The sequence below is a fragment of the Modestobacter sp. URMC 112 genome, from assembly GCF_053502575.1.
The window spans coordinates 2,044,341-2,101,453 of record NZ_CP199957.1 but is presented as its reverse complement, the minus strand read 5'-3'; the positions used below and the strand labels follow the sequence as shown (position 1 = coordinate 2,101,453).

51 protein-coding genes and 1 pseudogene (2 of these 52 cut by a window edge) are annotated in these 57,113 nt (G+C 74.4%); 22 read left to right on the top strand and 30 right to left on the bottom strand.

Annotated features, from left to right (window positions below):
- The 4 genes from ACWIX6_RS09810 to ACWIX6_RS09795 all read right to left on the bottom strand — a co-directional run.
- Positions 1-2,144, bottom strand: the 5' portion of a protein-coding gene (locus ACWIX6_RS09810) for a SpoIIE family protein phosphatase (RefSeq protein ID WP_448616655.1). The gene continues 19 nt to the left of window position 1, outside the view; only the first 2,144 of its 2,163 coding nucleotides appear in the window; it begins with the start codon at positions 2,142-2,144; its stop codon lies off the left edge, out of view.
- Between the two features lie 12 nt (positions 2,145-2,156).
- Positions 2,157-2,546, bottom strand: coding sequence for a GAF domain-containing protein (locus tag ACWIX6_RS09805; protein ID WP_448616654.1), 390 nt, complete (start codon positions 2,544-2,546; stop codon positions 2,157-2,159).
- 161 nt (positions 2,547-2,707) lie between these two features.
- Positions 2,708-4,363, bottom strand: a complete 1,656-nt coding sequence (locus ACWIX6_RS09800) for a tannase/feruloyl esterase family alpha/beta hydrolase (RefSeq protein WP_448616653.1) — start codon at positions 4,361-4,363, stop codon at positions 2,708-2,710.
- 146 nt (positions 4,364-4,509) lie between these two features.
- A complete protein-coding gene (locus tag ACWIX6_RS09795) occupies positions 4,510-5,367 on the bottom strand; it encodes an aldo/keto reductase (RefSeq protein ID WP_448616652.1) in 858 nt (285 codons plus the stop codon).
- Between the two features lie 93 nt (positions 5,368-5,460).
- Here ACWIX6_RS09795 and ACWIX6_RS09790 point away from each other — a divergent pair, with 93 nt between their 5' ends.
- Positions 5,461-6,015, top strand: a complete 555-nt coding sequence (locus tag ACWIX6_RS09790; RefSeq protein ID WP_448616651.1) for a dihydrofolate reductase family protein — start codon at positions 5,461-5,463, stop codon at positions 6,013-6,015.
- 28 nt (positions 6,016-6,043) lie between these two features.
- Here the strand turns inward: ACWIX6_RS09790 and ACWIX6_RS09785 are convergent, their stop codons facing one another.
- Positions 6,044-7,270 carry a 3-deoxy-7-phosphoheptulonate synthase gene (locus ACWIX6_RS09785; RefSeq protein WP_448616650.1) on the bottom strand — a complete coding sequence of 409 codons (1,227 nt, stop codon included), beginning with the start codon at positions 7,268-7,270 and terminating at the stop codon, positions 6,044-6,046.
- Between the two features lie 45 nt (positions 7,271-7,315).
- Entirely contained in the window at positions 7,316-9,469 is a 2,154-nt protein-coding gene (gene helR / locus ACWIX6_RS09780) for an RNA polymerase recycling motor ATPase HelR (protein WP_448616649.1), read from the bottom strand.
- A 123-nt stretch (positions 9,470-9,592) separates the two neighbouring features.
- Between helR and ACWIX6_RS09775 the strand changes: the two genes are divergently transcribed.
- Together ACWIX6_RS09775 and ACWIX6_RS09770 are read left to right on the top strand one after the other, a co-directional pair.
- Positions 9,593-10,768, top strand: a complete 1,176-nt coding sequence (locus tag ACWIX6_RS09775; protein ID WP_448616648.1) for an acyl-CoA dehydrogenase family protein — start codon at positions 9,593-9,595, stop codon at positions 10,766-10,768.
- A 229-nt stretch (positions 10,769-10,997) separates the two neighbouring features.
- A complete protein-coding gene (locus ACWIX6_RS09770; protein WP_448616647.1) occupies positions 10,998-11,363 on the top strand; it encodes a helix-turn-helix domain-containing protein in 366 nt (121 codons plus the stop codon).
- A gap of 27 nt (positions 11,364-11,390) precedes the next feature.
- Here ACWIX6_RS09770 and ACWIX6_RS09765 read toward each other — a convergent pair whose 3' ends face one another.
- Genes ACWIX6_RS09765 through ACWIX6_RS09750 form a run of 4 tightly spaced genes read right to left on the bottom strand, consistent with a single transcriptional unit; the run spans position 11,391 to position 14,726 of the window.
- Positions 11,391-11,846: a tryptophan-rich sensory protein gene (locus ACWIX6_RS09765; RefSeq protein WP_448616993.1), complete on the bottom strand. Its 456-nt coding sequence runs from the start codon at positions 11,844-11,846 to the stop codon at positions 11,391-11,393.
- A 28-nt stretch (positions 11,847-11,874) separates the two neighbouring features.
- Positions 11,875-13,692 carry an FAD-dependent oxidoreductase gene (locus tag ACWIX6_RS09760; protein ID WP_448616646.1) on the bottom strand — a complete coding sequence of 606 codons (1,818 nt, stop codon included), beginning with the start codon at positions 13,690-13,692 and terminating at the stop codon, positions 11,875-11,877.
- A complete protein-coding gene (locus ACWIX6_RS09755; RefSeq protein WP_448616645.1) occupies positions 13,689-14,249 on the bottom strand; it encodes a hypothetical protein in 561 nt (186 codons plus the stop codon). The genes ACWIX6_RS09760 and ACWIX6_RS09755 overlap by 4 nt, the downstream gene beginning before the upstream one ends.
- 9 nt (positions 14,250-14,258) lie before the next feature.
- Positions 14,259-14,726, bottom strand: coding sequence for a hypothetical protein (locus tag ACWIX6_RS09750; RefSeq protein ID WP_448616644.1), 468 nt, complete (start codon positions 14,724-14,726; stop codon positions 14,259-14,261).
- A 201-nt stretch (positions 14,727-14,927) separates the two neighbouring features.
- Here ACWIX6_RS09750 and ACWIX6_RS09745 point away from each other — a divergent pair, with 201 nt between their 5' ends.
- On the top strand, positions 14,928-18,194 hold the full coding sequence (locus ACWIX6_RS09745; protein WP_448616643.1) for a BTAD domain-containing putative transcriptional regulator: 3,267 nt from the start codon (positions 14,928-14,930) through the stop codon (positions 18,192-18,194).
- Here ACWIX6_RS09745 and ACWIX6_RS09740 read toward each other — a convergent pair.
- On the bottom strand, positions 18,155-18,592 hold the full coding sequence (locus tag ACWIX6_RS09740) for a GNAT family N-acetyltransferase (protein ID WP_448616642.1): 438 nt from the start codon (positions 18,590-18,592) through the stop codon (positions 18,155-18,157). The genes ACWIX6_RS09745 and ACWIX6_RS09740 overlap by 40 nt on opposite strands.
- A gap of 154 nt (positions 18,593-18,746) precedes the next feature.
- On the opposite strand from ACWIX6_RS09740, the gene ACWIX6_RS09735 reads away from it, so the two are divergent.
- The 4 genes from ACWIX6_RS09735 (at position 18,747) to katG (ending at position 24,033) form a co-directional block, all read left to right on the top strand.
- Positions 18,747-19,535, top strand: coding sequence for an SDR family oxidoreductase (locus ACWIX6_RS09735; protein ID WP_448616641.1), 789 nt, complete (start codon positions 18,747-18,749; stop codon positions 19,533-19,535).
- 5 nt (positions 19,536-19,540) lie between these two features.
- On the top strand, positions 19,541-21,241 hold the full coding sequence (locus ACWIX6_RS09730) for an FAD-dependent monooxygenase (RefSeq protein ID WP_448616640.1): 1,701 nt from the start codon (positions 19,541-19,543) through the stop codon (positions 21,239-21,241).
- Between the two features lie 87 nt (positions 21,242-21,328).
- Positions 21,329-21,805, top strand: coding sequence for a Fur family transcriptional regulator (locus tag ACWIX6_RS09725; protein WP_448616639.1), 477 nt, complete (start codon positions 21,329-21,331; stop codon positions 21,803-21,805).
- Entirely contained in the window at positions 21,802-24,033 is a 2,232-nt protein-coding gene (gene katG / locus ACWIX6_RS09720; protein WP_448616638.1) for a catalase/peroxidase HPI, read from the top strand. Before ACWIX6_RS09725 ends, katG begins: the two co-directional genes overlap by 4 nt.
- A 124-nt stretch (positions 24,034-24,157) precedes the next feature.
- Here the strand turns inward: katG and ACWIX6_RS09715 are convergent, their stop codons facing one another.
- The gene (locus tag ACWIX6_RS09715) at positions 24,158-24,424 is read right to left on the bottom strand and encodes a hypothetical protein (RefSeq protein WP_448616637.1); all 267 of its coding nucleotides are present in this window, start codon (positions 24,422-24,424) and stop codon (positions 24,158-24,160) included.
- Between ACWIX6_RS09715 and ACWIX6_RS09710 the strand changes: the two are divergent.
- From ACWIX6_RS09710 to ACWIX6_RS09695, 4 genes and pseudogenes are all read left to right on the top strand, one after another.
- A pseudogene (locus ACWIX6_RS09710) lies at positions 24,339-24,812 on the top strand (alpha/beta hydrolase); the annotation flags it as partial. The gene ACWIX6_RS09715 and the pseudogene ACWIX6_RS09710 sit on opposite strands and share 86 nt — an antisense overlap.
- Before the next feature lie 73 nt (positions 24,813-24,885).
- Entirely contained in the window at positions 24,886-25,221 is a 336-nt protein-coding gene (locus ACWIX6_RS09705) for an alpha/beta hydrolase (RefSeq protein ID WP_448616636.1), read from the top strand.
- Between the two features lie 40 nt (positions 25,222-25,261).
- Entirely contained in the window at positions 25,262-26,239 is a 978-nt protein-coding gene (locus ACWIX6_RS09700; RefSeq protein WP_448616635.1) for a helix-turn-helix domain-containing protein, read from the top strand.
- Positions 26,240-26,266: 27 nt separating this feature from the next.
- Positions 26,267-27,622 (top strand): amidase family protein, encoded by a 1,356-nt coding sequence (locus ACWIX6_RS09695; RefSeq protein ID WP_448616634.1) that lies wholly within the window; start codon positions 26,267-26,269, stop codon positions 27,620-27,622.
- Here ACWIX6_RS09695 and ACWIX6_RS09690 read toward each other — a convergent pair.
- Positions 27,614-28,798: a YbfB/YjiJ family MFS transporter gene (locus ACWIX6_RS09690; RefSeq protein WP_448616633.1), complete on the bottom strand. Its 1,185-nt coding sequence runs from the start codon at positions 28,796-28,798 to the stop codon at positions 27,614-27,616. The two genes, ACWIX6_RS09695 and ACWIX6_RS09690, sit on opposite strands and share 9 nt — an antisense overlap.
- 21 nt (positions 28,799-28,819) lie before the next feature.
- Between ACWIX6_RS09690 and ACWIX6_RS09685 the strand changes: the two genes are divergently transcribed.
- Positions 28,820-29,434 (top strand): TetR/AcrR family transcriptional regulator, encoded by a 615-nt coding sequence (locus ACWIX6_RS09685; RefSeq protein ID WP_448616632.1) that lies wholly within the window; start codon positions 28,820-28,822, stop codon positions 29,432-29,434.
- Between the two features lie 102 nt (positions 29,435-29,536).
- Here ACWIX6_RS09685 and ACWIX6_RS09680 read toward each other — a convergent pair whose 3' ends face one another.
- From ACWIX6_RS09680 to ACWIX6_RS09670, 3 genes are read right to left on the bottom strand one after another with little or no spacing between them, the layout of a single operon-like run.
- Complete coding sequence (locus tag ACWIX6_RS09680; protein WP_448616631.1) at positions 29,537-30,190, bottom strand: class I SAM-dependent DNA methyltransferase; 654 nt, start codon at positions 30,188-30,190, stop codon at positions 29,537-29,539.
- A gap of 25 nt (positions 30,191-30,215) precedes the next feature.
- Complete coding sequence (locus ACWIX6_RS09675; RefSeq protein ID WP_448616630.1) at positions 30,216-32,225, bottom strand: ABC transporter ATP-binding protein; 2,010 nt, start codon at positions 32,223-32,225, stop codon at positions 30,216-30,218.
- Positions 32,222-33,958, bottom strand: coding sequence for an ABC transporter ATP-binding protein (locus ACWIX6_RS09670; protein WP_448616629.1), 1,737 nt, complete (start codon positions 33,956-33,958; stop codon positions 32,222-32,224). Before ACWIX6_RS09670 ends, ACWIX6_RS09675 begins: the two co-directional genes overlap by 4 nt.
- Before the next feature lie 203 nt (positions 33,959-34,161).
- On the opposite strand from ACWIX6_RS09670, the gene ACWIX6_RS09665 reads away from it, so the two are divergent.
- Positions 34,162-34,866, top strand: coding sequence for a hypothetical protein (locus tag ACWIX6_RS09665; RefSeq protein WP_448616628.1), 705 nt, complete (start codon positions 34,162-34,164; stop codon positions 34,864-34,866).
- 240 nt (positions 34,867-35,106) lie between these two features.
- Positions 35,107-35,307 carry a hypothetical protein gene (locus ACWIX6_RS09660; protein ID WP_448616627.1) on the top strand — a complete coding sequence of 67 codons (201 nt, stop codon included), beginning with the start codon at positions 35,107-35,109 and terminating at the stop codon, positions 35,305-35,307.
- Here ACWIX6_RS09660 and ACWIX6_RS09655 read toward each other — a convergent pair.
- Positions 35,286-35,861, bottom strand: coding sequence for a dihydrofolate reductase family protein (locus ACWIX6_RS09655; RefSeq protein WP_448616626.1), 576 nt, complete (start codon positions 35,859-35,861; stop codon positions 35,286-35,288). The two genes, ACWIX6_RS09660 and ACWIX6_RS09655, sit on opposite strands and share 22 nt — an antisense overlap.
- 128 nt (positions 35,862-35,989) lie before the next feature.
- Positions 35,990-36,460: an ester cyclase gene (locus tag ACWIX6_RS09650; protein WP_448616625.1), complete on the bottom strand. Its 471-nt coding sequence runs from the start codon at positions 36,458-36,460 to the stop codon at positions 35,990-35,992.
- A gap of 327 nt (positions 36,461-36,787) precedes the next feature.
- On the opposite strand from ACWIX6_RS09650, the gene msrA reads away from it, so the two are divergent.
- Positions 36,788-37,303, top strand: a complete 516-nt coding sequence (gene msrA, locus ACWIX6_RS09645) for a peptide-methionine (S)-S-oxide reductase MsrA (protein ID WP_448616624.1) — start codon at positions 36,788-36,790, stop codon at positions 37,301-37,303.
- Between the two features lie 154 nt (positions 37,304-37,457).
- Positions 37,458-38,375 (top strand): hypothetical protein, encoded by a 918-nt coding sequence (locus ACWIX6_RS09640; RefSeq protein WP_448616623.1) that lies wholly within the window; start codon positions 37,458-37,460, stop codon positions 38,373-38,375.
- 195 nt (positions 38,376-38,570) lie between these two features.
- Here ACWIX6_RS09640 and ACWIX6_RS09635 read toward each other — a convergent pair whose 3' ends face one another.
- The 5 genes from ACWIX6_RS09635 to ACWIX6_RS09615 form a co-directional block, all read right to left on the bottom strand.
- Positions 38,571-39,260, bottom strand: coding sequence for an aspartate/glutamate racemase family protein (locus ACWIX6_RS09635; protein WP_448616992.1), 690 nt, complete (start codon positions 39,258-39,260; stop codon positions 38,571-38,573).
- Between the two features lie 101 nt (positions 39,261-39,361).
- Positions 39,362-40,135, bottom strand: coding sequence for an ABC transporter ATP-binding protein (locus ACWIX6_RS09630; RefSeq protein ID WP_448616622.1), 774 nt, complete (start codon positions 40,133-40,135; stop codon positions 39,362-39,364).
- Positions 40,132-41,139 carry a FecCD family ABC transporter permease gene (locus ACWIX6_RS09625; protein WP_448616621.1) on the bottom strand — a complete coding sequence of 336 codons (1,008 nt, stop codon included), beginning with the start codon at positions 41,137-41,139 and terminating at the stop codon, positions 40,132-40,134. The genes ACWIX6_RS09630 and ACWIX6_RS09625 overlap by 4 nt, the downstream gene beginning before the upstream one ends.
- Positions 41,140-41,198: 59 nt before the next feature.
- Positions 41,199-42,248: an ABC transporter substrate-binding protein gene (locus ACWIX6_RS09620; RefSeq protein WP_448616620.1), complete on the bottom strand. Its 1,050-nt coding sequence runs from the start codon at positions 42,246-42,248 to the stop codon at positions 41,199-41,201.
- 97 nt (positions 42,249-42,345) lie between these two features.
- Complete coding sequence (locus tag ACWIX6_RS09615; RefSeq protein ID WP_448616619.1) at positions 42,346-42,681, bottom strand: hypothetical protein; 336 nt, start codon at positions 42,679-42,681, stop codon at positions 42,346-42,348.
- A 76-nt stretch (positions 42,682-42,757) separates the two neighbouring features.
- Between ACWIX6_RS09615 and ACWIX6_RS09610 the strand changes: the two genes are divergently transcribed.
- On the top strand, positions 42,758-43,729 hold the full coding sequence (locus tag ACWIX6_RS09610) for a quinone oxidoreductase family protein (protein WP_448616618.1): 972 nt from the start codon (positions 42,758-42,760) through the stop codon (positions 43,727-43,729).
- A 63-nt stretch (positions 43,730-43,792) separates the two neighbouring features.
- Here the strand turns inward: ACWIX6_RS09610 and ACWIX6_RS09605 are convergent, their stop codons facing one another.
- The 6 genes from ACWIX6_RS09605 to ACWIX6_RS09580 form a co-directional block, all read right to left on the bottom strand.
- Positions 43,793-44,749, bottom strand: coding sequence for a VWA domain-containing protein (locus ACWIX6_RS09605; RefSeq protein ID WP_448616617.1), 957 nt, complete (start codon positions 44,747-44,749; stop codon positions 43,793-43,795).
- Complete coding sequence (locus tag ACWIX6_RS09600) at positions 44,746-45,735, bottom strand: DUF58 domain-containing protein (RefSeq protein WP_448616616.1); 990 nt, start codon at positions 45,733-45,735, stop codon at positions 44,746-44,748. The genes ACWIX6_RS09605 and ACWIX6_RS09600 overlap by 4 nt, the downstream gene beginning before the upstream one ends.
- A complete protein-coding gene (locus tag ACWIX6_RS09595; protein WP_448616615.1) occupies positions 45,732-46,925 on the bottom strand; it encodes an AAA family ATPase in 1,194 nt (397 codons plus the stop codon). The genes ACWIX6_RS09600 and ACWIX6_RS09595 overlap by 4 nt, the downstream gene beginning before the upstream one ends.
- 165 nt (positions 46,926-47,090) lie before the next feature.
- Positions 47,091-48,518 carry a C40 family peptidase gene (locus tag ACWIX6_RS09590; RefSeq protein WP_448616614.1) on the bottom strand — a complete coding sequence of 476 codons (1,428 nt, stop codon included), beginning with the start codon at positions 48,516-48,518 and terminating at the stop codon, positions 47,091-47,093.
- 189 nt (positions 48,519-48,707) lie between these two features.
- The gene (locus tag ACWIX6_RS09585) at positions 48,708-50,246 is read right to left on the bottom strand and encodes an AMP-binding protein (protein WP_448616613.1); all 1,539 of its coding nucleotides are present in this window, start codon (positions 50,244-50,246) and stop codon (positions 48,708-48,710) included.
- Between the two features lie 102 nt (positions 50,247-50,348).
- The gene (locus ACWIX6_RS09580) at positions 50,349-50,735 is read right to left on the bottom strand and encodes a hypothetical protein (RefSeq protein ID WP_448616612.1); all 387 of its coding nucleotides are present in this window, start codon (positions 50,733-50,735) and stop codon (positions 50,349-50,351) included.
- 139 nt (positions 50,736-50,874) lie between these two features.
- On the opposite strand from ACWIX6_RS09580, the gene ACWIX6_RS09575 reads away from it, so the two are divergent.
- Together ACWIX6_RS09575 and ACWIX6_RS09570 are read left to right on the top strand one after the other, a co-directional pair.
- Positions 50,875-53,733, top strand: coding sequence for an aconitate hydratase (locus tag ACWIX6_RS09575; protein ID WP_448616611.1), 2,859 nt, complete (start codon positions 50,875-50,877; stop codon positions 53,731-53,733).
- 55 nt (positions 53,734-53,788) lie between these two features.
- Positions 53,789-54,484: a sirohydrochlorin chelatase gene (locus ACWIX6_RS09570; protein WP_448616610.1), complete on the top strand. Its 696-nt coding sequence runs from the start codon at positions 53,789-53,791 to the stop codon at positions 54,482-54,484.
- Between the two features lie 68 nt (positions 54,485-54,552).
- On the opposite strand, the gene ACWIX6_RS09565 is transcribed toward ACWIX6_RS09570, so the two are convergent.
- Complete coding sequence (locus ACWIX6_RS09565; RefSeq protein ID WP_448616609.1) at positions 54,553-55,449, bottom strand: MBL fold metallo-hydrolase; 897 nt, start codon at positions 55,447-55,449, stop codon at positions 54,553-54,555.
- 114 nt (positions 55,450-55,563) lie between these two features.
- Here ACWIX6_RS09565 and ACWIX6_RS09560 point away from each other — a divergent pair, with 114 nt between their 5' ends.
- Positions 55,564-56,361, top strand: a complete 798-nt coding sequence (locus ACWIX6_RS09560; RefSeq protein WP_448616608.1) for a helix-turn-helix domain-containing protein — start codon at positions 55,564-55,566, stop codon at positions 56,359-56,361.
- A gap of 73 nt (positions 56,362-56,434) precedes the next feature.
- Positions 56,435-57,113: the beginning of a purine-cytosine permease family protein gene (locus ACWIX6_RS09555; RefSeq protein WP_448616607.1), read on the top strand. The gene runs 761 nt beyond the window's last position; only the first 679 of its 1,440 coding nucleotides appear in the window; the start codon lies at positions 56,435-56,437; its stop codon lies off the right edge, out of view.

Genomic DNA, 57,113 nt, shown 5'->3' with positions numbered 1-57,113 from the left:
GGCCGGTCCTCCCGCGGGATGACCTCGGGGGTGTCGGCGACATCCGGCGGGATGCGGTTGGGCCCGGCCTCGGCGGGGCGGGGCCGGTCCTGGGGGTGCAGCCGGACGGCCACGAAGGCCACGTCGTCGTCGGACTCGCCGGGCAGCATCCGGTCGAGCAGCTCGTCGCAGAGGTCGTCCAGGTCCCGGGCGGCCAGCTCCGCCAGGGCGCCGCGCAGGCGGTCCAGCCCGGCGTCGAGGTCCTGGTCGCGGCGTTCGACCAGGCCGTCGGTGTACAGCACCAGGGTGGCGCCGGGGTCCAGGGTCACCTCGAACTCGCGGCGGCGCGTGCCGTCGTCGACGCCCAGCAGCAGCTCGGACCGGGGGCCGGTCAGGGTCCGCACGCTGCCGTCGGGGTCGATGACCATGGGCGGCGGGTGGCCGGCGTTGGCCCAGTGCACCCCGGTGAGGCCGAGGCGGGCCTGCCCCTCGGACTGCTCCATCCGGACGACCACGGCGGTGGCGGTGGTGTCCACCTGCAGCGTGGTCATCGCCTGGTCGACCCGGCGCAGGATCTCGGCCGGCCCGGCGCCGGTGGTCACCGCGATGGCCCGCAGCATCGACCGGATCTGCCCCATCGCCGCCGCGGCCTCGGTGTTGTGCCCGAGGACGTCCCCGACGGTCACGATCATGCTGCCGTCGGGCTGCAGGAAGGCGTCGTACCAGTCCCCGCCGACCTGGGCGGCCTCCGCCGCCGGCGTGTACCGCACCACCACCTGCACGTGGTCCGGCTGTGCCGGGGCGGTCAGCAGCGACCGCTGCAGGCCCTCGGCCAGCTGCCGCTGCCGGCGGTACAGCCGCGCGTTGTCCAGCGCGAGGCCGGCCCGGCCGGCGATGTCGGCGGCCGTGGCCAGGGAGTCCCCCGCGAGCGCGCCCCGGGCCGGCCCGTTGAACAGGCTGAGCAGCCCGACCGTGCGCCCGCGACCCCGCAGGGGGATGACGGCGAAGGACTCCGGCGCCAGCTGCCCGAGCAGCTGGCGCGCCCGGCCGGGGGCCAGCACCTCGAGGATCCGGGGCGTCGCGTCGGCGGCCAGCACCACCGGCCGGCCGGTCTCCAGGGCCCGGGCGACGAAGGACGTGTCGGTCAGCGCGGGGATGCGGGCCTGCGCGTAGTCGGCGACGCGGTAGAGCTGGGCCGGGTCGGTGTGCCACCACCCGACGTCCCGGAGCCCGTGCCGGAACCCGTGCTGGTGCTCGTCCCCGACCAGGGTCACCAGGCACCAGTCGGCCAGCTCGGGGACGACCAGCTGCGCCAGCCGGGCGACGGCGACCTCCGGGTCGAGGGTGCCGGTCAGCTCCCCGGTGACCCGCCCCAGCAGCTCGCTGCGCCGCTGCAGCTCCACCCGCCGCGTCACGTCCAGGAAGTACAGCGCCGTCCCGTGCGGCGCGGGGACGGCGCGCACCTCGACCCACACGTCGAGCGGCTCCGGGTAGTGGGCCTCGAAGACGACCGGCTCGCCGGTGGCGGCGGCGCGCCGGTAGTTGTGCTCGAACTGGGTGCCGACGGTGGCCGGGAACACCTCCCACAGCGTCCGGCCGAGCAGCTGGGACCGCTGGACGCCGGTGATCCGCTCGGCCTCGGAGTTGACGTCGGTCAGCACCCAGTCGTGGTCCATCGCGATGAACCCCACGGCCAGGCCCTCGAGCAGCAGAGCGGTCCGCTGCATGGGCTCGCGCTGGGCCGTGGTGTCGTGCGCGACGCCGATGAGCCGGCGGGTGTCGCCGTCCTCCACGACCCGGCCCTTGGCCGCGACCCACCGGTGGCCGCCCCCGGCCAGCACGATGCGGTACTCGGCCTGGTAGGAGCCGGACCCGCTGACGGCGTCCTGGACGGCGGCGACGACGTCGGCGAGGTCGTCGGGGTGCACATGGGCGTACACGTGCTCGGGGCGCCCGCCGAAGGTCGCCCGGTCGAGCTCGGACAGCCGGAGCAACCGGTCGTCGGCCACCAGCGCCCCGGTGGTGAGGTCCAGGTCGAAGGTGCCGACCTCCCCGGCCTCGGCGGCCAGGTCCCACCGCGTCCGGTCGGCGCGCTGGTCGGCGCTGAGCGCGGCGAGCTCCAGCTCGGTGGTGACCGCGCGGGCCAGCTGCTGCAGCACCGCCACGTCGGACGGCGATCACTGGCGGGGTGCCGGGTCGAACACGCACAGCGCTCCGGCGGACCGCCCGTCCGGGTCGGTCAGCGGCACGCCGAGGTAGGCCCCGACCGCGCCGGACGTCACCGGCGGCAGGCCGGACACCCGGGCGTCGAGGGAGGCGTCGGGGACCACCAGCGGGCCGCCGAGGTCGGCGGTGACCGTGCAGAGCGAGTCCTCCAGCGGCCCCTGGCTGCCCACGGCGCCGGCCGCGAGCCCGCTGCCCCCGGCGACCGTCTGCACGTCGGACAGCAGCGAGACCTGGGACGCGGACGTGCCGAGGAGGGAGGCCGCCAGCTCGGTGATCCGGCCGAGGACCGGCGCCTGACCGGCGCCGGACCACGGGCGGCGACCGGTCACCTCGGTCCCCACGACCGCGCACCTCCGTCCGCTGCCCGTCGCTGTGTCGCCCGGCACCGGCTGCCGCGCGGTGCTGGGGCGACCGGGCGGACGGGCGCCCGGACGGCGAGCAGCGATGGTAGTCCGCCGACCCGGCCGCCCCCGGGGGGCAGCCGGGCCGGCGGCGTCCCCGGTCAGCCCGGGACGCAGTCGAAGCTGCTGGCGAAGTCCGGGTTCCCCGCGCCGCCGTACCGGGGGTAGAGCGGGTACTGGCACAGCGGCCGGGTCCGGGTGGCACCGGGGTTGACGTCCCGGACGACGGGGTTCGCCGGGGCCACGCCGGTGGTGACCCACCGGTCCAGCGCGGTGAGCGAGTCCCAGCCCGCGGCGAAGGCGGCGCCCAGGTTGGCGTGGTTGGCGCCGGGGACGAGGTAGAAGCGGGCGAAGGCGTCCACCTTCCGCTGCCCCATGTCCTGCACCAGCCGCTCCCAGTACTCGATGGTGGCCCGGTGGCTGACCAGCTCGTCCGCCGTCCCGTGCAGCAGCAGGAGCTTGCCGCCGTCCTTGGTGAACCGCTTGAGGTCGGTGCTGTTGACGTCCTGCAGGGCGGTGAGCTCGGAGATCCGGTCCTGCCACGGGCCGGGTGCCAGCGGGTCGAGGGACAGCGAGTCGAAGCCCGGGTCGCGGGTCACGGCGTACTTGACCCAGGCGTCCCAGAACTGCATGCCGTAGCCGGCCGTCTTCGGCATCGGGTTCGCCGGCGCGGTGGTGCCCAGGCCCAGCAGCGGGGTCTGCATCTTGGCGCCGGAGAGGTACGGGAAGCCCGGGTAGCCGGTCTCCCCGCTGGCCAGCTCGTACGGGAAGGTGATCGCGCCGGAGATCGCGCGGATCGCGGTGATCTGCACGTCGGCCAGGCAGGTGTCGCCGGTGTCCTGCCCGTCCGGGCAGCGCAGCACGGCCGGGTCGAAGTCGCAGGCCGGCTCGTTGCCGACCACGCCGTCCCGCAGGCCGTCCAGCTCGTCGCAGGCGCCGATCACGGCGTCGTAGAGGAGCACCTGCTGGGCCGGGCGCGGGAACGCGCCGGGTGCGGCCAGCAGCCGGGTCATGTGCCCGAAGAACAGGTCCAGCGTGGCCGCGTTGAAGGCGGGGTAGACGCTGAGCACGCCGTCGAAGTCCCGTCCCCACCGCTGGGCGACCGCGAGGGCCTCCCGGCCGCCGGTGGAGCCGCCGGCGAAGTAGGTCTGCTGCGGCGCGCGGCCGTAGTACCGGTCGATCAGGAGGACCGCCGCGTCCCGGGTCTTCTTCAGCGCGTCCCCGGCGAAGTTCCGCAGCGCCTCGTCGTTGGCGAGGAAGTCGCCGTACAGCGACGGGGTCGGCTGGAAGCCGGCGGGCGTCTGGTGGCCGGAGTCGCTGGCGAAGGTGACGTACCCGCGGCCCAGCGGCTTCAGCTCGTCGGCCGGGCCGAAGGGCACGTTGCCGTCGACGGCCGGGATGGTGCCGTTGTAGCCGCCCCCGCCGAACATGAGCGCCTTCTGGTTCCAGGTGCTGGGCAGCGCGACCTGCAGGCGGATGTCCGGTGCCGTGGGGTCCACCGGGTGCAGCGCGACGGTCACCGTGCAGTGCTCGCCGACCGAGGCGGCCCCGGTGCCGAACGGCGCGACGAGGGCGGCCTCGGTCACCTCCCCGCCGGTCGTCGGCAGGCCGACCTCCTCCTCGGGGACGGCGGTGCCGGTCAGCCCCGCGCAGCGGGCGGCGGTGTCGGTGGCGCCGGCCGGCGGCGCCCAGCCGAGGGTGGCGACGACGGCGAGGGCCACCCCCGCCGCGGCTGTCCTGGTCCTGGTCAGGTGCATGGGGCCGGGTGTCCTTCCACGACGGTCGGTGTGAGCGCGGAGCGTGTCCTGGGTCACACCGACCGTAGGCAGGCCCGCAAGCCGGGCGTACGTGGCGGGCACCCACAGTCACCACCCGCGGTGTGACCGCCGGCCCCACCCCCGGGTCAGACGAACAGCGGGCTGGCCTCGCTGCGGGCAGCCAGACCGGCCATGGCCTCGTCCGACGGCCGCTCGGCGGACCGCTCGGCGGCGTCCAGCAGCCGGGGCAGGATCTCCAGGTCCCCGGTGGTCAGCAGGAACGCGTCGGGGCGGCCGAGCACCCAGTGCACCGCCAGGTCGATCTCGTCGACCTCCCGGAGGGGCTCGTACCAGGTCGCGGCGGTGGCGGTGCGGCCGTCCCACCGGCGGCGGGCCAGGCTCTTGATCGTCTGCAGGGCGACGCCGCGGTCCCGGCACACCGCGGCCAGCGCCTCGAAGGTGGCGGCGTAGCGCTCGTCCTGCATCTGCACCCAGTTGTACGGCGCGAGCACGGAGTCGAAGGCGAAGCGCTCGAGGCTGCGCCGGTGCACCTCGGGCACGGAGAGGCCGTGGCCGGTGACCCCGATGAACCGCACCAGGCCCTCCTCGCGCGCCTCGACCGCCGCCTCGAGGGCGCCGCCGGTTCCCAGCGCGGTCTCCCACTCGATGACGTCCACCAGGTTGTGCAGCTGGATCGAGTCGACCCGGTCGACGCCGAGGCGGTCCAGGGACCGGTGGATCTCCTCCCGCGCCCCGCGGCGGCTGCGCTCGCCGGTCTTGGTGGCGAGGAAGAAGGTGTCCGGGTGGCGCCGCAGCCAGGGCGCGACGCGCAGTTCGGCGTCCCCGTAGGAGGCGGCGACGTCGATGTGGTTGATGCCGTGCTCCAGCAGCAGGTCCAGCGCGCCGTCCGCCTCGCGCTGCGTCACCCGGGCCAGCGCCGCGGCGCCGAAGACGACGCGGCTGGACTCGTGACCGGTGCTGCCGAACGGTGCCCGTCGGATCATCGCCGGAGTGTAGGGCGGGCACGGGTCGCGTTCCTGCCGCACCGGGGACGCGGGGGGTGCCGATCGTCGTACCGGTGCGGCACGGTGGACGCCATGGACGCCTCCTTCACCGCGTCGGTCTTCCTCGGCATGAGCGTCGACGGGTTCATCGCCCGCCTCGACGGCGACCTCTCCTGGCTGACCGGCGGGGACGACGTCGGCGGCGCACCCGACGACGGCGAGGGCGGCGACTTCGGCTTCTCCGACTTCGTCGCCGGCATCGACGCGCTGCTGATGGGCCGGTCGACCTACGAGGTCATCGCCCCGATGGACGAGTGGCCCTACCAGGGCAAGCCGGTGCACGTGCTGAGCAGCACCCTCGAGCCCGGTGCGGACCCGCGGATCGTGGTGCACGGCTCCTTCGAGGACGCGGTGGCCGCGCTGAGCTCGGCCGGCCACCGCCGGGTGTACGTCGACGGCGGCCGGACGGTGCACACCTTCCTGGCCGCGGGGCTGGTCACGGACCTGACGCTGTCCCGGGTCCCGGTCCTCATCGGCACCGGCCTGACGCCCTTCGGCGAGCTGCCGGCGGACGTCGTGCTGGAGCACGAGCGCACCGCCGTCCTCGCCGGCGGCATGGTGCAGAGCACCTACCGGGTGCGCCGCTGACCCGTGCGGCCGGAGCGCCGCGGGCCGGTCAGCGGTGCGCCGGGACGCCGGTGCGGCGCCGCGCCCGGACGGCGTCGGCCAGCTGGGCCAGCATCCGCTCGGTCGTCGCGGGGTCGACGCAGGCGTCGGTGACGCTCACGCCGTACTCCAGGTCCTCGGGACGGCGGTCGAGGTCCTGCCGCCCGGCGACGAGGTTGCTCTCCACCATCACGCCGCGGATCGCCCCCTCACCGCCCGCGATCTGCCCGGCCAGGTCCCGGACGACCTCGATCTGGCGCAGGTGGTCCTTCTGGCTGTTGCCGTGCGAGGCGTCGACGACGACCACCTCGGGGAGCCCACGCTCGGCCAGCTTCCGCCGGGTGTCGGCGATGTGCGCCGCGGAGTAGTTGGGACCGTGCCGGTCGCCGCGCAGGATGACGTGGCCGGTGTCGTTGCCGGTGGTGGCCAGCTGCGCGGTCACCCCGTGGTGGTCGACGCCCAGGAACTCGTGCGGAGCGCGCGCGGTGAGCACCGCCTGCACGGCGACGTCGATGCTGCCCTCCGGCGAGTTCTTGAAGCCGACGACGGAGGAGAACCCGGACACCCGCTCGCGGGCGGTCTGGTCGGTGACGTTGCGGGCGCCCACCCCGTTGTAGGTGACCAGTCCGTTGACGTACTGCGGCGTGAGCGCGTTGAGCGGCTCCGCGGCCACCGGCACGCCCATGGCCGTGATGCGGCACATCAGCATCCGGGTGGCGACCAGCCCCACGCTGATCCGGCTCGACCCGTCCAGGAAGGGGTCGTAGGCGAAGCCCTTCCAGTCGACCTCGGTCCGCGGCTTCTCGGTGTACGTCCGCATGACGATCTCCAGGTCCCCGCCGTGCCGCTCGCGCATCCGGCCGAGGAAGGCGGCGTACTCCACCGCGGCGGCCGGGTCGTGGACCGAGCACGGGCCGGCGATGACGGCCAGCCGGTCGTCCCGCCCCTCCACGATGTCGGTCAGCGCCCGCCGCCCGGCGCCGGTCGTGGCGACGGACGCGGCCGACAGCGGGACGACGGTCGCGACCGCCGCCGGCGTGACGACGACGCTCGAGCCGGTGATCCGGGTGTTCACCAGGCCGGTGAGGTCCACGTCGTCCACGCCGTCGACGCCGAGTCGCTGCCGCACCCCGGGCAGCAGGTCCGCCAGTGTCGCGTCGATCTGCGCGTTGACCCGCGTCTGCACGTCGAGCAGGTGGTCGGCGACCCTCGTCGCCGCTTCCAGGATCCGGTCCACCTCGGCGAGTCTGCCGGGGCGCCGCCGGGCGGCGGCAGCCGGGCGTCACCCGCTGGTGAGGACGACGAGCTGCCCGGTCGCCCGGGTCATCGCGACGTAGCGGTCGACCGCTCCCTCGATGCCCGTGCCGAACGCCTCGGGGTCCACCAGCACGACCAGGTCGAACTCGAGCCCCTTCACCAGCTCCGGGGGCAGCGACCGGACCCGGGACGTCGCCTCGAAGGCGGGGTCGCCGATCACGCAGGCGGTGCCCTCGGCGTGCGCGGCGAGCCAGCTGTCCACGATCGACCCCAGCTCGAACACGGGACCGTGCACGACGGGGACGCCGCTGCTGCGGACGGAGGTCGGCACGTTCGCGTCCGGCAGCACCGCCCGGATCACCGGCTCGGCCTCGGCCATGACCTCGGCCGGCGTCCGGTAGTTGATGCTCAGCGAGGCCAGCGCGACCCGGTCGAGCCCGATCCGCCCGAGCCGTTCCTGCCACGACTCGGGGAACCCGTGCCGGGCCTGGGCGCGGTCCCCCACGACGGTGAGGCTGCGGGACGGGCAGCGCTGCAGCAGCATCTGCCACTCCGCGTCGGTCAGCTCCTGCGCCTCGTCCACCACGACGTGCGCGAACGGGCCGGCCAGCAGGTCCGGGTCGGCGGCCGGCAGCGCGCCCTCGTCGACCAGGGCGTCGCGGAGGTCCTGGTGGCGGAGGCTGGTCATCAGCAGCAACTCGGAGTCGTCGGCCGCGATCAGCTCGTCGATGACGGTGGCCATCCGCTCGCGCTCCCGTGCGGCGACCGCCTCCTGCCGGCGCTTCCGGCGGGACGCCTCCGGGTCGCCGAGCCGCTGCCGGGCGGCGTCCAGGAGCGGCAGGTCCGACACCGTCCACGCCCGCGGGTCCCGGCGCTGCAGCGCGCGCACCTCCTCGGCGCGGAGCCAGGGAGCGCAGTGGCGCAGGTAGGCGGGCACCGACCACAGGTCCCCCACCAGGTCGGCGGCGTCCAGCAGCGGCCACGCCCGGTCGAGGGCCCCGCGCAGCTCCCGGTCGCGTGCCAGCGCCGTCCGCAGCTGGTCGGCCGGGACGTCGTCTTCCCCGTGCGCGTCTCCCAGGATGGTGAGCAGCTGCTCCCAGACCAGCTCGCGTGCCTCGTTGTGCGGGACGCCGGGTTCGGCCGCCTCGAACGCCTCGGCCCAGTCCTCCGGGCTCAGCTCGACGTCGGACCAGGGGGTCTCGACGACCAGCCCGGTGCGCGGCGGCTCCTCGTGGAAGCGGACGGCGGCCTCGACCGCGGTCACCAGGTCCGCGGACGACTTCAGCCGGGCGACGTCCGGATCGGCCTCCACCCCGGCGGCGGCCCCCTCGGGGACGAGGTCGCGCAGCGTGGCGGTCCGCACGCCCTCCTCACCGAGGCTGGGCAGGACGTCGGAGACGTAGGCCAGGTACGGCTGGTGCGGGCCGACGAACAGCACGCCGCCCCGCCGGGAGCCCAGGCGCGGGTCGGCGTACAGCAGGTAGGCGGTGCGGTGCAGGGCGACGACGGTCTTGCCCGTGCCCGGACCGCCGTCCACGACGAGAGCGCCCGAGGAGCCGGCGCGGATGATCGCGTCCTGGTCGGCCTGGATGGTGCCGAGCACGTCGCGCATCCGGGCGGACCGGGTGCCGCCCAGGCTGGCGATGAACGCGGACTGGTCGTCCAGCGAGGCGGCGTGGCCGGCCAGCCCGTCGGCGGTGAAGACCTCGTCCCAGTAGTCGGTGACCCGGCCACGGGTCCAGCGGTAGCGGCGCCGGCTGGCCAGTCCCATCGGGTCGGCGTGGGTGGCGCCGAAGAACGGCTCGGCCGCGGGCGACCGCCAGTCCAGCAGCAGCCGGCGACCGGTGCTGTCGGTGAGGCCGAGCCGGCCGACGTACACCGGCTCGGCGCCGTCCGCGCCGACCATGCGCCCCAGGCACAGGTCCAGCCCGAAGCGACGCAGGGCCCGCAGCCGGGCCGCCAGCCGGTGCACCTCCAGGTCGCGGTCCAGCGCCTCCTGCCCCGTGCCGCCGGGTGCCCGGCGCTCGGCGTCGAGGCGGGCGGAGAGCTCGGCGATGGACCGCGCCAGGCTCTCGCCGAGGGCCGCGAAGTGCTGCTCGTCGCCGCCGACCAGTGCCGGGGCGGCCTTGGCGGCGAGCCGGTCGGGGAGGTCGAACGCGCTGGTGGTCACGGGGCTCACGTCATCATCTCCGCAGGTCAGGGCCTCGGCTGACGAGTGTGGGACCCGACCCGGGCCTTGCGGCAAGCCCCCCGGGGCGCTATAGCTTGGAGGTGGCGGGGAGAACCCGCGACGATCGTCGGCATGAGCACCCCAGGCGGCCTGGCCGGGACCGGTCCCGAGGGCCTGCGCGCCCGCACCCGCGAGCTGTGCGCGCGGTTCCCGGACGAGTACTGGCGGGAGACCGACCGCGACCGCCGCTACCCGCAGGAGTTCGTCGACACCCTCACCTCCGCCGGCCTGCTGTCGGTCCTCATCCCGGTGGAGTACGGCGGTGCGGGCCTGGGGCTGACCCAGGCCGCGGTGGTCATGGAGGAGATCAACCGGTCGGGCGGCCACTCGGCGGCCTGCCACGCGCAGATGTACACGATGGGTGCGCTGCTGCGGCACGGCAGCGACGAGCTCAAGGACACCTACCTGCCGCTCATCGCCTCGGGCGAGCTGCGGCTGCAGGCCTTCTCCATCACCGAGCCGGCCGCCGGGTCGGACACCACCCGCATCAGCACCACCGCCACGCGCGACGGCGAGGACTTCGTGCTGACCGGGCACAAGAACTGGACCAGCCGCATCCTGGAGTCCGACCTCGCCCTGGTCCTCGCCCGCACCGGCGAGCCGGACGGCGACCGCACCGGCGGCCTGACCCTGTTCCTGGTCGATCTGCGCCAGGTGCGGGCCGACCAGCCCGACGCCCTCGAGGTGGTGCCGGTGCGGACGATGTTCAACTACGCCACCAACCAGGTGTTCTACAAGGGCGTGCGCGTCCCGGCCGACCACGTCGTCGGGCAGGTCGGCGCGGGCTTCCGCTACGTCATCGACGGCTGGAACGCCGAGCGGATCCTGCTGGCGTCCGAGGCCATCGGGGACGGCTACTGGTTCATCGAGCGGGCGGTCGCCTACGCCAACGACCGGTCCGTCTTCGGCCGCCCGATCGGGGCCAACCAGGGCGTGCAGTTCCCGCTCGCCGACGCGTACATGAAGGTGCGCGCCGCGGACCTGATGCGCTCCGAGGCGGCCCGGCTGTTCGAGGAGGGCCGGCCGTGCGGCGCCGAGGCGAACATGGCGAAGCACCTCGCGTCGGAGGCCAGCTGGGCCGCGGCGAACGCGGCCCTGGACACCCACGGCGGCAACGGGTTCGTCGACCAGTTCGACATCGAGCGGAAGTTCCGCGAGACCCGGCTGTACCAGGTGGCGCCGGTCAACAACAACCTGATCAAGGCGTTCGTGGCCACGAAGGTGCTGGGGCTGCCGCGGTCCTACTGAGCCCGCGCGGCGCGCCGTGCCCTCGTCGCTGCGCCCCCTCGCCTCGCCCGTCGCATCGCCCTCCGCATGCGCACGGTCAACACCTGACGAAGTGGACCGGTTCGTCTCGTCCCACGATGTCCTCGCGGACGCCGGATCGGTTCGCATACGGTCCGTAGCAACGCAGACGCGCAACGTCGCCGCAGACCAGCCGGCCCGGCGGTTCGTGGACCATCCCGAGAGGAACATCGTGCCCCTTCCCCAGCGCTCCCCCGCTCCGGTCCTCCCCCGTCAGGTCGCGCCCGGCCAGCGGCCCTACACCCGGCCCGCGGTGCCCGGCGTCCAGCAGACGCGCCCGGTGCCCTCGGGTGTCCGGCTGCAGCCCGGCGCCGTCCCGCTGGGTCAGCGACCGCTGGTCGAGCGGCCCGCTCCGCGCCCCGCGGTCACCTTCCTGACCGTGGCCGAGGTCGCGGCGATCATGCGGGTCTCCAAGATGACCGTCTACCGCCTCGTGCACGGCGGAGAGCTGGCCGCCGTGCGCGTCGGCCGGTCCTTCCGGGTCCCCGAGCCCGCGGTCCGCGACTACCTGACCGACGCCCGCACCGACGTCGCCTGACCTCGGTCGAGCCGCACCGGCGGCTCGTCACCCCGTGCCGGAGCTGCGCGGCCGACCGCCCGTCGGGTTGAGCCGCCACAGCCGGTACGTCCACGGCAGGTCGTAGAGCAGCACGAAGGCCGTGTACGGGGCCAGGACGGTGCGCGAGTGCGCGTCCCCCGCCACCGAGCGCTGCAGCGCCAGGAGCGGGACGAGGAAGGCGCACAGGCCCACGAAGCCGGCACGGGCGCTGCGACGGCCGAAGAAGGCGCCGTTCCAGGCCTCGTTCCCGACGAGGACCGCCAGGCCCCATGCGGTGCTCCCGGCGTCCCGACGATCGATGCTGCGTGCCAGCACGTCCCCGATGACCCCGTAGTAGAGCGCGCCGACGACCAGCGAGGCAGGCAGGGGCAACTGCCAGCGTGCAGCCGTGAGGCCCCGGAACCATCCATCGCCCCCGTCCCGATGAAGGCGTTCCCCGCGACCGCGGCCGCACCGGCGCAGGCGCCCGCCAGGAGCACCGATCCCCGCCTCACGAGGAACGGGAGGCGTCGCCGGCAGCCGGGCCGCTGCTGCGCGCTCCGGCGCGCGGCGGGTCCTCCGCCCGCCGCTTGAGCGCTTCGTTCATCGCCACGAACGCCGGCAGGGTGTTCCGGTCCAGCGATCCGGCGACGAAGGGGACGAGGACACCGCGGAACGTCTCCTGGTGGACCAGCCGGGTCCCGCCGGCCTGCGCCCGGAGCAGGAAGGCGTGCTCGGCGTCCATCAGCCCGGGCAGGCCCAGCCGGCCGCGCCACCGCAGCTCCCGGTCGACGGCGACCGCGACGAGCCGGGGGCGCACGGTCATGGCCCGACCGCCCACCGGCTGCATCCTCAGGGTCAGCCGACGACCTGGCTGCACCACTCCCTCCGCCCGCACGATGAACGGGTTCCACTCCGGGTACGCGGCGAGGTCGGTGAGCACCTCCCACACCCGGTCAGGCCCGGCCTCGATGTCGACGTGGGTCGAGAGTCGCTTGGACACGGTCTGCTCCTCGGTTCGGTCCGACGGGTGGTGCTGCGGGCACCGGCACGGCGTCCACGGGATGGGGGTGCCCGTCCCGTCGATCGCGTCCGCTCGGGGCAGGGCGACGTGCTCGTTGCGGATCCCGATCGCCATGAAGCGGGAGAACAGCCGCAGCAGCGGTGGTACGCGGGACAGAACGCGCAGCGGCACGGGGACACCACTCCGCGGGGCCCCGGCTCCCGCTGCGCCGAACAGCTGCCGCTGGACGCCGCGCTGGACGAGCTGGGTGACCCGCGTGGGGAGGTCGCGACGTCGCTGCACCCGCCGGAGGTCGCGGGGCGTCACGACCCCCCGGCGCAGGGGCGGGACCAAGGCGTTGGCCGCGGCCACGGCGTCCTGGACGGCGAGGTTGATCCCGACACCCGCGACGGGTGACATGGCATGGGCGGCGTCCCCGATGCACAGCAGTCCCGGCCGGTACCAGCGCCGCAGCCGGTCGACCCGGACCTCCAGGAAGCCGGTGTCGTCCCAGCTGCGGAGGGCCGTGTCGACCCGGTCCCCCAGGAAGGGCAGAGCGCGTCGCAGGTCCGCCCGGAGGGCCTCGATGCCCGCCGCCCGCAGCGTCTCGACCGTCCCCTTCGGCATGGTGTAGGCGCCCTGCCAGTAGCTGCCCCGGTCGATCATCGGGAGCAACCGGCCGGGCACCAGCCGCGCGAAGGAGGCCGCCGGGTCCCCCGGGCTCTTCGGGAGCCGGTACCAGAGCACGTCCAACGGGGCTCCGTACTCGACGAGGGACAGGCCGGCTGCCCGGCGCACGGCGGAGTGCCGCCCGTCGGCGGCGACCGTCAGCAGCGCGCGCAGCTCCCCCTCGGAGCCGTCGCCGTCCCTGCGCCGGTAGCGGACCCCGGTCACCGCGCCCTGTTCCTCGACCAGCCCGACGACCTCGACCCGCCGGTGGAGAGCGAACGAGGGGGCTCGCGCGGCCTCGGTGGTGAGGAAGTCCAGGAACTCGTACTGCGGCACCATCGACAGGCACTGGAACCTGCCCGGGAGCCGGGAGAAGTCGCCGAGCGGGACCAACCCGTCGTCGGTCATCAGCATGATGGTCGTCGTGCGCTGCTGCGGCAGTTGCTCGAAGCCCTCCAGCAGGTCGAGCTCCGCCAGCGCCTGCATGGTCGAGGCGTGCACGGTGTCGCCGCGGAAGTCGCGCAGGAAGTCCGCGTGCTCCTCGAGGACGACGACGTCGATGCCCGCCCGGGCCAGCAGCAGGCCGAGCACCGCCCCGGCGGGTCCACAGCCGGCGATGCACACCGTCGCGGTCGCGGGCAGCTCCTCGGTGGTCACGAGGAGCTCGCCGACGACAGGACCGGCGGAGCCGACGGCTCGGTCGCGGGCTGGTGCCGGCGCGCCCGCCTCCGCCGCAGCACCCCGAGCAGGACGACGTCGCCGATCACCATCCCCGCGAGCGCCGGCGCGGTCATCGCCCATCCGGTGCCGTTCCCGGCGAGGACCCCCCAGGCGAGCTTGCCGACGGCCATCGTGTTGAGGATGACCAGCCCCCAGGTCAGGGACCGCTTCCAGAACGCCAGGCAGAAGGCCGCGAGGGACAGCGGACCGAGCAGGGACAGCAGGACCTGCTGCGCGTCCCAGTCGCCGGTGAGCCAGTCCCGCTCGAAGTCGAGGAACTCCAGCACCCGCGGATCGGGCTGCGCGGGCGCGGGGAACCAGGCGATGCTCGTGGCCAGCGCGACGAGCGTGCCGGCGATGCCCCAGCCGCTGCGCCGGTGGGCGAAGAAGGCCAGCGGGAGCAGGAAGAGCGGCCTGACGTACCAGCTGAGCACGTTGGCGTGGCGGTCGAAGGCCCAGTCGCCGACGTCGGCGAGCAGCTGTGCGATGTCCATGGCGTGCTCCTAGGGGTGGGTCGGCGCGGGTGCGCGACGGGTCGTCGTCGGTGCGGGAGGGGCCGGTGCGGCCGGCACGCGGAACGTCAGGACCACCAGCGCGATGGCGGCCAGGCTGACCGCGGCGAGGCTCACGGACTGCAGGACCTGGTCGATCCGGGTGGGCAGGACCGACACGTGGGCCTGGTGGTAGAGCTGGTGGGGCAGGTGCAGCACGAGCACGGCCAGGCCGACGGCGCGGGCCACCCAGATGACGCCCGTCAGCAGCGCGACCAGCGCGACGGTGCCGACTGCGAGGTTGCCCAGCCCGACGTCGCGGAGCAGGTGCTCGTTGTAGGGACCGTCCGGGCTGACCCAGTGGTGACCCATCCCGGGGAAGTCGGCGTGGAAGGAGGCCGGGAAGACGGCCTGCCAGAGGCCGATGGCGAGTCCGAAGGAGGTGAACCACACCAGCAGCAGCTTGATGGCGGATCGCATGCGGGCCTCCGGGAGGGACGGGGATCGGTGTCGGCGCGGGGCCGAGCTCCCGGGAGCAGCGTCGGACCCGCGGCTTGACGGTTCGTGGCCATCTGCTTGACGGGAGCGGAGACGACGACGCGGGAAGGGGCGGGATCCGGGCCGCCGCGGGGCAGGATGGCCCGACGGCGAGCACGGCGGGGCCGAGGAGGCAGGTGGGCGGTGCAGTTCGAGATCCTCGGGCCGCTGCAGGTCCTCGACGCCGGACACCCCCTGGCCCTCGGCCGGCCCAAGCAACGCGTCGTCCTGGCGATCCTGTTGCTCCACGCCGGCCGGGTCGTGTCGCTCGACAGGTTGGTCGAGGAGGTGTGGGGCCGACAGGCGCCGCCGCAGGCCCTGGCATCGGTGCAGGCCTACGTCTCACACCTGCGCCGGCTGCTGGAACCCCACCGCGCCCCCGGTGCGCCGGCGACCGTGATCGTCAACCAGGCCCCCGGCTACCGCATCGTGGTGGGACCGGAGGACCTCGACGCCGCGCGGTTCGAGACGCTGGCGCAGACCGGACACGACCTCCTGCAGCGGGACGAGGCAGCGCGTGCCGCGGAGACGCTGCAGCGAGCCCTCCGGCTGTGGCGTGGCCCCGTGCTGGCCGACGTCGGCGACGCCCCCTTCGTCCAGGCCGAACGGGCCCGCCTGGACGACCTCCGGCTGACCGCGCTGGAGGGTCGGCTGAGCGCCGACCTCGCGCTCGGCCGGCACGCCGTCATCGCCGCCGAGCTCGAGCAGCTGTCCGCGGAGCACCCGTTCCGGGAGCGTCTCCAGGGTCTGCGGATGGCGGCGCTCTACCGCTGCGGACGGCAGGCGGAGGCGCTGCAGAGCTATCAGCAGTTCAGCGCGCGGCTGCGCGAGGAACTCGGGCTCGACCCCGGGCAGCCGCTCCGGGACCTCCAGCGGGACATCCTGGCCCAGGCCCCCCACCTGGACCGGACGGCGGCTCCCGCCGTCGCCGTCGGGCGGCGTCCCGCGGCGGCACCGGGGAGCCCGGACGGGGCGGTGGACCCGGCGGGCGTCGCACTGGTCGGCCGGAGCGCGCAGCTGGGGGTGGTGGAGCGGGCGCTGGCCGGGACGGCCGGCGGGCGGGGCCGGATCGTCCTGGTGGCGGGTGAGCCCGGGATCGGCAAGACACGACTGGCCGAGGAAGCGGCGCGACGCGCCCGCGCGTCCGGCGTCACGGTGGCCTGGGGTCGCAGCGACCAGGACGCCGGAGCCCCGCCGTTCTGGCCGTGGACGCAGGTGCTCCGGAGCCTCCTCGGCGACGGGACGGCCGGGCCGCTCCGCGCCGGGGCGGCAGCCCACTCCGTCGAGCTGGCACCGGTCCTGCCGGAGCTGGCGGACGGTGGACCCCGCGCGTCCGCCCCGGTCGTCGACCCGGAGGCAGCCCGCTTCCGGGTCTGCCAGGCAGCCACCGCTGCGCTGCGGGACCTCGCCTCCGCCCGCCCCCTGCTGGTGGTCCTCGACGACCTGCAGTGGGCCGACGTCGCCTCCCTGCGGCTGCTGGGCCACCTCGCCCGGACGGTGGCGGACACCCCCGTCGTGGTGCTGGTGACCTACCGGGACCGGACGCTCGACGGCGGCGAGCCGCTCGCCGACACGCTGGCCGAGCTGGCACGGACGGCGCCGGTCGACCGCCTCGAGCTGGCCGGCCTGGCAGTCGCCGACGTGGCCCAGGTCATGGCGTCCCACACCGGCGCGGACGCGGACGACGAGCTGGCCCGGCTGATCAGCGACCGCACCGGTGGCAACCCGTTCTTCGTGCTCGAGGTCATCCGTCTGCTCGACGCCAACGGCTGGCCCGGGAGGACCCCGGCCGAGGCCACGTCACTGGTCGCGCAGCAGGTCCCCGCCGGGGTGCGCGACGTCCTCCGGCGACGACTGGCCCGGCTGCCGGACCAGACGCGGACGGTGCTGCTGGTCGCGGCGGTCGTCGGTCAGGAGTTCGACCTCGACGTCGTCCGCGCCGTGACGGGGATGGACGACGACGACACGCTCTCCGCCGTCGAGCTCACCGTGTCGGCCGGGCTCGTGCTCGAGGACCCGGCGACGGTGGGCCGCTTCCGCTTCGCGCACGCGCTGGTCCGCGAGGCCATCTACGGCGAGATCAGCCGGGCGCGCCGGGCCCGGCTGCACGCCCGGGTGGGGCAGGCACTGCTCGACCACCGGAGCGACGACGCGGACTCCGTCCTGCAGCTGGCCCAGCACTGGTGGCTCGCCGCGCCGGTGGTCGGCGCCGAGCGGGCGGTCCCCCACGTGATCGCCGCAGCCGAGCGGTGCCTGGACACCTTCGCCCACGAGGAGGCCGAGCGGCAGCTGCGCCGCAGCCTGGACCTGCTGGCCACCGCGGCGCCCGCGGCGTCGCGCGACGCCTCGGAGCTGGCCGTCAGGCTGCGTCTCGGCACGCTGCTCGTGCAACTGCACGGCAGCGGCTGCGAGCACGCACGGGTCCACTTCAGCCGAGCACGGGAGCTGGCCGACGCGCTCGGCGACAGGTCGGCCCTGCTCGCTGCCTGCCGCAGCCTCTACGAGGTGGCCTTCGCCCGGGCCGACCACTCGGCCGCCGCCGCCCTGGCCGAGGTCATGCTGGACATCGCCCGGAGCAGTGACGACCCGGCCGCCCTCGTGCTGAGCCACCTGGCGCTGGGTCGCACCCTGTGGTCCCAGGGCCGGCTTGCCGCCGCCAGGGACCACCTCGAGCAGGGCCTGCGGGTGGCGGGCCCGGTGGACGGCCGCCAGGTCCCGCCGCCGAGGACCGTGCTGCAGCTGCAGCTGGCCGCGGTGCTCACGTCCCTGGACGAGCCGGACGCGGGGATCGAGCTGTTGGAGACGGCCGTCAGGGACTCGCGCGGTGGGTCCCCCTTCGCCCAGGCCCTCACCCTCACCGGAGCCGCCCTCGTATCCGCCATGCGCCGCGACCCACCGGCGGCGCTGAAGTGGGCCACCGAGACGCTGGAGCTGGTGGAGCGCTGGAACCTGCCCTGGCCGGCCGGGTACGCGGCCGTCGTGCTGAGCTGGGTGCGCGCCGTCGAGGACGATCCGGTGGCTGCGATCCCCGCCCTCCGGGGTCACCTCGCGCGGACCGAGGCCGGCGGCACCCAGCACCTGGTCGGGTGGGGTCTCGGCCTGCTGGCCGAGGCGCACCTCCGCAACGGTCAGCCCGTCGATGCGCTGCACCTCCTCGACGACGCGCTGGCCCGGGTCGAGCGCACGGGTGAGCGCTCCTACGAGTCCGAGCTCCACCGCCTCCGTGCCCTGTGCCTGGTCGCGCTGGCGCCACCGCGCGCCGAGGAGGCCCGCGGCGCCCTCCGACGGGCGCTCACCGTGGCGCGCGACCAGGGGTCCGCGATGCTGGAGCAACGCGCCCTGGAGACCGGCCGCACGCTCGCGACCGGTCCTCACAGCGAGAGCTGCGACGAGCCTGGTCCAGGGCGCTGAGCCTGGCACTGCGGGACCAGACCGGCCTCGACGAGCAGCGCGGCGGCCCGGCGGCCGAGCGTGGGCGGGGCAGTGAGCTCCTCCACGCCCGAAGCCCGGAGCCGGTCCGCGACCTCGCACACCAACCGGCGTCCGAGGGCAGGATCGCGGTAGGCCGCCGACACGGCGAGACCACACAGTCGGGCGGTCGTGGCGTCCACGCGGCGGACCACCGCCACCCCGGCGAGGCCGCTCTCCACCGTCGCGGTCAGGTCGCACAGGCCGTACCAGACGCAGGCCGCGTCGTGGTCGTCCAGGCCGCAGTCGGGCAGCAGGCGCGCGGCCTGTCGCCGCTCGCCGTCCCCCTCGAGCCGCCGGAAGACGATGCCGGCCGGCGAGCCTCGCGGGATCGGCGTCATCGTCCCTCCACCGGGTCGCGGGTGTCCGTGCCCGACGGTCCCCGCCGTGGTTTGACACCGGCTTGACGCCGCGAGGGCGGGATCGGCCAACCGACCGTCAAGGTCCACCGACGACGGTCGCACCACCGACCGACCTCGACGGAGGGAACGCGCGATGGACACCGTGCTCGTCACCGGTGGCAGCGGACAGCTCGGGCGCCGGGTGGTCCGCGCGCTGACGTCCGAGGGCCATCCCGTGCGGATCCTCAGCCGGCGACCGGCTCCGCCCCCGGCGCCCGGCGCCGACGTGGTCGTGGCGGACCTCGGAACCGGCGCGGGCCTGGCCGGGGCAGTGGCCGGAACGGCCGCGATCGTGCTCTGCGCCACCGACCCGCGGCGCTCCCGGACGGTCGACGTGCAGGGCACCGCGCGACTCGTGGCGGCCGCGCAGGGCGCCGGGAGGCCGCACGTCGTCTTCATCTCCATCGTCGGCATCGACCGCATCCCGACGGCGTACTACCGGTCCAAGCTGGCCGCCGAGCGCACGATCGAGCGGTCCGGGCTGCCGTGGACCGTCCTGCGCACGACCCAGTTCCACGCGTTCGTCGACGACCTGGTCGGCCGGATGGGGAAGCTGCCCGTCGTGCCGGTGCCGCGCGGGTGGCGGGTCCAGCCGATCGACGTCGACGAGGTCGCCCGCCGGCTGGCGGCCGTCGTGGAGTCCGGGCCTGCCGGCCGGCTGCCCGACCTCGGCGGGCCGGAGGTGTTCGGGGTCGAGCAGCTCGTGCGGGACGGCCTCCGGTCGACCGGGCGTCGCCGCCCGGTGATCGAGCTCCCGCTCCCCGGAGCGGCGTCCGCGGCGCTGCGGGCGGGCGCGAACCTCGTCCCCGGCAACCGCTCCGGCGGCCGCACCTGGCGGGAGTTCCTGGACGGCCGCCGCCCCGTCCGGCTGCTGGAGGGCTGACCACGATGAGCACCACGACCGACGTCCTCGTCGTCGGGGCCGGCCCGACCGGGCTCACCCTGGCCTGCGACCTGCGCCGCCGCGGCGTCGCCTGCCGGGTCGTCGACCGGGCGCCCACGCACCACACCCGGTCCCGGGGCAAGGGCCTGCAGCCGCGGAGCCTCGAGGTCTTCGACGACCTGGGGATCGCCGACGCCGCCCTGGCCGCCGGCCGCAGCTCGCACCGGCTGCACCTGTACTCGGGCGGACGGCTCGCGCTGGACCTGGAGGTGCCCGCCCGCCCTCCGCAGCCCGGCGTCCCCTACCCGAACCTCGTCGTCCTGCCGCAGTGGCGGACCGAGCAGGTGCTCCGGACGCGCCTGTCGGCCCTGGGTGGCGCCGTCGAGCTCGGGCAGGAGCTCGTCGACCTCGACCAGGACGACGACGGCGTCACCGCCGGCGTCAGGGACACCGCCACCGGGGCGGTGGACGTGGTCCGTGCCGCCTACCTGGTCGGCTGCGATGGCGGGCACAGCCGGGTGCGCACCCTCACCGGCATCCCGATGCGCGGGGAGGAGCACGCCGAGCACTTCGTGCTGGGCGACGTCCGGATCGAGGGACTGCCCGCCGACGGCTCGTCCTTCGCCTGGTTCGACGACGACCGGTACCTCGCCGCCGATCCGCTGGACGGGAGCGGCACCTGGCAGGTGCAGGCCGATGTCCGCCCCGACGCCTCCGGTGCGATCGAGACGGCGTCGCTGGAGCTGTTCCAGCGGCTCTTCGCCGAGCGGGGCTTCGCCCAGGTTCGGCTGAGCGACGCCACGTGGCTCTCCGACTTCAGCCCCCGCGTCGCCATCGTCGACCGCTACCGGGTCGGGCGGGTGTTCCTGGCCGGTGACGCCGCGCACGTGCACAGCCCGGCGGGCGGCCAGGGGATGAACACCGGCATCCAGGACGCCTACGACCTCGGTTGGAAGCTCGACGCCGTCCTGCGCGGCCGGGCACGCGACGACCTGCTGGACACCTACCAGGAGGAGCGGATGCCGGTCGCCCGGTCAGTGCTGACGGGCAGCGACCTCGGCCACAGCGCGATCTTCTCCCCCGATCCGGTGATGACCTTCCTGCGGGACCGCGTCCTCGTCCCGGCGCTGCGGCTGGAGGTGGTGCAGCGGGCGATGCTCGATGAGCTGGCCGAGCTGGACGTCGGCTACCGGGACACCTCGTGGGCCCGGGAGGTCGACGTGCTGGGCCGCCGCGGCGACCCGGAGGGCGCCGGGGTGGTGGACCACCTCAGGTTCCGGCGCGGCCCGCGTGCCGGCGACCGCGCCCCGGACGCCATCGGCCGCGACGGCGACACCGGGGCGCCGACGCGGCTGTTCGACCTCTTCCGCGGTCCGTGGTCCACGCTCGTGCTCTTCGACGGGCCGGCCGCCACCGACCCCGGTTACGAACGGCTGGCCGCTACCGCCCGGCAGGTGCGAGCTGCGATGGGGGACGACGTCCGTGCCGTCGTCGTGGTGCCCGGTGGGCACAGGCCCTGCGGGCTGGACGGTGTGGACGTGCTGCTCGACCCGGACCGGGACGCCCACCGCCGCTACGGCGCCGCGGCCGAGTCGCTGTACCTGGTGCGGCCCGACGGGTACATCGCCTTCCGCAGCCAGCCCGCCGCGGCCGGACCGGTGCTCGACCACCTCGCGCGCCTGTTCGTCCTGCGCACCACCGTCTGACCCCACGTCGGCGGGCCGAGGCCCGGGACGTCGTCGACCTGACGAGCCGAACTTGACTCGTTCAAGGGAAGCCGTGACGATGGGCCCGTGCCGGCCGCCGCAGACCTCGAACGCGTGCTGCGCGCCGCGGGTCTGCGGGTCACCCGACCGCGACTGGCCGTGCTGGAGGCCGTCCACGCCCATCCGCACCTGGACACCGAGGCGCTGATCGGTGCCACCCGCGCCCGGTTGGGCGCGGTGTCGCACCAGGCGGTGTACGACGTGCTGCACGTCCTGACCGAGCGGGGCCTGGTGCGGCGCATCCAGCCGCAGGGCTCGGTGGCACGCTACGAGGCTCGGGTCGGCGACAACCACCACCACCTGGTCTGCCGCTCCTGCGGTGCCATCAGCGACGCCGACTGCGCCACCGGCGAGCCTCCCTGCCTCGTGCCCTCCGGCGGTGACGAGGGCTTCGTCGTCGACGAGGCCGAGGTCATCTACTGGGGCCTGTGCCGATCGTGCGCGGCGGGCTCCGCCGTCCCGACCGATCTCCACCGTCCGACAACAGAGAAGGGCCCAGAGTGAGCCAGACCGACGAGACCAACTACGACAAGACGCCGACCGACAGCACCAGCGAGAGCGAGAACCCGGCGATCCCCTCGCCGAAGGTGCACACCGACCAGCGGCCCCGCAGCAACCGGGACTGGTGGCCCAACCAGGTCGACCTGTCGGTGCTGAACAAGCCCTCCAGGGACTCCGACCCGCTCGGTGAGGACTTCGACTACCGGGCCGCGGTGGCCCAGCTGGACGTCGAGGCGGTCAAGCGCGACGTCGTCCAGGTGATGCGCACCTCGCAGGACTGGTGGCCGGCGGACTGGGGCCACTACGGCCCGCTGTTCATCCGCATGTCGTGGCACGCCGCCGGCACCTACCGGATCGCCGACGGCCGCGGTGGCGGTGGCCAGGGCGCGCAGCGCTTCGCCCCGCTCAACAGCTGGCCGGACAACGCCAACCTGGACAAGGCCCGCCGCCTGCTGCTGCCGGTCAAGCAGAAGTACGGCCGCAGCCTCTCCTGGGCCGACCTCCTCGTGCTCGCCGGCAACGTCGCCCACGACGACATGGGCCTGCAGACGTTCGGGTTCGCCTTCGGCCGCGAGGACACGTGGCAGCCCGAGGAGGTCTTCTGGGGTCCGGAGGACACCTGGCTCGGTGACGAGCGCTACGGCGGCGACGACCCGCTCGACCTCGACGAGGGCCACCTCGCCGCGGTGACCATGGGCCTGATCTACGTCAACCCGGAGGGCCCCCAGGGCCGGCCCGACCCGCTCGCCTCGGCCCACGACATCCGGGTGACCTTCAGCCGGATGGGGATGACCGACGAGGAGACCGTCGCGCTGATCGCCGGCGGGCACACGTTCGGCAAGACGCACGGCGCCGGCAACCCCGAGCTCGTCGGCCCGGAGCCGGAGGGCTGCCCGGTGCACGGCAACGGCCTGGGTTGGATCAACCAGCACGGCACCGGCAAGGGCGCCGACACCATCACCAGTGGTCTCGAGGGCGCCTGGACGCCGACGCCGACCACCTGGGACAACAGCTACTTCGAGATGCTGTTCAGCTACGAGTGGGAGCTCACCCAGAGCCCCGCCGGCGCGAAGCAGTGGAAGCCGAAGAACCCGGAGGCGCAGGAGCTCGTCCCCGACGCGCACATCGAGGGCAAGAAGAACCCGCCGATGATGGCGACGACCGACCTCGCCCTCATGGCCGACCCCGGCTTCCGGGAGATCTCCGAGCGGTTCTACAACGACCCGGAGTACTTCGCCGACCAGTACGCCCGGGCCTGGTTCAAGCTGCTGCACCGCGACATGGGCCCCAAGAGCCGCTACCTCGGCCCGGACGTGCCGGCCGAGGAGCTCATCTGGCAGGACCCGGTCCCGGCGGTCGACCACGAGCTGGTCGACGAGGCCGCGATCTCGGACCTCAAGCAGCGTCTGCTGTCCTCCGGCCTGACCGTCCCGCAGCTGGTGCACACGGCCTGGTCGGCCGCCGCGTCCTACCGCGGCACCGACAAGCGCGGCGGGGCCAACGGCGCCCGGCTGCGGCTGGAGCCGCAGATCGGCTGGGCGGCCAACGAGGGCGTCCGGGACGTGCTGCCGGTGCTCGAGCGGGTGAAGGGCGAGTTCGAGTCGCAGACCGGCAAGCGGGTCTCGCTGGCCGACCTGATCGTGCTCGGCGGCACCGCGGCGGTGGAGAAGGCCGCCGCCGACGCCGGCGTGCAGGTGACCGTGCCGTTCCGGCCCGGCCGCACCGACGCCTCGCAGGAGCAGACCGACGTCGGCAACTTCCGGTGGCTGGAGCCGCGGGCCGACGGCTTCCGTAACTACCTCCAGCCGGGCAGCAAGCTCGAGCCGGAGACGCTGCTGGTCGACCGGGCCTACATGCTGGAGCTGACCGCCCGGGAGATGACCGTCCTGGTCGGCGGGCTCCGGGTGCTCGGCGCCAACACCGGCGGGGTGACGCACGGGGTCTTCACCGACCGGCCCGGCGTGCTGTCGCAGGACTTCTTCCGCAACCTGCTGGACCTGGGCGTCCAGTGGCGCACCTCGACCGACACCGAGGGCGTCTACGAGGGCCTGGACGCCGACGGGAACGTCACGCGCACCGCGACCGCGGTGGACCTGGTGTTCAACTCGAACTCCATCCTGCGCGGCATCGTCGAGGTCTACTCGGCCGACGACGCACGGGAGAAGTTCGTGCGGGACTTCGCGGCCGCCTGGGTGAAGGTCATGGAGCTCGACCGCTACGACCTGCGGTAGGCATGACCCGTCCGGATGCCCCGGCCCGCGACCCGCGGGCCGGGGCATCCGTGCGTCCGGCGGCGACCCGCCTGCCCGCCAGGTGGCGGGGGACTCCCGCCACCTGGCGCTGTGCCACCCACGCTCACGCCTCCAGGATGGTGACGACGGTCACGATCGGCCGTCCTGCCCCAGGAGGACCCGTGACACTGACGTCGCCCACCGCACCCACCGGCGCGGACGCGCCCCAGCCGCCCTTCGACCCCGAGATCGTGACCGCGCTGCAGGCGCTGGCCGGGCTCATCCCGGCCGCCATCACCCCGGAGATGATCCCGCTCCTCCGCCAGCCCAACCCGGCGCTGCCACCGGCCACCGACGAGGAGCTCAGCCGGGGTGGCGCCTTCACCGTCACCACCCGCACGGTCCCCGGCCCGGAGGGTGCGCCGGACGTCGAGGTCCTCGTCTGCCTGCCGACCGGGGTGAGCGCGCCGGTGGCGGCCGTCCTGCACACGCACGGGGGCGGCATGATCATCGGCGATGCCCGCACCGGGCTGGTCGAGGTCATGGGCTGGGCCGCCGAGCTGCAGCTCGCCGTCGTCTCCGTGGACTACCGGCTGGCCCCCGAGACCCCGCACCCCGGTCCGGTCGAGGACTGCTACGCCGCGCTCGTCTGGACCGCCCGCAACGCCGCCGAGCTGGGCATCGACCCCGCTCGCATCGTGGTGGCCGGGGCCAGCGCCGGCGGCGGGCTGGCGGCGGCCCTGGCGCTGATGGCGCGCGACCGGGGCGAGGTCTCGCTCGCCGGGCAGCTGCTGATCTACCCGATGCTCGACGACCGCAACGACACGTTCTCCCGCGCACCAGATGCGCGGCGTGGGGGTCTGGGACCAGGTCTCGAACGACACCGGCTGGACGGCCCTGCTCGGGGACGACCGCGGCGGTCCCGACGTCTCGCCCTACGCCGCCCCGGCCCGGGCCACCGACATGTCCGGCCTGCCGCCCGCCTTCATCGACGTGGCCACCACCGAGACCTTCCGGGACGAGGACGTCGACTACGCCACACGCATCTGGCAGGCCGGCGGCGTCGCCGAGCTGCACGTGTGGCCCGGTGGCTGCCACGGCTTCGACACGTTCGTGCCGGATGCCTCCATCTCCCGCGAGGCCCGGGCCGCCCGGCTGCGGTGGCTGCGCCGGTTGCTCGCGCAGTGACGCCCTGGCCACCGGGCTCCTGAGGGTCCACAGTGGGCCGGTGAACGACCTCGCGCTCCGCCTCGCGGCCCTCGACCCCGAGGCGGGCGCGGCGGTCCGGGTGATCGGCCACTTCCACGCGCTGACCGAGCCACGTGCGGACCTGCAGTCCATCGTGCGGGACGCGGCAGGGCTGGCCGGCTGTCCTGCCCGGCTGGTCGACCCGGTCCGCGGCCTGGTCATACGAGCCCTCCCGGACGGCGAAGTGGGGGCGGCCGGCGGCCCGGCTCCCGACCCGCGGTGGCCGTCGGCCGACGTGGCCGGCACCGACGCGGTGCTCTGGCTGGAGCGGTCGGACCCACCGGGCACGGTCCAGGCCGTCGTCCTGGAGCGTGCGGCGGCCGCCGTCCGGACCGTGCTGCACCGGACCCGGTCCCGGCGTCCGGTGGACGACCCGGCGTCGGTGGAGCTCGTGCTCGACGCAGGCGCCCCCGAGGCGGACCGGCTGGCCGCGGCCCGCCGGCTCGGAGTGGCGTCGAGGGGGCGGGCGGTCGCCCTGGCCGACGGCCGCTCCCTCGTCATCGGGTCGGACGGCGTCCTGCCCGTGGGCGTGCGGGCGGGGGTCGGGCCGGCCGCCGCGGTGGTCGACCTGCCGGCCTCGGGGGCGCAGGCCCGGCTGGCCCTGCGGCTCACCGCCGAGGGCACCGAGGAGGACCCCGGCCCGCGGGTGGTGCACGCCGACCGGCTGGGCGCGCTGCCCCTGCTGGTGCAGGCCGCCGACGGGGCGACGGTCCCCGACGTCCGGGCACTGGGGCACGCCGCGACCATCGGGCCGTGGGCCCTGGCCACGCTGGACGCGGTCGCCACCACGACGAGCCTGCGCGACGCCGCCCGAGCGCTGCACGTCCACCACTCCACGCTCCAGGACCGGCTGCTGCACGCCGAGGCGGCGCTCGGCTGGGACGTGCGCGAACCGGCCGGCCGACTGCGCCTGCAACTGGCCCTGGTGCTCCACCGGGCAGCCCGTCGGCGGCGCTGAGCCTGGGAGCGTGTCACCATGCCGTCCGTGCAGCCCCTCGGAGTGGACCAGGTACGCCGGCGGATCTCCTCGTCCTCGGCCGAGGAGGTGGTCGCGGCCAGCACGCAGCGGGCCCGGGACATCGCGGACCTCGGCGCCTTCATCTCCATCGCCGAGCACGCCGAGCCGGGGACGGGCCCCCTCGCCGGCATCCCGCTCGCGGTCAAGGACAACCTGGACACCCGCGACCTGCCCACCACCGGAGGGACACCGGCCCTCCGGGACTCCCGGCCGGGTCGGGACCAGCACGCGGTGGAGCGGTTGCGCGCCGCCGGGGCCGCCGTGATCGGCAAGACCAACCTGCACGAGCTGGCCCTAGGCATCACCAGCAACAACGCCGCCTTCGGACCGGTGCGCAACCCGCACGACCCCAGCCGCTCGCCCGGCGGCTCGTCGGGCGGATCCGCTGTCGCCGTCGCGACCGGCGTGGCGCCCATCGCGCTGGGCACGGACACCGGCGGATCGCTCCGGGTCCCGGCGGCGCACTGCGGGGTCGTCGGGTGGCGCCCCACCCCCGGCCGCTGGGGCACCGGCCGCACCGTGCCCATCTCGCGCACCCGGGACACCGCCGGGGTGCTCGCGACCTCGGTGGCCGACGTGGCGCTCGTCGACGGGATCGTGACCGGCGAGTCGGCGCCGCCGTCGCCGGGGCGCCCGCTCCGCCTGGGGGTCCCCCGCGCGGGCTTCTACGACGAGCTCCACCCCGAGGTCGCCCGCTGCACCGAGCAGGCACTGGAGCGCCTGGCCGCCGTCGGGATCGAGCTGGTCGAGGTCGAGGTCGTGGGTGCGCACGCGCTCGACGCGGAGTGCGGCTTCCCCATCGTCTTCTTCGAGGTGGCCCAGGACCTGCCGGCGTACCTGGCGACGCTGCCCGGGCCGGAGAGCCGGCTGACCCTGGCCGACGTGCTGGCCCAGGTGGCGTCGCCGGACGTCCGCGGCGCGCTGGAGGTCGCCGCGAGCGGGGCCTTCACCGAGGACGCGTACCAGCAGGCGATGACCACCCGGGACCGGCTGCGCGCGGCCTACTCCGCCGCGCTCCGTCCCGCGCACGGCGACCGGCTGGACGCCCTCGTCTACCCGACGGTGCCGCTGCCCCCGCCACCCCTCGGCGACGACGACACGACGGACCTCGACGGGCGGGAGGTGCCGGTCTTCCTGACCACCATCCGCAACACCGGTCCCGGCTCGACGGCGGGCATGCCCGCCATCTCCCTGCCGGCGGGGACGACGCGGGCCGGACTGCCCATCGGGATCTCGCTGGAGGGCCTGCCGGGCGACGACGTCGCCCTGCTGGCGAGCGCCGGCCGGGTCGAGGCCGCCCTGGGGCCTGCCGTCTCACCGTGACACCACGTCGTCGGCGCCGCGCTGGTGCGCGGCCACGCCGGCGGCGAGCACTGCCGTACCGGCGGCGACCAGCAACGCCGCCGGGCGGCCGAGCCCCTCGGCCAGCGTCCCCAGCGCGACGGCACCCAGCGCCTGACCGGCGGTCAGCGCCACGAAGAGGAACGCCGCGGCGGCCGGGGCACCGTGCGGCCGGACCTGCCCGCCCCACGCGATCAGCACGCCGCTGAGAGCCACGAAGGAGGCGCCGAAGGCCGCCAGCGCGATCGCGGCGAGCCAGGGGACGTCGGGCCGGACGGCGAGCGACGCGGTCGCCCCGCTCGCCAGGAGCAGGCTGCCCCGCCAGGCCCCGTGCACCCCGTGTCGTCCGACCAGAGCGCCGCTGACCCCACCGGCCAGCCCCCCGATCCCCAGCACGCACCAGAGTCCGCCGGTGGCCCCGGGCGCCAGGCCGCCGTCGGCGGTCAACAGTTCCCGCCCGAAGGTCCAGACGCCGGCGCACCCTGCGCCGGCGAGGACGGCGGCCGCCGTCGCCGGGCCCAGCCGGTCCCACGGCCGGACGGGCGGGCAGGACGGAGCGCCCGTCGCCGGTGGCCAGCGCGCCGACCGGTCGGCCGCCCACGTGACCAGCAGCGCCAGCGCGGCGAAGGCGAGCCAGGCCGCCCGCCAGGACGCGGGGACGGCGAGCACCAGCAGGCCACCGGCCACCACGCCCGCGCCGGTGCCGCTGTTGACCACCCCCTGGGCGCGGGCCGCGGTCGCCGGCCGTACCGTGGCGGCGACCGCGGCCACGAGCGCGGGGGTGGCCGCCCCGGCCCCGCTGCCCGCCACCAGCAGCCCGACCGCGAGCACGGCGGTGCCCGGCGCGGTCGCGACCACCACCGACCCGAGCGCGGCGCTGCCGCCCGCGGCCCACAGGGCGGTCCGTCCCCGCCCGCGCTCGACGAGGGGCGGCGCCAGCAGTGCAGCGGCGCAGTAGGCCAGGTAGCCGCCGGCCGCCAGCCACCCCGCGGTGCCGGCGGAGAACCCGAACTCCGCCCGCAACTGCGGCAGGTACAGCCCGTACCCGTACCGGGCGAGCCCGTAGGTGACGGCGATGACGCCGAGGCCGGCGGCGACCAGCCCGCCCGGGCGTGCGGTCCTGGCCTCCGCGGGCTGCCGTAACGATCGTTTCGCCATAACGGTCGTTACTCTAGGGGCGTGTCCCGTGCCCCCGCGACCCCACCGGCGCGCGAGCGGCTGCTGACGGCCGCCGCGGAGCTGTTCTACGAGTCCGGCATCGCCGCGACCGGGGTGGACTCCGTCCTCCAGCGGGCCGGGGTCTCCCCCGCCACCATGTACGCCCACTTCGCCGGCAAGGACGCGCTCGTGGCCGCCTACCTGGAGCGGCGGCACCACGAGTGGCGAGCGGTGTGGGACGAGGTTCTCGCCGAGCGCACCGACCCCCGCGACCGGCTGCTGTCGGTCTTCGACGCAGTGGCGCGGTACCGGGACCGCTCGGGGAACCGCCGCGGGTGCGCCTTCCTGGCGGCCGGCACGGAGCTGCCGGCCGCCCACCCCGGCCAGCACTGGCTGGCCGCCGACACGACCCTCCTCGTCGGACGACTGCGCGACCTCGCCGAGGTCGCCGGCGCCGAGCAGCCGGCGGACCTGGCGCTGGACCTGTTGCTGCTGTACGACGGAGCGCTGGCCGGCTTCGCGCGCGACGCCACCAGCCCGCGGTCGGTCGGCGACGACCCGATCGGCCGGGCCCGCGCCGCGGCCGTCGCCCTGCTCGCCACCCGTCGCGTCGGCCAGTGGTCCGCCGATCGCTGACCGGACGGTGACGGCGGTCACGACCGACCGTCCCTCCCCGGGAGGACCGGGACACCCGGGTGGTCGGCCACCGGTGGGCGTCCTCGTCGTCGGGAGGAGTGGTCAGCCTGGTCGGCGAGCGGTGAGCAGGACCTGTGGATGCCCGGACAGGTCCGCCGGCAGCCGCAGCTCGGACACGGGTTCGAGACCGGCGTCGGCGAGCATCGCGAGGAGCTGCTCGGGCAGCCACAGGTGCGTCGTCCAGGCGACCGGGACGCCGCCGTAGGCCTCGGTGCGCACCAGGTCCCCCTCCCCGACGTGCGTGCCGACGAGGACGTGGCCGCCGGGGACGAGCGCGTCGGCGAAGGACCGCAGCACGTCGGGCAGCACCGAGCGCGGGAGGTTGAACAGCGACCACCACCCCAGCACGCCCCCGAGCGATGCGTCCGCCACGGCCAGCCCGGTGGCCGACGCGACCTCGAAGCGCAGCCCCGGGTGGAGCCGGCGGGTGTGCGCCACCATCCGCGGCGACAGGTCGACCCCCGAGACGTCGACCCCAAGACCGGCCAGGTGCGCCGTCACGTCCCCGGGGCCGCAGCCGACGTCCAGCACGGGGCCGCGCTCCCGGACGATCTCGGCGAACGCGGCCAGGGCCGCACGCAGCCACGGTCGGGCGTCGAGGCGGCCCACGCCCATGGCCGCGTAGCCGTCGGCGACCCGGTCGTAGGAGGCGCGGACGACGTCCAGGTCAGCCGGCTGGGGGATGCTCCGTCGCACGCCGGCGACCGTACGGGCCCCGGCCTCAGGTGGACGTGCCGGCGAACTGCGCGTCGTAGAGACGCCGGTAGGCGCCGTGCACCGCGAGCAGCTCCTCGTGCGTGCCCTGCTCGACGATGCCGCCGTCCTCCATCACCAGGATGAGGTCGGCGTCCCGGATGGTGGAGAGCCGATGGGCGATCACGAAGCTGGTGCGGTCGCTGCGCAGGGCCGCCATCGCCTGCTGGACCAGCAGCTCGGTGCGCGTGTCCACCGAGCTGGTCGCCTCGTCGAGGATCAGCAGCGCCGGGTCGGCCAGGAAGGCCCGGGCGATCGTGATCAGCTGCTTCTCCCCCGCCGAGACGTTCGAGGCCTCCTCGTCGATCACCGTGTCGTAGCCGTCGGGGAGGCTGTGGACGAACCGGTCGACGTAGGTCGCGCGCGCCGCCTCCAGCACCTGGTCCGGCGTCGCGCGGGGGTTGCCGTACGCGATGTTGTCGAAGATCGTCCCGCCGAACAGCCAGGTGTCCTGGAGGACCATCCCCACCCCGGACCGCAGGTCGGCGCGGCTCATCGTGGCGGTGTCCACGCCGTCGAGGGTGATCCGGCCCGCGTCGATCTCGTAGAACCGCATGACCAGGTTGACCAGCGTCGTCTTCCCGGCCCCGGTCGGACCGACGATGGCGACCGTCTGGCCCGGCTCGGCCACCAGCGACAGGTCGCGGATCAGCGGTGCGTCCGGTCGGTAGGAGAAGGCGACGTGCTCGAACTCGACCCGACCGCGACGCTCGCCCCGCACCGCGGGAACGGCCGGGTCGGGCGTCTGCTCGGGCGCGTCGAGCAGCTCGAAGACCCGTTCGGCCGACGCGACGCCGGACTGCAGCACGTTGGCCATCGAGGCTGCCTGGGTCAGCGGCTGGGTGAACTGCCGGGAGTACTGGATGAACGCCTGGACCTCCCCGAGGCTCAACGACCCGGAGGCGACCCGCAGCCCGCCGACCACGGCGACCGCGACGTAGTTGAGGTTCCCGATGAACATCATCGACGGCATGATCAGCCCGGAGACGAACTGCGCGCCGAAGCCGGCGTCGAGCAGCTCCTCGTTCTTCGCCCGGAAAGCGGTCTCCACCTCCTGCCGACGCCCGAACACGCGCACCAGCTCGTGCCCGGTGAACGACTCCTCGATCAGACCGTTGAGGGCGCCGGTGTGCCGCCACTGGGCCACGAAGTGCTCCTGGCTGCGCTGGGCGATCGCCCGGGTGAGCAGCAGCGACACCGGCACGGTGACCAGCGCGATGACGGCCAGCAGCGGGGAGATCAGCACCATCACCAGCAGCACTCCGACGATGGTGAGGACCGAGGTCAGCAGCTGGCTCATCGTCTGCTGCAGGCTGGTGGACACGTTGTCGATGTCGTTGGTGACCCGGGAGAGCACCTCACCGCGCTGCTGACCGTCGAAGTAGGCGAGCGGCAGCCGGTTCAGCTTCGCCTCGGCGTCCTCGCGCAGCCGGTAGACGGTGCGCTGCACGACCCCGTTGAGCAGGTGGCCCTGCCCGTACCCGAACACCGCCGCGCACAGGTAGATCGCGATGACACCCAGCAGGACCGTGCCGAGAGCGGAGAAGTCGATGCCCGCGCCCGGCACGACGTGCTGGTTCTCGAGAACGGCGGCCGCGGTGTCGTCGCCGGTCGCGCGCGCCCGGTCAGCGGCTTCGGCTGCGGTGATCCCGGCCGGGAGCTGCTCGCCGATGACGCCGGCGAAGATGACGTCCGTGGCGTACCCCAGCACCCGGGGACCGACGACGTTCAGCGCGACGCTGATGACACCGAGGGCCAGGACGGCGAGCACGCCGCTCCGCTCCGGCCGCAGCCGCCGCGCCAGCCGGCGGGCGGAGGGACCGAAGTCCGACGCCTTCTCGGCCGGCTGCCCCGCTCCCGCCCACGGCGGCCCGCCGCCCCTGCGCTGGGCCGCCATGCCACGGGCGGCGCGGACGGTGTCGGCGTCCTGCCGGGGCTGCCTGCCGCCGGTGCGGGTGTCCTCGGCCCGGGCGCTCATGCCGTCGCTCCCTCGACGTTGAGCTGGGAGGCGACGATCTCGCCGTAGGCCGCGCAGGACGTCAGCAGCTCCTCGTGCCGGCCGATGCCGACCACGGCGCCGTCGTCCAGCACGACGATCCGGTCGGCGTCGGCGATGGTCGACACCCGCTGCGCGACGACGACCACCGTGGCGTCGGCGGTGACCGGCTTCAGCGCGGCGCGCAACCGGGCGTCGGTGCGGAGGTCCAGCGCGGAGAACGAGTCGTCGAACAGGTAGACCTCCGGGCGCCGGACCAGCGCCCGGGCGATGGCCAGCCGCTGGCGCTGCCCGCCGGAGACGCTGGTGCCACCCTGCGCCACGGCGGTGTCCAGCCCGTCGGGCATCGCCCGCACGAAGTCCGCGCCCTGGGCCACCTCGAGCGCGGCCCACAGCTCGTCGTCGGTCGCGTCGGGGTCGCCGTAGCGCAGGTTGCTCGCCACCGTGCCGGAGAACAGGAACGGCCGTTGCGGCACGAGCCCGATCCGGCGCCACAGGTCCTCCTGGTCCAGCTGCCGGACGTCGACGCCGTCGAGGCGGACCGTGCCGCTCGTGGCGTCGAAGAGCCGGGGCACCAGCGAGACCAGCGTCGTCTTGCCCGCGCCGGTGCTGCCGATCACCGCGGTCGTCTGCCCGGGTGACGCCATGAAGGAGACCTCGGACAGCACCGGCGCGACCGCACCCGGGTAGGTGAAGGTGACCGACTCGAAGACCAGCTCGCCGTCCGACCGCAGCGGGGTGACCGGGGTGACGGGCGGTTCCACCGACCCCTCGGTGGCCAGGACCTCACCGATCCGGTCGGCGCAGACGGCGGCGCGCGGGATCATGATCGCCATGAAGGTCGCCATCATGACCGCCATCAGGATCTGCAGCAGGTAGGACAGGAACGCGGTCAGCGCGCCGATCTGCATCTGCCCCGCGTCGACGCGGGCCGCGCCGAACCACAGCACCCCGACGCTGGACACGTTGAGCACCAGCATGACGATCGGGAAGATCAGCGCCTGCAGTCGGCCGGCCGCCGTCGCGACGTCGGTGATGTCGGCGTTGGCGCGGGCGAAGCGGGCGACCTCCTCCGGCTCGCGGACGAAGGCCCGCACCACCCGGATGCCGGTGATCTGCTCCCGCAGCACCCGGTTGACCACGTCGATGCGCGTCTGCACGAGCCGGAACAGCGGGACCATCCGCCGGATCACCAGCCCGACCGCCACCACGAGCACGGGGACCGCGACGACCACCAGCCACGACAGGACGACGTCCTCGTCGAGGGCCATGACGACGCCGCCGACGCACATGATGGGAGCCGCGACGAGCATCGTGCAGGACAGCAGGACGAGCATCTGCACCTGCTGGACGTCGTTGGTGTTGCGGGTGATCAACGACGGGGCGCCGAACCTGTTCATCTCCCGCGCGGAGAACTGCCCCACCCGGGAGAAGACGGCTGCCCGCAGGTCGCGCCCGAAGCCCATGGCGGTGCGCGCACCGAACCACACGGCACCGACCGAGGCCACGATCTGCACCAGCGTGACCGCGAGCATCCACCCGCCCGTGGACAGGATGAGGCCGGTGTCGCCGCGGGCGATGCCCTTGTCGATGATGTCGGCGTTGAGCCGGGGCAGGTACAGCGCGGCGATGGTGCTGACCACCTGCAGGGCGCCGACCGCGAGCAGCGGGCGACGGTAGGCCCCCAGGCGGTCACGGAGCAGCCGGAGCAGCACGATCGGTCCCTTCGTCGGTCCGGGAACGGCCGCACAGCCGCATGGTTGCGGATGACACCGAACGATCCGATCATCGTTGCCGGCGGCGTTCTGCTCCACCCCTTTCCGGGTCACCTGGAACCGCCGGCTCGGGTCGACGAAGTCGGCCGGGTTCCAAGAGACTCACCAGCCGTTCCCAAGTCCCTGGCGCCAGCCTTGCGGCCATGACGACCTCCCTGCACACCCAGACCCCCGCTCCTCGCCGGCCGCAGGGCTGGCGATTGGCCCTGCTCGCCTCCGGAGCCGCCCTGCTCGCCGGCGGCCCGATGCACCCCGACTCCGATGCGTCGGACTCGATCCGCGAGGAGCTGGCGACGATGACCGCCGACGACATGTGGGTGCCCGGGCACACGCTGGTCGTTGCCGGCACCGTGCTGCTCGTCGTCGGCCTGGAGATGGCCCGCCGCCGGCAGGTCTGGCCGCAGGCGGCCCGACGACCCCTCGCGATCGCCGTCGTGGCCCTGTCCCTCTACGCGGTCGAGACCGTCGTCCACCTCGCCGCCGTCGTCGACAGCCACGCGCTGCACGCCGGCCACGCCGCCCCGGTCGCCTTCACCCACCTGGGGCTCGCCGCCGTGCTCTACCCCGTCAGCGGCCTGGCCGTCGGGTACCTCGCCGGGACCCTGGCCAGGCTCCAGAGCGGCCTGCGCCGCGTCGTGGCTCTGCTCGGCGTCGTGGGCGGGCTGGCGCACGCCGTGGTCGTGCCGCTGACGTTCCTGTCGCCCGACACCGAGTTCACGCCGCTGTTCGCCGTCGCGGGCGTCGCGCTGGCGCTGTGGGCGCTGGGTACCGCGGCCACCGGCGCAGCCGCCGGGACGACGGCCGCCGGGAAGTCTGCCGCCACCCAGGAGCTCGCATCCGTCGGCTGACCGCCGGCCTCACGGCCACCGATCCAGGCGGCGCCCGGGAGACCCGGGCGCCGCCTGCTCCTCTGGTCCCGCTCAGGTCGCCCCGCCTGGCATCCGCCCGGCGCGGCTCCGGGTCCCCGGCGGAGCGGCGGTCGAGGTGCACGGGCGCGCGGTCAGCGCCATGGCGGGGTGCGCCACGTACGGCGCCGGCCGCAGCAGGTGCCAGCGCTCGTCCTGTCGACCGCACCTGGCCTGACCGTCGTGTGTGCTTTGCGGATCACCCGCTTCGGCGGGCCCGAGGTCCTCGATGTCGTCGACCTGCCCGACCCCGTCCCGGGTGACGGCGAGCAGCTCTACGACGTGTCGGCCGCAGGGGTCGACGTCGCCGACACCCTCCAACCCCTGGCCTGGAGGTTCACCGCCGGTTCGATCGGTACGGGTCAGTGGAGGGTGGGCCGGTAGACGAGCTCCTGGATGCGGCCGTCGAGCGTCCGGCTCTCGAGCAGCTCGAGGTCGAAGTCGGCCGCGCCTCCGAAGACCGGGTCCGTTCCGGTCCGGCCGGTGATCACGGGGAAGATCGTCACTTGGACGCGGTCGACCAGACCAGCGGCCATGAGCGCCCGGTTCATCGACAGGCTGCCGTGCGAGCGCAGCGGCACCGCCGACTCCTCCTTGAGCCGGGCCACGACGTCGACGGCGTTCCCGCTGACGACGGTCGCGTCCGGCCACTCGAGGGGCTCGTGCAGCGTCGTCGACACCACCGTCGCGGGCATGCGCCACATCCGGGTGACCCACGGGTCACGTACCTCGGACTCCTCGGTGCTCGAGGACAGCATCTGCACGAACTGCCGGAACGTAGTGGCTCCGAAGACCATCCGCTGCTCGTCGCCGAACAGGTCGAGACGGCGGTCGAGCAGTTCGGGGCCCTGTTTGCCCCAGTAGCCGGTCCAGTCGGCGCTGGCGGAGCCGTAGCCGTCGAGACTGGAGAAGACGTCGAACGTGTAGGTGGCGGTCATCTCGTTCTCCTCCGGAGCGTTTGGTCCCTGTGGGTGAGGACCGGGACCACGGCGAGAACTGATCGCCGTCGACCGACCGTGGCGTCGGGCAGACGCCCGGGTGCAGGAGGCGGCACCCGTGTTCCGGACTAGCGGGACAGCGGCCAGCCCCCGACCTGTGCGAGGAGTCCGACGTCGTCGCGGCAGGCCCAGTGCTCGACGATCGAACCGTCCGCGACCCGCCAGATGTGGATGAACTCCCACGCGACGGCGTCCCCGGTCGGGGTCAACTCGGCGAGCAGCGGCATCGTCGACGCCACGTGGCGCCCGCGCATCGTGAGGTGCACGACGACGAGATCACCCTGGGCCACGACGCGATGGATCGTCGCCGTCGGGTGGTCGAGGTCGTGGTCGAGCGTCGCGAGGGTCTGGCGCAGGCCTTCGCGGCCCTGCGGCCCTGCCGCGTGCTGGACGAGGTCCTCGGCGACGAGACCGAACGCGGAGCCGTCCCGAAGGTCCACGGCCCGATGGAAGGTCAGCACGGTCTCTTCGGGCGTCATCGCGTCATCACACACCGGGCAGCGTCGTCTCTGACTGATCGACGTCCTCCGCCGGGCCATGACCTCACCTCATGCGAGCCGTGCAGATCACCCGCTTCGGCGGCCCCGAGGTCCTCGACGTCGTCGACCTCCCCGACCCCGTCCCGGGGGACGGGGACGTGCTCTACGAGGTCAGCTCCTCAGGCGTCGACTTCGCCGACACCCACCACCCCCTGTCGGCCAACTGCCCTGGTGCGCCCGCGAGTCGCGGGCACCGTGGGGCCGAGCACGATGGCCAGGCGACGTTCCAGCCCGGCTCGGGCACGTCATCGCGCTGTGCACCGAGGAGGAAACACCGGACCGGGTCACGGTGTTCACCCGTCGTGCTGGACACAGAGGGAGGCACACGTGACCACTGAGACCGCGATCCTCGCCGGCGGCTGCTTCTGGGGCGCCCAGGAGCTGCTGCGCAAGCGCCCGGGGGTGCTCTCCACCCGGGTCGGGTACTCCGGCGGCGACACACCCGACGCCACGTACCGAGACCATGGTGACCACGCCGAGGCGGTCGAGATCGTCTTCGACCCCGAGGTCATCTCGTTCCGGGAGCTGCTGGAGTTCTTCTTCCAGATCCACGACCCGTCGACGACGGACCGTCAGGGCAACGACGTGGGCCGGAGCTACCGCTCGGCGATCTTCTACACCAGCGACGAGCAGCGGCGCGTCGCGCTGGACACGATCGCGGACGTCGACGCCTCGGGCATCTGGCCCGGCAAGGTCGTCACCGAGGTCGCGCCGGCCGGCCCGTTCTGGGAGGCCGAGGAGGAGCATCAGGACTACCTGCGGAAGATCCCCTTCGGCTACACCTGCCACTACGTGCGACCCGACTGGGTGCTCCCGCGTCGCGAGGTGCAGGCCACCCGATGACCTGAGTCCCGATCGGCACGTCCGGGACCGACCGGCTCGGGCGCTCATCGATGCCCTCGGTGCGCCGTCGGCGCTGCCTGTGAGTGGTGGGACGTGTGTGGCCGGTGCGGCGCGGCGCCACCACCGGCGTCCCGGCCGTGCGCACGATGGGGCCATGCCCGCCCGACCGGACGCCGTCGCCGCGCTGCCGGCCGCTCCGGGCGTGTACCGCTTCCGGGACGACGGCGGCCGCGTGCTCTACGTCGGGCGGGCCGGAGAGCTGCGCCGCCGGGTCAGCTCCTACTGGGGCGACCTGCGGGACCGCCGCCACCTGCGGCGGATGGTGCCCCGGGTCGCCCGGATCGAGGCACTGGTCTGCGACTCCGCGCACGAGGCCGCGTGGGCCGAGCGCAACCTGCTCGAGCGGTCGCTGCCACCGTGGAACCGGATCGTCGGCGGCCTTGAGGTGCCCGTCTGCATCGGCCTGGACTCCTCTCCGGAGGCGCCGCGCCTCCGCCTCGCCTCCGCGCACCGGCCGGCACCGGGTGTCCGCTTCTTCGGCCCCTACCTCGGTGCCCGCAAGGTGCGGCTGGCCGTGTCCGGACTGGAACGGCTGTACCCGCTCCGCCACGCCGGCCCGACCCGCACCGCCGGCGAACGGGAGCTGGCGCGGCTGCGCGGTGGGCAGGACACCCCGGTCGCGAAGCTGGCGAGCGCCGTGGCGTCCGTGCTGGACCGCGAGCCGACGGCGGTCGCCGACGCACTGGCGGCGCTGGCTGCCCGGCGCGACGCCGCGGCCGGGGCGCAGGCGTACGAGGCCGCGGCCCGGCTCCAGGACGAGATCGAGGCGGTCGAGTGGGTGGTCGCGCCGCAGCGGGTCACCGCGCCCGGCGGGGACGGCGACGAGGACGTCACCGCCTGGGGGGACGACGTCCTGCTCCGGTTGCGGATCCGGAACGGCCGGCTCCGGGCCTGGGAGCAGGAGACGTGCACCGGGTCGGTGCCCGGCACCCGGGCGCCCGACGGATGGGTGCGTTTCCTGCGTCGCAACGCGGAACTGGCCGCCCGGCTCGCAGCCCTGCCCGTCAGGTGAGCTGCTCCGCGGCGAGGCGATGACCCCCGCCGGCGGTCGACGGCCGATCCGCCCGTCCGCGCACTGGGACACCTCGGCCATCACCCAGCGTCCTTGCATGCTTGTCGTGCGGATCACCCGCTTCGGCGGGCCCGCGGTCCTCGACGTCGTCGACCTGCCCGACGTGGCGCCGTGCGTTCGCGAGGCGCGACGCTGTCACGCGGGACGTGCCGCGACCAGAGATGCGTCGACGGCCGCCTCGACGTGCAGCCTGGTGGTCGGGAAGACCGGGACCGAGCTGTCCGCTGCACCGATGAGCAGCTCGATCTCGGTGCAGCCCAGGATCACCCCTTCCGCACCGGCGGCCACGAGCCGGTCGATGACCTGCCGGTAGGTCTCGCGGGACTCCTCCCGGACGATGCCGAGGCACAGCTCCTCGTAGATGATCCGGTGCACCTCGGCGCGATCGTCGGCGTCCGGGACGAGGGTGCGCAGGCCGTGGCCGCTGAGCCGGTCGCGGTAGAAGTCCTGCTCCATGGTGAACGCCGTGGCCAGCAGTCCCACCGTCCGCAACCCGGCGGCCTGCACGGCCGCAGCGGTCGTGTCGGCCAGGTGCAGCAACGGGATCCCGATCGCGGCCTGCACCTGGTCGGCGACCCTGTGCATCGTGTTCGTGCACAACAGGAGCAGTTCCGCGCCGGCCCCCTCCAGCCGTACGGCCTCCTCGGCGAGGAGCCGTCCGGCCCTGTCCCACTCCCCCGCCACCTGCAGCCGCTCGATCTCCGCGAAGTCCAGCGACGCGAGCACGACCCTGGCCGAGTGGAGTCCACCGAGCCGGTCGCGGACCAGCTCGTTCGCCAGCCGGTAGTACTGGGCAGTCGACTCCCAACTCATCCCACCGAGCATGCCGATCAAGCGCGGGCGAGCGGTCCCGCCGTCGAGCGGTGCGCCGGTCGGCGGGGCCGGCGGCGAGGAGGGTGTCATCGGAACTCCTTCCGGATCGGACGTCATCGTGACGGGGGTGCGGGCTCGAACACGACCGTGGGACGGCCGTGCGGGCCCAGGTGCACCTGCGCCCGCACCCCGTACACCTCGCCGATGAGCTCGGCGGTCAGCACCTCGGCCGGCGGACCGCCGGCCACCGCCCTGCCTCCGGCCAGCACGACGACGGAGTCGCAGAACGTGGCCGCCAGGTTCAGGTCGTGCAGCGCGATGACGGTGGTGACCGGCAGCCGCTGGACCAGCGACAGCAACTCCAGCTGGTGCCGGATGTCGAGGTGGTTGGTCGGCTCGTCCAGCAGCAGCTCCCGTGGCTCCTGGGCGAGCGCCCGGGCGATGTGCGCCCTTTGCCGCTCCCCGCCGGACAGGGTGTGCCAAGACCGGTCGGCCTTGTCGGTCAGCCCGGTGTGCTCGAGCGCCGCGGCGACGGCCGCCTCGTCCCGGGACACCGTCGAGCCGAGGAAGCCGCGGTGCGGGATGCGTCCCAGCCGGACGACGTCCCGCACCCGGATGTCGGTGTCGGTGTGCGCGTGCTGGCCGACCACCGCGACGACACGCGCGACGTCGCGCCGGGTGAACGAGCCGAGCTCCTCGCCGTCGAGGGTCACGACACCCGAGTCCGGCTTCGACGTGCCCGCGAGCAGACGCAGCAGCGAGGACTTCCCGGAGCCGTTGGGTCCCAGCAGGCCGACGGTCGTGCCCGGCGCCGGCGCCACGGTCACCCCGTCGACGACCAGCACCCCGCCTCGCCGCCACCCCACCCGCTGCGCCTCGAGGGTCACAGCGCCCGCCGCTTGCGGAGCAGGATCAGCACGAAGGCGGGCACGCCGATCAGTGCCGTCCCCACGCCGACGGGCAGGGGCGTGGGCTGGAACGCCACCCGCGAGACGGCGTCGACCCACACCATGAACACCGCGCCGATCAGCACGGTGGCCGGTACCAGCCGGGAGTGCCGCGGGCCCACGAGGAACCGAGCGGCGTGCGGCAGCACCAGCCCCACGAAACCGATGGCCCCCGCGATGCTGACCAGCGTCGCGGTGAGGACCGCAGTGAGCACGAGCAGCAGCATCCTCGTCCGCGCGACGTGGATGCCCAGCGAGTCGGCGACGTCGTCGCCGAAGGAGAAGGCATCCAGCGCGTGCGTCTGGCGCAGGCACCAGACCGTGCCGACGAGCACCACGGCCGCGCACAGCGCGACGTCGTCCCAGCGCACCCCCTCGAGCGAACCCAGCAGCCAGAACATCACCCCGCGGGTCTCGTCGGAGTCGGCGAAGGCGAAGATCACGAAGGAGGTGAGGGCGGAGAAGAACTGGGTGCCCGCCACGCCCGCCAGGATGACGCGGTCGGTGCCTCCCCCGGACAGCCCGGCCAGGAGGACGACCAGGCCGAAGGCCAGCAGCGCGCCGATGAACGCACCGCCCGACAGACCCAGCACCGACCCGCCGAGACCGAGCACGCCCATCAGCACCGCGCCGGTGGAGGCCCCCGAGGAGATGCCCAGCAGGAAGGGGTCGGCGAGCGGGTTGTGCAGAAGGGCCTGCAGCACGGCGCCGCAGATGCCCAGGCCGGCACCGCAGGCGGCCGCGGTCAGCGCCCGCGGCAGTCGCTCCTCCCACACGATCGCGTCCTTCACCGCCCGGATCGGGACGTCGGCGAGGCCGACGTGGTTGAGCAGGACGTCGCGGATGTTCACCAGCGAGACGTCCGCCGGGCCCAGCGTGACGGCACCGGCGACGGAGAGCACCACGGCGGCGAGCCCGGCAGCGCCGAGGAGGACCCCGCCCACGGCCAACCGGCGCCGACCCGCGCTCAGGACGCCCGGACCGGCGACTGCCGCCCCTGCGCTCAGGACGCGGTCCCGAGCTGCTCGAGCCCGTCGGCGAGCTTCTCCAGTCCGTCGACGAAGCGGATGGACGGGTTCATCTCCGCACCGTGCAGGGCGATGTACCGCTCGCCGCGGACGGCCTGCAGGGTGCTGGTGAGCGGATCGGCGGCCAGGAACGCCTTCTTGTCCTCCAGCCGGTCACCGGGGAACCGGTCGCGCAAGAGGTCACCCAGCACGAACACGTCCGGGTCCCGCTCGACGACGGTCTCCCAGCCCACGGCCGGCCAGTCCTCGTCGAGGTCGGCGAAGACGTTGGACGCACCCACCGTGGTGGCGAGCAGGCTCGCGGAGCCGAAGCCGCCGGCCACGTAGGGGCTCTTGGTGTCGGCGAACCAGAACGCCATCGTGACGTCGCTCCGGTCGATCCGGGCCGTCGCCGCCGAGGCGCGGTCCTGCAGCTCGGCGATCAGCTCCTCCCCCCGGGAGGGCACGTCGAAGACCTCAGCGAGCTCGCGGATCTCCTGGTACAGCGAGTCGATCTCCAGCAGCCGGGTCCGCGTGCCACCGCCGTTGATGCTCTGGCCGTCCTCGCAGTCGGTGGGCGAGAGGTACGGCTCGATGCCGGTCTCGGCGAAGCGGGCACGCTCGGCGACCCCGCCGGTGGCGTAGTGCCGGCCGAACGAGGCGGCGACCAGGTCCGGATCGGCGCCGAGGACGACCTCGTAGCCGGGTGCGTTGTCAGCCAGCCGCGGCACGGACTCGTTGGCCCGGGCCAGCTCCGGCAGCACCGGGTCGGTCCACGAGGCGGTCCCGACGACGCGGTCCTCCAGTCCGAGGGACAGGAGGATCTCGGTGGCGCCCTGGTCGAGGGACACCACCCGCTGCGGCGGGGCGTCGATCGTCAGCTCCATGCCGCAGTTGTCGATGACCAGCGGGTACTGCGTGACGCCCTCGCCCCCGTCGGCGGCGGTGGCCTGCACCACCGGCTCGGAGGCGCCGCAGGCGGTGAGGGCGCAGGCGGAGGCCAGCGCGACGGCCGCGACCCGGGTCCGTCGAGTGGGCGTGCTCATGTGCGTCGTTCCTTCGTCGAGGGTCAGGTGCTCGCCAGGTCCGGCGGGTCGACGTGCCGCTGTGCAGTGGACGTCCGGGGGCTGAGCTTTGGCTAACCTAACTCATCCCGGGCTGGCGGTCGCCGGGGTGGCCGGCGGGAACCGCCGGCGCCGCCGGGGACGGCGCCGGCGCGTGGTCGATGCGGCGGGCGGGCAGCCACAGCCCGACCGCCGAGAGCGCGGGCAGGACGGCCAGCACCGGCCACGGCAGCGCCGCACCCGGCCCCGGCTGCGCGGCGCGGCGCGGCGCGGCGCGGTCCAGCAGCGCACCGACGCCCGTGCCGCCGACCAGCACCGCCAGGCCGCCGGCCGAGGCCAGGAACCCGAAGTGCGCGCCCAGCCGCCGGTCGATGCCATCGGCGCAGGGACCGAGGACGACGAAGTCGTGGTGCACCGCACTCCCGCGCGTGCAGGCCCTCCGAACGCTCCGCCCGCCACCCTGGGCGTGAGGCAGCCCTAGCCTCACCCTCATGCGTGCTGTGCAGATCACCCGCTTCGGCGGGCCCGAGGTCCTCGACGTCGTCGACCTGCCCGACCCCACTCCGGGTGACGGCGAGCAGCTGTACGACGTGTCGGCTGCCGGGGTCAACTTCGCCGACACCCACCAGATCGAGGACAGCTACCTGGCCCCGCAGGAGCTGCCGCTGGTGCCCGGCGCCGAGTTCGTCGGCACCGCGGCGGGCGGCGGACCGCGGGTGGTCGGCCTGCTCGCCGGCGGCGGCTACGCCGAGCGGGTCGCCGCCAACCCGAGGCTGACCTGGGCGGTCCCCGACGGGGTGACCGACGAGCAGGCGCTCGCCGTCGTCCTGCAGGGCGCCACCGCCTGGCACCTGCTGCGCACCTCCACCCACCTGGCCGAGGGCGAGTCCGTCGTCGTCATCGCCGGTGCGGGCGGGGTCGGCTCGCTCGCCGTCCAGCTGGCCAAGCGCTGGGGCGCCGGCCGGGTGATCGCCACCGCGTCGAGCCCGGATAAGCGGGCGCTGGCCGAGGAGCTCGGCGCCGACGCCACGGTCGACCCCGCGCTCGCCGACGACGACCCGAAGACCTTCACCGCCGCCCTCCGCGAGGCCAACGGCGGCAGGAAGGTCGACGTCGTGCTGGAGATGACCGGCGGCCCGGTCTTCGACGGCGCGCTCTCCGCGCTCGCGCCGTTCGGGCGGCTCGCCGCCTACGGCATGGCCGGGCGCACCCCGCCCCGGCCGGTGCAGCCGCCGTCCCTGATGGGCACCAGCCGCGCCGTCGTCGGGTTCTGGCTGGCGCACTGCTTCGCCCGCCCGGCCATGCTCGACGCGGCCGTCGCCGACCTGCTCGCGCTGGTCGAGGAGGGTGCGCTGAAGCCGATCGCCGGGGGTCGCTACCCGCTGTCCGCCGTCCGCGAGGCCCACCAGGACCTGCTCGCCCGCCGCACCACCGGCAAGCTCACCCTCGACCCCCGCCGCTGACGCCCGGCCCCGTCCAGAGGCTCGCCCCGAGCTTGCGAGGGGTGAGGGGGACGGGGTCCTTCCTCAGAGCAAGCGGTTGGTCCAGAGCAGGGAGGCGACGACGCCGAGGAAGGCGAACAGCAGCCCACCTCGGACGAACCACGGGCTGATGTCCTGCGCCTCGGTGGTGTAGCCGATCTGGCTGCCCAGGTCCTCGTACACCTGCTCCAGCTCCGCGGCGCTGGCCGCCTCGCTGTAGCTGCCGCCGGTCTCGTCGGCGATCTGCTCCAGCGTCGCCCGGTCCACCGGCACCGGCACGGTCTCTCCGTCCAGGTCGAGGGTGCCGTAGTCGGTGCCGAAGGCGATGGTCGAGACCGGCACCTCGGCGGCGTTGGCCGCGTCGATGGCCTGGGTGGCCTCCCGGCCGACGGTGCTGTACCCGTCCGACAGCAGCACGACCCGGGCCGGGGGCAGCTCCATGCCGCCCTCGTCCAGCGAGGCCTGGTAGTTCTGGATCGCCGTCAGGGACGTGAAGATCGCGTCCCCGATCGCGGTGGACTCGGCCAGCACCAGGTTGTCGATCGCGGTGACCACCTGGGACCGGTCGGTGGTGGGGGTCACCACGGTGGTCGCCGTCCCGGCGAAGGAGACCAGCCCCAGGTTGATCCGGGCGGGCAGGACCTCGACGAACTCCTTGGCGGCCGTCTGCATCGCGGCGAACCGGTCGGGCTCGATGTCCTGCGCCCGCATCGACAGCGACACGTCGACGGCCATGATCACCGTGGCGCGTTCCCGCGGGACCCGGACCTCGGTGCTCGGCACCGCCAGGGACACCACCAGCGCGGCCAGCCCCAGCACGAGCGACCCGAAGGCGACATGCCGGCGCCACCCCGGCCGCCGGGGTACCAGCGTCCCGAGCAGCGCCACGTTGGTGAACCGGGCCGCGTACCGGGCCCGGCGCAGCTGCAGGACGACGTACAGCGCGACGACGGCCGCCACCGCCACCAGGGCGAGCAGCCACCAGGGCGCCTGGAAGGTCATCGTGCCGCTCCCCCACTGCCGGCCCGCCGCCGGTCGGCGACGAAGCGCACCACGTCGGCCAGCCAGTCCCGGTCGGTGCGCAGCTGGAGGTGCCCGGCACCCGCCCGGCGCAGCCCCGCCGCGATCTCCTGGCGCTGGGCCGCCGCCCCCTCGGCGAAGCGGCGGCGGAACTCCGCGTCGCCGGTGGGCACCTCGAGGGTCTGCCCGCTCTCCGGGTCCACCACGGTGAGCAATCCGACGTCGGCCAGCTCCAGCTCCCGGGGGTCGACGACCTCGATGGCCAGCAGCTCGTGCCGCGCGCCCAGCCCGCGCAGCGGGCGCTCCCAGTCCGCGGGGCCCCGCGCGTCGGAGCCCAGGAAGTCGGAGACGACCACGACCAGGCCGCGGCGGCGCGGCGGCCGGCGCAGCGTCTCCAGCGCGGCGGCCAGGTCGCCGCGGCGCCCGCCGTCCGCTCGCGGCGTGGCGACGACGGCCCGCAGCAGCCGGTCGGCGGCCAGCCGGCCGGGCGCGGCCGGGTACCGGTCCAGCCGCTCCCCGGTGGTGACCACGGCGCCCAGCCGGTTGCCGCCGCGCACGGTGAGGTGGCTGACGGCGGCCAGCCCGGCGATGGCCAGGTCCCGCTTCTCGCACGCCGCGGTGCCGAAGTCGAGGCTGGCCGACAGGTCCAGCACCACCCAGGTCTCCAGCTCCCGGTCGGCGATCGTCTCCCGGACGTGCGGGACCTGGGTGCGGGCGGTGACCGGCCAGTCCATCCGCCGGACGTCGTCCCCCGGGTGGTAGGCCCGCGCGTCGCCGGCCTCGCTGCCCGAGCCGGGCACCAGGCCGAGGTGGTCACCCTGCAGCAGGCCGTCCAGCCGGCGCCGCACGGTCAGCTCGAGGCGGCGCAGCAGCACCGCCGACGAGGCCGGGTCCGGGGCGTCGGCGAAACGGGGCGGGGCGGCGTCGGCGCGCGGAGCGCCGGTCACCGGCCCGGCCGGCGAGGTCATGCCGGCTGCGGGCCGGGGTACCCGCCGCCGTCCGGTCGGTCGGCCTGCGGGCCGGCGTGCTGCGGCCCGGCGAAGGCCGTCGAGCCGCCGCCGGGCCCGCCCGGCCCGCCGAAGCCGGGCACCACCGGACCGCCGGGGCTGCCCGGCCCGTACCCGCCGGCCCGCTGCCGCGGGGTGACCTGGGGCAGCGGCACGCTCTGCACGATCCGCTTCACCACGTGGTCGGCCGGCACACCGTCGGCCAGCGCGTCGTAGGAGAGCACCAGCCGGTGCCGCAGCACGTCGGCGGTGACGTCGAGGACGTCCTGCGGCAGCACGTAGTCCCGGCCGCGGACCAGCGCCAGCGCCCGGCTGGCCGCGATCAGCCCCAGCGACGCGCGGGGGCTGGCTCCGTAGGTGACCCAGCCGGCCACGTCGGGCATGCCGTGCTCCATCGGCGAGCGGGTGGCCACCACCAGCCGCACGACGTAGTCGACCAGCGCGTGGTGCACGAACACCTCGCGGGCGGTGTGCTGCAGCCGGCGGACGTCGTCCGGGCCGAGCACCGGCTGCGCGGTCGGCGGGGTGGCGCCCATCCGGTAGACGATCTCCCGCTCCTCCTCCGGGGTCGGGTAGTCGACCAGCACCTTGAGCAGGAACCGGTCGCGCTGCGCCTCGGGGAGCGGGTAGACGCCCTCGCTCTCGATCGGGTTCTGGGTGGCCAGCACCAGGAAGGGGTCGGGCAGCGGGTGGGTCACCCCGCCGATGGACACCTGCCGCTCGGCCATGACCTCCAGCAGCGCCGACTGGACCTTGGCCGGGGCCCGGTTGATCTCGTCGGTGAGCACGAAGTTGGCGAACACCGGGCCGAGCTCGGTGTCGAAGGCGTCGTGCCCGGCCTTGTAGATGCGGGTGCCGATGATGTCGGCGGGCACCAGGTCGGGGGTGAACTGCAACCGGGCGAAGCTGCCGCCGACCACCCGGGCCAGGGTCTCCACGGCCAGGGTCTTCGCCACCCCGGGCACGCCCTCGAGGAGCACGTGCCCGCGGGCCAGCAGGCCGACCAGCATGCGCTCGACCAGCCGGTCCTGCCCGACGATGACCCGCTTGATCTCGAACATCGCGCGCTCGAGCCGCGCGGCGTCCACCGAGGGCGGGACCAGCTGGTCAGGGGCGGTCCCGGCGGCGGACGAGGCACTGGCGGCGGTCACTCCCCCAGTGTCCTACACCGACGGGGCGGACCCCCGGCGCGCGCGTGGTCCGCCCGGCGAGCCACAGGCGTCGGAGCCTGCCCGGGCGAGCCGCTGACTGCTAGCCTGACCCCGCGTCGGGCAGCTCCCCCCGTGGCTGCCCGACGCCCTTGCCTTGGTCCTGCTTCACGCGCTGGGGCGGACGGCCCCGTAGTAGTCGCTGCCGTAGCGGACCTTCGCGACCATCACGTTCGTGCCGGGCTTCGGTGCCTCGATCATCTGTCCGTTCCCGATGTAGATCGAGACGTGGTAGATCGTCGTGTAGGCGCTGCCCGAGCCCCAGAACATCAGGTCACCGGGCTGCAGGTCGGCGGCGGCCACCTGCTTGCCCCGGTTGAGCCACCACTGGTCGCGGCTGGTGCCGCCGATCGCGATGCCGGCCTTGGCGTAGGCGTACTGGGTCAGCCCCGAGCAGTCGAAACCGAAGACGCCGGTGTCCGGCGGGATGCCGTAGCTCGGGCCGCTGCTCCCGCCGCCGCCCCACGAGTAGGGCATGCCCAGCTGGGTCCGGGCCGCGGCGATCGCGGTCTGCGCCGCCGACGCGGACGGCGCACCGGCGGTGGTGCTGACCGGCGCGGGCGCCGGCGCCGGGGCGGCGGGACGCGGGGTGGACCCGCCGGTGGCGGTACCCGACGACGAGCTGCCGGACGACGAGCTCCGGGACGGCGACGCACCCGAGGCGCTGCCCGCCGGCGGGCCCGAGGCGGCCGGGGCCTCGGCGGCGCGGGCCGGCGCGCTGGCCGGGACGGCGGCCTCGGCGGCGGCCTGTGCGGCCGCGGCGGCCCGGGCCGCCTCGCGGGCGCCCTCCAGGCCGTAGAGCGTCTGCTGGGCCTGCTCGAGCTCGGCCTGCAGGTCGGCCTGCTGGGCGCTGAGCGCCTCGGCCTGGCTGCGGGCGGAGACCTCCTGGGCCTGGGCCGCGGCGAGCGAGTCGGCGGCCTGCGCCTGCAGGGTGGCCGCCTCGGCCACCGCCTGCTGCGCGACCTGGTCGGCGGCGGCCGCCTGCTCCTCGAGCACGGTGAGCTCGGCGACGACGTCGGTGCGGTGCACCCCCGCGGCGTCGAGCAGCGCGGCGCGCTCGATCAGCTCGGCCGGGCCGCCCGAGGTCAGCAGGGCGGTCATGCCCGGCGCGGTGCTGCCCTGGATGTAGCTGGTCCGGGCGAACTCGGCGACGTCGTCGCGGCCCTGCTGGAGGACGGCGGCCGCCTGCGCGGCAGCAGCGGCGGCGGCGTCGGCCGTGCCGCGCGCCGCCTCGTAGGCGGCCTGCCGCTCCTCGTAGTCCTGCAGCGCGATCTGCGACGCGTGGTACGCGGCGTCGGCGGAGGCCTGGGCCTGCGCGAGCTGGGCGGTGATCGCCCCGACCCGGGCGGCGGCGTCGCTCTTGGCCTGCTCGGCGGCGCTGATCTGGGAGTCGCTCGGGGCCGTCGGAGCGGCCCACGCGGTCCCGGGGGCCGCTGCCAGGCAGACGACGGCGGCCGCACCGACCCCGACCACCCGCCGTGCCCAGCGGGAACTGCTCCCCTGCGTCCTGCCCTGCGTACCGACCCACTCGCCCACGAACCCGACTCCTCCGTTGCCCGGTGCCGACCCTGGGGGTCCGCACCGGTCTCGACCTGGTCCACGCCCCCGTTGGAGGGCACCGAGGTCCAGATCGACCGGATCGGGTGAACAGGACAGACGCCGGCCGGGTCGCCTCCCTCCAAAGGAGGACGGCGCCCCGGCCGGCGGCAGGGTGAGGCGGCGGGGCTACGCGACCGGTGTCTCGGCCTCCGCTTGCATCTCGTCACGCAGCTTGAACTTCTGGATCTTGCCGGTGGCCGTTCGCGGGATGCCGTTACGGAACTCGACCCGCTTGGGCGACTTGTAGCCGGCGATCCGCTCCTTGCAGTAGGCGATCAGCTCGGCCTCGGTGACCTGCTGCCCCTCGGCGAGGACGACCAGCGCGGTGACCATCTCGCCCCACTTCTCGTCCGGGACGCCGATGACCGCCACCTCGGCGACGGCGGGGTGGCTGAAGACGACGTCCTCCACCTCGATCGAGGACACGTTCTCCCCGCCGGTGATGATCATGTCCTTCTTCCGGTCGGCCAGCGTGACGTAGCCGCCCTCGTCGATGGACCCGCCGTCCCCGGTGTGGAACCAGTCCCCCTCCAGCGCCTCCGCGGTGGCCTCCGGGTTGGCCCAGTAGCCGGCCATCACGACGTTCCCCCGGGCCAGCACCTCACCCGAGGAGCTAGTGGTGAGCTGGGTGCCGAGCCCCGGCACGCCGGCCCGGGCCAGCGCCTTGGCCCGGTCCAGCGGGGACAGGTGGTCGTACTCGGCCCGCGGGCGGTTGACCGTGAGCAGCGGCGCGGTCTCGGTGAGGCCGTAGATCTGGTTGAACTCCCAGCCCAGCTCCTCCTCGATCCGGGCGATGGTCCGTGAGGGCGGCGCCGCGCCGGCGACCACGATCCGCACCGTCCCCCGACCGGGGACCTCCCCCTCCCAGTGCGCGGCCGCGTCCAGGACGGCGTTCCACACCGCCGGCGCGCCGCACATCAGCGTCACGCCGTGCTGCTCGACGCGGCGGAGGATCTCCGGGCCGTCGACCTTGCGCAGCACGACCTGCCGGGCGCCGAGCCCGGCGGTGGTGAACGGCATGCCCCAGCCGTTGCAGTGGAACATCGGCAGCGTGTGCATGTAGACGTCGCGGTCGCTGACCTGCATGTGCATGCCGAACGTCGTCGCGTTGACCCACTCGTTGCGGTGGGTCATCTGCACGCCCTTGGGCCGCGCCGTCGTCCCGGAGGTGTAGTTGATCGTCGCCGTGGCGTCCTCGTCCGGCGCCGACCACGGCCGCGGCTCTGCGTCGTAGCGCAGCAGCCCGGACTCGTACTCCTCGCCGAGCAGGAACCGCTTCGGGCCGGTGATCCCGGACAGCTGCTTCTCGACCTCCGGGTCGGCCAGCAGCACCCGGGCACCGCAGTGGTCGACGATGTACTCGAACTCCGCGGCCGACAGCCGGAAGTTGATCGGCACCAGCACCCGGCCGAACGACGGGACGGCGTAGAGCAGCTCGAGCAGCCGGGCGGAGTTGTGGCTGACCACGGCCACCCGCTCCCCCTCGCCGATGCGGAGCTCCTCCAGCCCGGCGGCGATGGCCCGCGCGCGCCGGGCGACCTCCCGGTAGGTCAGCTCCCCGAGCGGGGTGGCCGGCTGGGTGGGCTCGTCGACGATGCCGACACGGTCGCCGTAGACCAGCTCGGCGCGGTCGAGGAAGTCGCGGGTGGTGAGGGGGACGCGCATGCCGGCTCCCGGGTCCGTGGTCCCTCCGCGGGGACCGCTCGACGTGGTCCCCGTCACGCTAACCGGCGCGTCCCCCGGCCACGAGGGGGCCCGCTCCGCCGGTCAGGCGCCGAGCAGCCGCGGCAACGCCGCACTGATCGGCGTCCGCACCACCAGGTCGGCGAGCGGGTCGTACGGCGTGGGCTCGGCGTTGACGACCACGATGCGCGCGCCGTGCGCGGCGGCGACCTCGACCAGGCCGGCGGCCGGGTGCACCGAGAGGGAGGTGCCGACGGCGATCAGGACGTCGCAGTCGGCGGCGGCCGCGGCCGCGGCGTCCAGCACGCCGGCGTCCAGCGCCTGCCCGGAGTAGACGGTCGCGGACTTCGGCCGGACCGCGGCGGCCTGCAGGTCGCGGCGCATCAGCCACGACCGGCGGCGCACGTCCGGGTCGGCCAGGTGGTACGACAGCGTGACCAGCTTCTCCGCGTCCGGGTCCCCGGTCCACACGCCCCGCGGACCCCGGTGGTCGGGAATGCCGCGGTAAGGGCAGCCTTGCTCCGCATCCCGGGACGTGAGCTGGGATGATCGGGGTTGGCAACCGGGCGGGACCAGCGCCCGTAGGACCAGTGAGGGTGAGGCACGAGCAGTGGCAGCCAGCAAGGACAGCTTCGGGGCCCGGGCGACGCTCAGCGTCGACGGGACCGACTACGACATCTTCCGGCTCGACGCGGTGGAGGGCGCGGAGAAGCTGCCCTTCAGCCTCAAGGTCCTCCTCGAGAACCTGCTGCGCACCGAGGACGGCGCGAACATCACCGCCGACCACATCCGGGCGCTGGCCAACTGGGACCCGGAGGCGGAGCCGGACCAGGAGATCCAGTTCACCCCGGCCCGGGTGGTCATGCAGGACTTCACCGGCGTCCCCTGCATCGTCGACCTCGCCACCATGCGCGAGGCCATGGCCGACCTCGGCGGCGACCCGCAGAAGATCAACCCGCTGGCCCCGGCCGAGCTGGTCATCGACCACTCGGTCATCGCCGACGTGTTCGGCACGCCGGAGTCCTTCGAGCGCAACGTCGAGATCGAGTACCAGCGCAACGGCGAGCGCTACCAGTTCCTCCGCTGGGGCCAGGGCGCGTTCGACGACTTCAAGGTCGTCCCCCCTGGCACCGGCATCGTCCACCAGGTCAACATCGAGCACCTGGCCCGCGTGGTGTTCCCGCGCGCCGAGGGTGACCGCACCCTGGCCTACCCGGACACCTGCGTGGGCACCGACAGCCACACCACCATGGTCAACGGCCTGGGCGTGCTGGGCTGGGGCGTGGGCGGCATCGAGGCCGAGGCCGCGATGCTCGGCCAGCCGGTGTCGATGCTGATCCCGCGGGTGGTCGGCTTCAAGCTCACCGGCCAGCTCCCCGACGGCGCCACCGCCACCGACCTGGTGCTCACGATAACTGAGATGCTGCGCCAGCACGGCGTGGTGGGGAAGTTCGTCGAGTTCTACGGCGCCGGCGTCTCCGCCGTCCCGCTCGCCAACCGCGCCACCATCGGCAACATGAGCCCGGAGTTCGGCTCCACCGCGGCGATGTTCCCCATCGACGAGGAGACCATCACCTACCTGCAGCTCACCGGCCGGTCGGCCGAGCAGGTGGCGCTGGTCGAGGCCTACGCCAAGGAGCAGGGCCTCTGGCACGACGCCTCCCGCGAGCCGTCGTTCTCCGAGTACCTCGAGCTGGACCTGGCCAGCGTCGTCCCGTCGATCGCCGGCCCGAAGCGGCCGCAGGACCGGGTGTCCATCACCGACGCCAAGAACTCGTTCCGCTCCGCCCTGGCCGACTACGTCCAGGCCGACGAGACCGGCGGCGAGGACCGCAAGCCGGGCGTGCCCGCCCAGGAGAAGCCGTTCGGCGTCGAGTCGTCGGTGGACGAGGCGTCGGCCGAGTCCTTCCCGGCCTCGGACCCGGCCGCTCCCTCCGAGCACGGCAACGGGGCCGAGGGCCGGCCGCACCACTACGACGACGCCCCGGTGTCCGAGCGGCCGTCGAAGCCCACGCGGGTGGTCATGGAGGACGGCACCGAGACCGAGGTCGACCACGGTCACGTGGTGATCGCCGCGATCACCTCCTGCACCAACACCTCGAACCCGCAGGTGATGATCGGCGCCGCGCTGCTGGCCAAGAACGCCGTCGAGCGCGGGCTGACCAGCAAGCCGTGGGTGAAGACGACGCTGGCCCCCGGGTCCAAGGTCGTCATGGACTACTACGAGAAGGCCGAGCTCACCCCCTACCTGGAGAAGCTCGGCTTCTACCTGGTCGGCTACGGCTGCACCACCTGCATCGGCAACTCCGGCCCGCTGCCCGAGCCGGTCAGCCAGGCGGTCAACGAGGCCGACCTCGCCGTCGTCTCGGTGCTGTCCGGCAACCGGAACTTCGAGGGCCGGATCAACCCCGACGTCAAGATGAACTACCTGGCCAGCCCGCCGCTGGTGATCGCCTATGCGCTGGCCGGGTCGATGGACGTCGACCTGAACGACGACCCGCTGGGTCAGGACGCCGACGGCAACGACGTCTACCTGCGCGACATCTGGCCCTCACCGCAGGAGATCCAGCGGACGATCGACCACGCGGTCTCGGCGGAGCAGTTCGGCCGCAGCTACGAGGACGTGTTCGCCGGCACCGAGCAGTGGCAGAACCTGCCCACGCCGTCCGGGGACACCTTCGCCTGGGACGCCGAGAGCACCTACGTCCGGAAGCCCCCGTACTTCGAGGGCATGCCGGCCGAGCCGACCCCGGTGCAGGACATCACCGGCGCCCGGACGCTCGCCGTCCTCGGCGACTCGGTGACCACCGACCACATCTCGCCGGCCGGCTCCATCAAGGCCGACTCCCCGGCCGGGAAGTACCTGCAGGAGCACGGCATCGAGCGCCGCGACTTCAACTCCTACGGGTCCCGGCGCGGCAACCACGAGGTGATGATCCGCGGCACGTTCGCCAACATCCGGCTGCGCAACCAGCTGGTGCCCGGCACCGAGGGCGGCGTCACCAAGAACCACCTGACCGGCGAGACGACGACGATCTACGACGCCTCGCAGGCCTACCAGCAGGCGGGCGTCCCGCTGGTCGTGCTGGCCGGCAAGGAGTACGGCTCCGGTTCGTCGCGCGACTGGGCGGCCAAGGGGACGGCGCTGCTCGGGGTCAAGGCGGTCATCGCGGAGAGCTACGAGCGCATCCACCGGTCGAACCTGATCGGCATGGGCGTCCTGCCGCTGCAGTACCCGGAGGGTCAGGACCGCGAGTCCCTGGGCCTGACCGGGGACGAGGAGTTCACCATCACCGGGGTCACCGCGCTGAACGACGGGACCACCCCGCGCACGGTGAAGGTGAAGGCCGGCGACGTGGAGTTCGAGGCCCGGGTCCGGATCGACACCCCCGGTGAGGCGAACTACTACCGCAACGGCGGGATCATGCAGTACGTGCTGCGTTCCCTCCGCGGCACCGTGTCGGCCTGACCGTCCGCCCCGTGGTCGGCAGCGGGGTGCGGGTGCCGGACGGCGCCCGCACCCCGTGACCGCGGCACCGGTGCTGGTGGCCTGCGCCCACGGCACCCGCAACCCCACCGGCCGGCGGCTGGTCGCCGAGCTGGCACTCGCGGCGCGCACGCTGCGCCCGGGGCTGCGGACCACCGCCGCGTTCGTGGACGTGCAGCCGCCCACCGTGGTCGACGTCGTCCGGGGGCTGGCCGCGGCCGGCACCCCGGCCGTCGTCGTCCCGCTGCTGCTGTCCGGCGGCTACCACGTACACGTGGACATCGCCGGGGCGGTGGACGGGCACCCCTCCGCGGTCGCGGCCCGGCCGCTGGGCCCGGACTCGCGACTCGCGGCCGTGCTCACCGACCGGCTGGTCGCCGCCGGGGCCGAGCGGCAGGACCCGGCCACGGCGGTCGTGCTGGCCGCCGCCGGCTCCAGTGACGCCCGCTCCGTGGCCGACGTGCAGGGGACCGCGGACCTGCTGCAGCGGGACTGGGCCGGACCGGTCACCACCGGCTACGGGTCGGCTGCCCGGCCCACCGTCCCCGACGCGGTCGCCGCCGCCCGCCGGGCGGGCGCTGCGCGGGTGGTGGTCGCGGCCTACCTGCTGGCGCCGGGACACTTCGCCGACAAGCTCCAGGGAGCCGGCGCGGATTGCGTCACGGCGCCATTGCTGCCCGACGAGCGGATCGCCGCCGTCCTGCTGGACCGCTACGACGCCGCTCTCCGGTAGCCGTCGGCCCGGCCCCGCCCAGGGCACCGCCCCGAGCTCGCGAGGGGTGGGGAGGACGGGGTCCTTTCTCAGTGCCGGGCGGGCAGCCGCCCGGCGACGTCGGGCGCCACCAGGATCGAGAAGCGGTCGAACTCCGCCTCGGCGACCTGCTCGCCGATGCAGTCCCAGCCGGTCCCGACCACGGCGTCGCCGTCCAGCAGGCGGGCGAAGCCGTCGCTGATCTCCTGGAGCAGGTAGGGCGGGGCGGTGGTGCGCCCGAAGTGGTTGACCGCCACCATCGACACCTCGTCCTTCAGCTCCGCCAGGCGGGCGGCGCTGCGCGCGAAGGTCGCCACGTCCGAGTCGTGGAACTGCGCGTAGATGGGTCCGGTGTTGATGGTGTCCCCGCCGAAGAGGATGCCGGAGCGGTCGTCGACCAGGCAGATGCTGTCACCGGAGTGGCCGGGGGTGTGGAGCACGCGGAGCGTGCGGTCACCCAGGTCGATCACGTCGCCGTCGGCCAGCGTCCGGGTCGGCGCGGGCGGCGCGATCGCCCAGCCGGCCGGGTTGAACCCGGCCGGGAGCGGGCGCGGCCGGCTGTCGGCGTCGAGCAGGTGCAGGTACCGGTGGTCCAGCTCCTCGAACTGCGGAGTGGCCTTGATCAGCTCCTCGGCGTAGCGGAGGTACTGCTCCAGCACGTCCCGGGGCACCGGCTCCACCAGCAGCGCTGCGCCGGCCTGGTGGATGGCGGTGTCCTCGAACTCGTGGTTCCCGCCCACGTGGTCGAAGTGGTAGTGGGTGTTGACCACCGAGACCGGCAGCCGGGTCAGCTGCTCCACGACCGGACGGACGCGGGCGATGCCCAGCCCGGTGTCCAGCAGCACCGCGCGTTCGCTGCCCTCGATCAGCCACATGTTCACGTGCGAGGGCTCGACGATGCTCCAGACGCCCCGGGCGACCTGCCTCGCCTCGTGCCACGACCCCACGGTGCGCTCCTCCCCGGCGGACCCGTGCCGCCCCGGACCCCGGAACCTACGCCGACCTACAGTCCGACGGTAGGTCTTGGACGATCCAGCTCGGGGATGGGCCAGGATGGTCCGGTGCCCAGCCTGCCCGCCGACGCCGTCCACACGGTCCGCGACCTGGCCACCGCCGCGGGCGTGAGCCCGCAGACGATCCGCGAGTGGGAGCGCCGCGGGCACCTGACCGCGCACCGCACGCCGGGCGGCCAGCGGCGGTTCGGCGAGGCCGCGCACGCCGAGGCCCGCCGGCTCGCGGCCGCCCGCCGGCGCACCGAGCAGGTCGCCACCTCCCCGTCGGCCCCGGAGGACGGCGTCGAGCTGGCCCGCACCGGGGCCCGGATCCGCGCCGCCCGGCTGAAGGCCGGGCTCAGCCAGAGCGTGGCCGCGCGGCGGATCGGGGTGTCCCGGTCCTTCCTGTCCACGGTCGAGCGCGGCCAGTCCGGCGTCAGCGTGCACGTGCTGGCGGCGATGGCGGATGTGTTCGGCATCCCGATGGGCGAGTTCGGCCCCCAGCTGTCCCCCACCGCCGTGCTGCACCCCGACGACCGGCCCCGCACGGTGCTGGCCGGCGGCGTGACCTGGGAGGAGCTGGTCACCCCCGGGCGGGCGATGGAGCCGGCGCTGCTGCACGTGCCGGCCGGGCAGTCGAGCGGCGGGCGGGTGACCCGCCCCGGCGAGACGTTCGTGTTCGTGCTGGCCGGGACGCTGGACTTCGAGGTCGAGGGCACCGACCACCCGCTGCACCTGACCGCCGGCGACGCCCTCTTGGTGGAGGGTGCGACCGCCTACGCCTGGAGCAACCCGGGACCTGCCCCCGCGCGCTGCCTGTGGGTGGAGGAACTGCCCGCGGCGCGCGGCCGCAGCGCAAGGCGTTGACCGACGTCACAGTCCATCTGTAACTTCTGCGGGCCGTCGCGTACCGGACGCACCGGCCACAGGAGGCAGCGTCATGTCGACGTCGGAGCGCACCACCGGGGACAACCGGGCATTCGCGGTCGAGCAGCACGGGATCGACCACATCCCGGAGTCCAGCCGCACCGCGACGCCGCGGGAGATCTTCTTCACCTGGTTCGGCGCGAACGTGATCTTCACCTACATCGTCATCGGCGCCATCGTGGGGTCGCTGGGCCTCACGCTGTGGCAGAGCCTGGCGGTGGTGGTGGCCGGCAACCTGGTCTACGTCCTGGTCGGGCTCACCTCGATCGCCGGCCCCCGGGCGGGGACGGCGATGCTCACCGTCTCCCGCGGGGCATTCGGCACGGTGGGCAACCGCCTGCCGGCCGTGCTGAGCTGGCTGACCACCATCGGCTGGACGACCGTCAACATGGTGATCGGCACGCTGTCGCTGGTCACGCTCGCCGACCTGGTGGGCCTGGGCAGTGGCACGGCCGTGACGGTGGTGGCCCTGGTCGTGGTCACCGCCGCCACCGTCGCCATCGCCCTGCTCGGCCACGCCACGATCCTGCTGGTCAACACCGTGCTGTCCTTCCTGCTCGGCATCGGCACGCTGGCCCTCGGCGCCATCGTCATCAGCCGGGCCGGCGACCAGGCGGCCCCGACGGCGGGCGGCGGCGCCACGCTGGGCACCTGGCTGATCGCCTTCGCGGTCATCGCGGCCGCGCCGATGT

Excerpts from the sequence above, each read along its gene's own strand:
- ACWIX6_RS09800 (WP_448616653.1), bottom strand. The coding sequence starts at position 4,363 with ATGCACCTGACCAGGACCAGGACAGCCGCGGCGGGGGTGGCCCTCGCC.
- ACWIX6_RS09795 (WP_448616652.1), bottom strand. The coding sequence starts at position 5,367 with ATGATCCGACGGGCACCGTTCGGCAGCACCGGTCACGAGTCCAGCCGC.
- ACWIX6_RS09790 (WP_448616651.1), top strand. The coding sequence starts at position 5,461 with ATGGACGCCTCCTTCACCGCGTCGGTCTTCCTCGGCATGAGCGTCGAC.
- ACWIX6_RS09775 (WP_448616648.1), top strand. The coding sequence starts at position 9,593 with ATGAGCACCCCAGGCGGCCTGGCCGGGACCGGTCCCGAGGGCCTGCGC.
- ACWIX6_RS09755 (WP_448616645.1), bottom strand. The coding sequence starts at position 14,249 with ATGGACATCGCACAGCTGCTCGCCGACGTCGGCGACTGGGCCTTCGAC.
- ACWIX6_RS09750 (WP_448616644.1), bottom strand. The coding sequence starts at position 14,726 with ATGCGATCCGCCATCAAGCTGCTGCTGGTGTGGTTCACCTCCTTCGGA.
- ACWIX6_RS09740 (WP_448616642.1), bottom strand. The coding sequence starts at position 18,592 with ATGACGCCGATCCCGCGAGGCTCGCCGGCCGGCATCGTCTTCCGGCGG.
- ACWIX6_RS09735 (WP_448616641.1), top strand. The coding sequence starts at position 18,747 with ATGGACACCGTGCTCGTCACCGGTGGCAGCGGACAGCTCGGGCGCCGG.
- ACWIX6_RS09730 (WP_448616640.1), top strand. The coding sequence starts at position 19,541 with ATGAGCACCACGACCGACGTCCTCGTCGTCGGGGCCGGCCCGACCGGG.
- ACWIX6_RS09690 (WP_448616633.1), bottom strand. The coding sequence starts at position 28,798 with ATGGCGAAACGATCGTTACGGCAGCCCGCGGAGGCCAGGACCGCACGC.
- ACWIX6_RS09675 (WP_448616630.1), bottom strand. The coding sequence starts at position 32,225 with ATGAGCGCCCGGGCCGAGGACACCCGCACCGGCGGCAGGCAGCCCCGG.
- ACWIX6_RS09665 (WP_448616628.1), top strand. The coding sequence starts at position 34,162 with ATGACGACCTCCCTGCACACCCAGACCCCCGCTCCTCGCCGGCCGCAG.
- ACWIX6_RS09655 (WP_448616626.1), bottom strand. The coding sequence starts at position 35,861 with ATGACCGCCACCTACACGTTCGACGTCTTCTCCAGTCTCGACGGCTAC.
- ACWIX6_RS09650 (WP_448616625.1), bottom strand. The coding sequence starts at position 36,460 with ATGGCCCGGCGGAGGACGTCGATCAGTCAGAGACGACGCTGCCCGGTG.
- ACWIX6_RS09640 (WP_448616623.1), top strand. The coding sequence starts at position 37,458 with ATGCCCGCCCGACCGGACGCCGTCGCCGCGCTGCCGGCCGCTCCGGGC.
- ACWIX6_RS09635 (WP_448616992.1), bottom strand. The coding sequence starts at position 39,260 with ATGCTCGGTGGGATGAGTTGGGAGTCGACTGCCCAGTACTACCGGCTG.
- ACWIX6_RS09620 (WP_448616620.1), bottom strand. The coding sequence starts at position 42,248 with ATGAGCACGCCCACTCGACGGACCCGGGTCGCGGCCGTCGCGCTGGCC.
- ACWIX6_RS09610 (WP_448616618.1), top strand. The coding sequence starts at position 42,758 with ATGCGTGCTGTGCAGATCACCCGCTTCGGCGGGCCCGAGGTCCTCGAC.
- ACWIX6_RS09605 (WP_448616617.1), bottom strand. The coding sequence starts at position 44,749 with ATGACCTTCCAGGCGCCCTGGTGGCTGCTCGCCCTGGTGGCGGTGGCG.
- ACWIX6_RS09600 (WP_448616616.1), bottom strand. The coding sequence starts at position 45,735 with ATGACCTCGCCGGCCGGGCCGGTGACCGGCGCTCCGCGCGCCGACGCC.
- ACWIX6_RS09585 (WP_448616613.1), bottom strand. The coding sequence starts at position 50,246 with ATGCGCGTCCCCCTCACCACCCGCGACTTCCTCGACCGCGCCGAGCTG.